Origin of the sequence: Pseudochrobactrum sp. B5, from assembly GCF_001939785.1 — a bacterium.
Lineage (GTDB): Bacteria > Pseudomonadota > Alphaproteobacteria > Rhizobiales > Rhizobiaceae > Pseudochrobactrum > Pseudochrobactrum saccharolyticum.
This window is the reverse complement of the sequence record NZ_MOYL01000004.1, coordinates 288356-343098: the sequence shown is the minus strand read 5'-3', so window position 1 is coordinate 343098 and position 54743 is coordinate 288356. Positions and strand designations below refer to the sequence as shown.

Genomic DNA, 54743 nt, shown 5'->3' with positions numbered 1-54743 from the left:
CAATGCCTGTTCGCCGAGGGTGGTGTGCGTATCGGTGCAGGCACCGGCAATATGCAATCGCAATCATGGGTTTCCGGCACAGCGCCTTTGATGAACACACCGGGTATCAATAGCCGTATCACCGCGCAAATGGTGCTGAAAGCGCTGTTACAGTTTCGTCCCGATCTCGATACGGAAACACTTTATGCGCAGGTGCTGGAAGGCAAATTTGATACCGGCCGCGATCTGGCGCGTTTTCCAAGCACTGGTCTTGAAGGACGTAAATTTGCCATTCTCGGCAGCGGCAATATTGGCATGGAAGTGGCAAAATTGGCCAAAGCCTTTGCTATGGATGTGGTGATCTATGCGCGGGAACATCATCGCTCATGGATTGAAAGCCAAGGTTATACTTACGCGGCGACACCGCAAGAGGCTGCGCAAAACGCCGATGTATTGAGCGTGCATCTGGGGCTTGGTGCGCTGAACAAGGAGACAGGGCGCTACAGCAATCAGGGGCTTGTCGGTCATGATGTTCTGTCGGTAATGGCACAAGGCGCGATGGTCATCAATTACGATCGCGGCGAGCTGGTGGATGTTGCAGCACTTGAACCGCTGATGCAGAGCGGTCATATCCGCAATGTTGCAGTGGATGCTGACCTGTTTGAAAAAGACGGTATTCAATCAGGGCCGCTGGCGCCTTATTTGCCATTAGCAAAAAAATATCAGCAACGCATGTTGTTGCTGCCTCATGCGGCGGCAGATACCGATCATCCGTCACGCCTAGTTGGGGCAAAACAGGCCGTTGACCAGATTTTTGCAGCGATTACGGAGCGCCGTATCATCAATGCAGTCGGCGCGATCCCTGCCGGTTACAGTGACGGTGGCAGTCAGTTGCCGCTGGGCATCGGTCGGCCACAGAGAAAATTCAAAAAAGGGCAGGAGCGGCAATTCCTCAAATCCTTGTTTGAAACAGCCGTGCAGGCGGCTGATCCGCTGCATTGTCTCAAACCCTATTTGCCGCAAGCACCAAAGGGCAAAACCATTGTGATCGGTGCCGGTAAGGGCGCCGCACAAATGGCGCAGGCTTTTGAGACTTTATGGATTGAGGCCGGTAACCCTGCGCCGGAGGGTGTGGTCGTTACCCGTTATGGCTACGGGGCGGAATGCCGGTTTATCAAAGTGCTGGAAGCTGCGCATCCGGTGCCGGATGCAGCGGGACTGGAAGCAACCAAGCAGCTGAAATCCGCTTTGCAAGATCTGAGCGCGGATGATCTGGTGGTGGCATTGATCTGCGGCGGCGGCTCGGCTCTGTTGCCTGCGCCACCGGAGGGGCTGACACTGGCCGACGAGCAGGCAGTCAATGCGGCGCTGCTCGCCAGTGGTGCGCCTATCAGTGTCATGAATGCTATCCGCAAACATGTTTCCACGATCAAAGGTGGCAGGCTTGCTGCCCTCGCAGGACCTGCCCGTATGGTCAGTCTGATTGTCTCGGACATTCCGGGTGATGATCCGGCGCTGATCGCCTCAGGGCCGACAATTGCCGATCGTGCAACGCGCCATGATGCACTGAAATATATTGAACACTACAAGATGCAGTTGCCGGAAAAGGTGATGGCGCATCTATACAATGCAGCAGCCGATGCTCCGCAGCCGGATAACGCGGTGTTTGCGCGGCACAGCCACCATATTATTGCCAGCGCAGCGCAATCACTAAAGGCGGCTGCAAAACTGGCTGAGGAGCAGGGCGTTGAGACGCTCATTCTATCTGATGCGATTGAAGGGGAAGCGAAAGACATTGCGCTGATGCATGGGGCAATGGTTCAATATCAGGCGCGCAGCCGCATATCCGGCCAGCCGCTTCTGCTGCTTTCCGGCGGTGAAACAACGGTAACGCTTGGCTCCGGTTCAAAGGCAGGCAAAGGCGGGCGCAACAGCGAATTTATGCTGGCGCTGGCGCTGAATATTGCAGGCAATGCTAATATTCACGCTTTAGCTGCGGATACGGACGGCATTGACGGTTCGGAGAATAATGCCGGTGCTTTTGTTGGCGGCAACACAATTCAACGCATGACGGAGCTTGGTCTTGATGCGAAACAGTTTCTCGCAGGCCATGACAGCTGGAGTGCATTCAATGCCAGTGGTGATCTGTTTGTGACCGGGCCGACCGGCACAAATGTCAATGATTTCCGTGCCATATTAATCAGCTAATTCTTCAAGCGGTGGACAGCCGCATTCTGCTCTGCCATAATGATGATGAGAGACAGGGGCGCCCGGATCATACCGGCTGAGAAGTACCCTTTGAACCTGAACCGGATAATGCCGGCGGAGGGAGTCAGATCAAAGGGTGGCTTCTCGCAAAAGCGACGATAACGACACCCCGCGTCAGACCCTCACCGTTGCGGAGGGCTGATATGAAAGATCTACCGGATTTCGGCGCGATGCTGGAAACCATGCGGCAGCGCAAACCCCTCATACAATGCATCACTAATTTCGTGGCGATGAATACGGCTGCCAATGTGGTTCTGGCTGCCGGTGCATCTCCGGCTATGCTGCATGCGCAGGAAGAAGCGGGGGAGTTTGCAAAATTATGCGGCGCAGTAACGATCAATATCGGCACACTTTCGCCGCTCTGGGTGCAGGGCATGATCGCTGCTATCACGGCTGCCAATGCGCATAATATTCCGTGGGTTTTTGACCCCGTTGCGCATTTTGCCTCAACCTTCCGCCGCGATGCTGCGCAAAAACTGCTGGCACTGAAACCAACAATTATTCGCGGCAATGCTTCAGAAATTCTGACATTGGCTGGCTTTTCCGCACGCGGACAGGGTGCAGACAGCGGCGATGATGCTGGCGCTGCGCATCATGCGGCTCAACAACTGGCGCGGGAGCATCAATGTACGGTCGCAGTCACCGGCGCTTATGACCTTGTCACCGATGGTCAGACAACTTTGCGTATTGATGGCGGCTCGCCACTGATGCCGCAGGTCACGGCTTTGGGCTGTGCATTGACCAGCCTGACCGGTGCATTTGCCGCCGCGCATAGAACCTCTGCTCTCGAGGCCTCTGCCGCAGCTCTGGCTATGTATGCTGTGGCCGGAGAGCAGGCGGCCTTGCGGGCAAAAGGCCCTGCCAGCTTCCAGATACATTTTATTGATGCGCTATATGCGCTCTCTCCCGCACAATTCCAGTCTCAGGCAAAGGTACAATTCTATGAAACAGTTTGATCTGTCGCTCTATCTCGTTCTCGACCGCGAGCTTTGCGGCAGTTTGGGTATGGTGGAAACCGCAATTGCAGCGGTGCGTGGCGGTGCCACAATGGTGCAGTTGCGCGATAAAGACGCCAGCCAGCAGGAGATGCTTGAAAGTGCCAAAGCATTGAAAGCGGCGCTCGAAGGCACTAATGCCAAGCTGATTATCAATGACAATATTGAGGTTGCCATTGCTGTTGGTGCCGACGGTCTGCATATCGGCCAGCATGACGGTTCACCGGAACAGGTGCGGGCAAAGATCGGGCCGGATATGATCCTTGGTCTGTCGGTACAGACCGCTGAAATGGCCACCAAAGCGGATAGTGCTGTGGTGGATTATCTCGGCATCGGCCCAGTTTTCCCGACCGCTACCAAAAAGAACTGCGCGCCTTCCATCGGTTTTGACGGGTTGAAACGGGTTTATTCGCACAATGGCCTGCCAGCCGTGGCAATCGGAGGCATTAAACTGCCGCATGTGGAGGATGTGCTGGCGACCGGTATTGATGGTCTGGCTGTGGTGTCTGCAATTTGCGGTCAGGAGAGCCCTGAGCAGGAAGCCCGTGCCTTCAATGCGGCGATTGCTCATTTCCGTGGAGCAAAGGGCTAAGTCATGAAAAATGTTCTTTCTCTCGCCGGCTCCGATCCGTCCGGCGGTGCCGGTATTCAGGCTGATCTGAAAACCTTTGCTGCGCGCGGTACTTACGGCATGGCGGCGCTGACAGCGCTGACAGCGCAAAACACACAAGGCGTTTCCGGTGTTTTCCCCGTACCGGCAGATTTTGTCGCCCAGCAGCTAACCATGATTTTTAGCGATGTGCGGGTCGATGCGGTTAAGATCGGCATGATCGTCAATGCGCAAATTTCTGACCGCGTGGCGCAAGTTTTGCAGGAGCAGCTTGTCAAACAACCGGATTTGCAGATTGTGCTCGATCCGGTGATGATTGCCAAAGGCGGTGCAGCATTGCTCGACCCGCAGGCGGTGGAAAGTCTGACACAGAAATTGCTGCCGCTGGCAACTTTGCTGACACCAAACCTGCCGGAAGCGGCGGCGTTGCTCGGACAACCGGTCGCTGAAAGCCGCGAGGATATGGAACGCCAAGGCCGTGCTTTGCTGGCTAAAGGTTGCAAAGCCGTGTTGATGAAGGGCGGGCATATGGCAGGTGAATTCTGCCCTGATCTTTTGCTGAGCAACACGCATACAGAATGGTTTGAGGCCGCGCGAATTGAAACGCCGGATACCCACGGCACCGGCTGCACGCTCTCCAGCGCTTTGGCGGCGGAACTGGCGAAAGGCAATACATTGCCGGATGCAGTGCGCGAGGCCAAAGCCTATCTGTTGCGGGCGATTGGTGCTGCGCATCAGCTTGAAGTTGGCATGAAAGATGGAAATGGCCGATCAGTCGGCCATGGTCCTGTGTTCCATTCGATCGACCAAATGAACTGACGAGTGAAGGTTTCCTGAGGGATCAGGAAGCCTTCACTTTACGGGCTATCAGCATGCCGATGACCATCGCCGGTACAAAGATCAATGTACCGGTTGCGGCTAAGCCCACCGTGGTAATCGCAGGTCCCGGACAAATACCGCCAAGCCCCCAGCCGATGCCGAACAGGATTGCCCCTGTCATCAGGGATTTGTCAGCTTTACGGTTTGCAGGCACATCAAAATCTACGGCGCAGAGCGGTTTCTGACGGGCAAAAACCACGCGATAGCCGATGAAAGTTGTGACTACCGCTGCACCCATCACCAGAGCCAGTGACGGATCCCAATTACCGGTAATATCCAGAAAATTCAGCACTTTCTCAGGATTGGCCAGACCGGAAATCACCAGCCCCAGCCCGAAGATCAGACCGATAACAAGATTAATCAGAAATGACATGATCGACCTACTTTAACTGACGAGATGGCGCATGATGAAGACGGTGATGAAACCGGCTGCCATAAACAATGTTGTCGCCAGCAGGGAGCGGGGCGAGAGACGGGAAATACCGCATACACCGTGGCCGGAGGTGCAACCGCTGCCCAAGACCGCGCCAAAACCAACCAGCAGACCGGCGCTCATCATCAAGACCGGATCGGATGCGACTGTGATTGCAGGCAGTGCACCGGTGAAGAGCAGATAGAGAAAAGGTGCGGCCAGTAATCCCAGCACAAATCCGGCGCGGGATAAAAAACGACTGTCGCTATAGGGCGGGAAAAGCCTGCTGACGATACCGCTGATACCGGCAATCCGGCCTTCAAACAACATCAGCAAGACCGCAGAAAGCCCGATCAGCAATCCGCCGCCAAGAGCAGACCATGGGGTAAAATTTTCCATGATGTTATGTCCTTATATCCGGTGCACAAAACAACTGGTGCATGGTGGCGATGAAGATTTTCACCCGCTCATCGGCCAGAGAATAGAACACGGCTTTGCCTTCCTTACGGGCGCTGATCAGTCCGGCAGCACGCAATTCTGCCAGCTGCTGCGACAGACCGGGCTGGCGGATGCCGAGCATATCTTCAAGCTGGCGCACAGACAGTTCACCCTCAACCAAAGCGCAGGTCACCTGCAAACGATCAGGATTGGACATTTTTTTCAGAAAGGCGGAAGCCTCGGTCACCCGTGCACGCAGCTCATTAGCGTCAGGTGCTGTGACTTCAGTTGGTATGATATCAGACATGTTCACTCCCACGGCGCGCCGTCAAAACGCCCGAGCGGGATTTTGATATAGCGCTGTCCGTTATCTTCCGGCTCCGGCAAACGTCCGCCGCGAATATTCACCTGCAAGGCATGGAGCATCAGTTTGGGGATCGGCAAAGTTGCATCCCGTGCCTGACGGGCGGCCACGAAACTCGCCTCATCACGGTAGCGGCTGAGATGAATATTATCCTGCAATTGTTCACCGATGCGGGATTCCCAACGGGCTTCGCGCCCGTTCGGCCGGTAATCATGACCGGTAAACAGACGCGTATCTTCCGGCAATTGCAGAATGGTCTGAATACTGTTCCACAATGCAGTGGCGTTGCCGCCGGGGAAATCGGCACGCGCTGTACCGCCATCGGGCATGAATAATGTATCATGGATGAAAGCGGCATCGCCGATTACATAGGTGACCGAGGCCAGAGTATGGCCGGGGGAATGGATCACATGGGCATCGAGATTACCGACTTTAAATGTCTCGCCGTTTTCAAACAGATGATCCCATTGCGAACCGTCACAGGCCAGATCCGGCCAGTTATAGATTTCGCACCAGATTTTCTGCACTTGTCTGACTTCAGCGCCGATAGCAGTCGGTGCGCCGGTGCGGGTGTGCAGGTAATGGGCGGCAGAAAGATGATCGGCATGGGGATGCGTGTCGAGAATCTGCACCAGCCGGTAGCTGCGGCGTGCAATATAGTCCAGCATCTCATCAGCATGATTGGTGGCAGTCTGGCCGGATTTTTCATCATATTCCAGCACGGGATCAATAATCACGCAGTCCAGTGTTTCAGGATCGGCAACAACATATTGAACCGAGCCGGTGCGCTGATCGTAAAATGCGGCAATGTCTGGTTTCTGCATTTTTTACCTGCTTTCATTATCTTTTTAATTAAATATGTTCGATTGCAAAAAAATGCAATCATTAAAATCTAAATATTTAAAGGTAATAAAAAAGCCGCCCTGAAATTCAGAGCGGCTTTTCTTAGTTCATCAATTAGAGCGCTTATGCTGCCTGAATTGCAGAAAGTTTCCACTCTTCAATGCGGCCATTGGCAGGACGGACAAATGTCCAGACTTCGGTGCTTTCCGAAATCTCCATGCTTTCGCCTTCAGCCAGTTCACCGGTATTGCGGTCTGCAAGATAGTCGATGCTTTCATAACGAATGGCAACGGTGGCGTAATCCTTGCCTTCTTCGCTCCAGCCTTCTGACACATCGCCCTGTAGCAATTTCACATCGCTGACATGGTTGCGCAGGCCGTTGGTAGCGTTTTCGCCAAGTTCTTCCGCCAGATAAGACATGGCTTCCGGTGTTGTCAGCTGACGCAGTGTGCCGTAATTTTCCTGACCATAGGCAGTCTGGACTTCGGTCAGCATTTTTTCAAAATGCTCCAGATCTTCCTGTGAAACAGTCAGAGGCTTTTCCTGCACGGCAGGCTGCATCATGCTTGCAGCTGCACCCGAACTTGTATTGGCGCCAAAACCGGCTGATGGTACAGAGGTTGAAGAACGTGCATGTGTGTTGTCATCGCGCTTGCCAAACTGCGCACCCAGATTCTGCATCGGGTTCGCACGGTTCGCGCCAGCATTACCGGCTCCGGCAGCAGCCGTTGCAGGCTTATTACGGTTGGCGAAAAAGCGCATGGCCAGCATGGCCAGACCTGCGAACAGGGCAACCTGCAGGATCAGGCCGAGGAAACCGGCCATACCGCCGAGGCCATTGCCCAGCAGCATACCGATCAGACCACCGACCAGCAAACCGCCCAGCATGGAACGGCCGAAATTATTGAAGAAACCAGGCTTTGCTGCATTGGCAGCCGCCGCACCCTGTGCAGGGCGGGTCTGCGCACCGGTATTCGGGGTCATGGAGCGTTCAATCGGCGCAGCAGTATTTGGTGCAGTCTGCGTTGGTGCAGGTGCCTGATAAGTTTTACTGCCGCGGCTGCCGAAGCTGCTGCCACCACCCGCACGTCTGGCATCGGCAATATCCATCGCCGAAAGCGATACAACGAGCGCCAGTCCCAATGCGACTGTGAACTGACTTAAACGTGAGGTGGCACGCAACATATGTGTCTCCTGAAAAAAGTGCTTTGGCTGCATATAGGAACGGGATTTTTCAATTGTAAGTGTTTGCCATAAGAAAATCCTATGATTTACAAGAATTTATTCAGTCAGGTGAACACAGGCAGCTATGCACTTTTAAAATGCGGCGCTGCATTGATTTTTGTAACCGGCCCGTCGCATAGTCAGCGCAAAGACTTTAACCTGACTTTTCAGGAGCTGATTTGACCTATCGCTTCATTCACGCGGCGGACATCCATCTGGATTCACCGCTGCGCTCACTGGCCTTGCGCAATCAGGAACTCGCGGTGCTGATCGGCAATGCGACCCGCCGTGCTTTTGAACGCATTATCGATCTGGCGTTGAGTGAACGCGTGAATGCACTGCTGATTGCCGGTGATCTTTATGACGGCGACCAGACTTCAATGAAAACCGCACGTTTTCTGGCAGAGCAGCTGCGCCGACTGGATCAGGCAGGTATTGATGTTTTTATCATTCGCGGCAATCACGATGCGCTGTCGAAAATTACCAAAGAGCTGACCCTGCCGGAACGCGTGCATATTTTTGACCGCAAAGCCTGCGCGATAACTGTTGCCGCGCCGGATCATGCTCAGCCGGTGATCATTCACGGGTTGAGTTTTGCTAAACCCCATGCACCGGACAGCCTGTTGCCTCATTACGGATTGCCGGTTAGCGGAGCGGTGAATATCGGGCTGATGCATACCAGCCTCAACGGTGCCGAAGGGCATGATCTTTATGCGCCGGTCAGTGTCAATGATCTGCAAGCCCATGGTTTTCATTATTGGGCGCTTGGTCATATTCATAAGAGGGCGGTCTATGCACCGACCAGCCATTATAACAGCACGGTAGTAATGGCGGGTAATCCGCAAGGGCGCGATATTAATGAGGCCGGTGCGAAATCCGTAACGCTTGTGACGGTGAATGATGATGGCACTGTGCAGACAGAAGAGCGGCTGACATCAATCGCGCAATTTGAACGGGTGAGCGTGGATGTCTCGGCTTGCGAGGATTGGCGTGCTGTGATTGCGACAGTGCATGAGGCGCTGGAAGCTAAGCGCGAAGCGACTGCAAGCGAACAGCTCGTCGCCCGTCTGCATCTGACCGGCACGACACCTCTGGCATGGCAGATGCGCCGTGACCATGATCTGTTGCTAGCTGAGGCCGAGGACAGGGCGGCGCAAATTGGTGATTGCTGGATTGAAAAGCTCGAGCTTGAATGCACCCCGCCGCGCAAAATACAGAAAAGCGAAGGTGTTCTGACCGTTGATCCGCTGCAGGAACTGGGCAGATTGATTGCCGATGAGCTGGCCGCCTCTAAACATTTCCAAAGCGGTCTTGCAGAGCAGATGGATGCTCTGGTGAGAAGATTGCCAGCTGAGATGCGCAATGTTTTCGGCGGCGATGAAGCACAGGCGCAGGCTCTGATTACTGATTTATTGCAAAAGGGCAGTGAGGATGTGCTGGCAGAATTGAGTGCGGCCTCACAGGCAGAGGAACAGGCATAATGCGGATTAATCGTCTGGATCTCACCCGCTATGGCCGCTTTACCGATCATGTGCTGGATTTTGGTTCGGCAGATCAGGGCAAACCTGATTTGCATATTATTTACGGGCCGAATGAAGCGGGAAAATCAACCACATTTTCGGCGCTGCTCGATCTGCTCTTCGGTATTGAGCATAAAAGCCGCTATGATTTTCTGCATTCTTATTCAGCGATGAAAATCGGCGCTTCCTTGCAATTGCAGGGCGCAACGCAGGAACTGGTGCGCACCAAAGCGCGTAATAACAGCCTGAGTGATCCGGTTGGCCGCGTTCTGCCGGAAACGCTGATTTCCGACGAATTAGGCGATATTGATCGTAATGCCTATCGCATGATGTTCTCGCTGGACGATGACACATTGGAAGAAGGCGGCGATGCGATCCTTGCCAGCAAGGGTAATCTTGGTGAATTGCTGTTTTCGGCCAGTGCCGGCCTTGCGGGCATCAGCCAGAATCTCAATTTGCTGCGCAGCCGCGCAGATCAGTTCTATCGTTCTGGTGCGCGTACAGGCGGGTTGGTTGATCTCAATGCGCAATTGAAAGAGCTTGAAACTGCGAAAGCCGAGCTGGATGCGAAAAGCTCGGCACAAAGCTATGGTAAATTGAGTGACAGTTTCCGGCTGGCCGAAGCGGAGTATCTGCAGGCTCTGACTGCGCATGGGCAGATAAGAGGCCGCATTGCAGAGATTGAGGCTATGCTCAATGCGCTGCCGCATTATCACCGGTTGCATCGCTTGCGTGAAGAACTGGCCGCTTTTGCAGATATTCCGGCGGTGCCTGCCGGTTTTGCTGATGAGCAGCCACGATTGATGATCGATGATGCGGAATTGCGCGTTCGAGTTGAAAATCAGTCGGCAGAGATAGCGCGGCTTGAACGGGAAATTGCTGAAATTCATCCTGATGAAAATGCGCTGAATCTCGCCACTTCTGCCGGACATTTACAGGATCTGCAGGCACGGTTTGTAACTGCAGAAAAGGATCTGCCGGAGCGGGAAGCTGCGTTACGTGCTGAGCAGCATAAAATTGAGGCGTTGCTGATCCGTCTGGGACGGGATATCAAAACTGATCCGCGCACATTGCTTATCAATATTCAGACAGAAACGGCATTGCGCAGCCTTATTGAGCAGCGCTCCGGTATTACGGCAGCCTTGCAAATGACCGGCAAGGAATTGGCTGCTGCGGAAGAGCGGCTGAAACTTGCGCAGGATAAGTTGAAGCAAAGCGGCATCACGCAGGCACATTGCGATCCTGCATCAATGCGCTGCCTGCATGATCTGCTGAACCGTTTGCGCAGTGAGGATTTGAGCAATTCTTTGCGACTGGCCGATCAGGCTGCACGGGAAGAAGAAGCGCAACTGCATGAAATCTGGCAGGCACTGCCTTATCGTCAGGATGATTTTGAGACTGATCTGAAACTACTTGCCGCCTTGGCAGAGCCGGATGTGGCGGAAGTGGAAGCAGCAGGGCGGGATATGCAGGTGCTGCAAAACCGCTGGCAACAGACACAGGATAATCAGGCCAAAAACACCGATGAAATGGTGCAATTGCGCGCGCAATTGCAGGCTGTGCAGCAAAATAGTTTGGTTATCACGCAGGAACAGGCTGCGGAACTGCGCCAAAATCGCAATGCCGCATGGCAGCAGCATCGTAAAAGCCTGAGCACTGAAAGTGCAGATGCGTTTGAGCAATATCTGACGCAAGACGATCAGGCCGTGCATAACAGGCTGACACAAGCCGCAGAATTTGCTCGCGCCATGCAATTGCGGGAACGGCTTGCTGTGCTTGAGGCACAGAACCTCCATCTTCAAAATTCCGGCACGGCGGCACAGACGGAATTGCAGACTGTGGAAGCACGTCTCGCTATATGGCAGCAGCAGCTTGTACCGGTCTACAAAGAGAAACTGTCTGCAGGCAGTTTATTGCGCTGGATGGAAAAGCGCGAAGCTTTACTACAGAAACGTCAGCTTTGGCTGCGCGCCTGCCGATCACGTGATGAAAAACTGACACAGATCAGGCAGGCGGAAACTGATCTGACCACTGCATTACAACAGGTCGGCGTAGCTGTTGCGGAAACTGGCTTAAGCGCACTCCAGACACAGGCCGTTACGCTGCATGAGAGTTTTCAGCTTTATGCCGGTTTGCAGGCCGAACTGGCAGAGCGGGAGCAGGAATTACGCCTTCGCCGTAAAAATGCTGATGAGGTTCAGGCGCAGGATGCGCAGTGGCAGAAAGACTGGGCAAGCACTTGTCAGGCCACATGGCTGGGGCAGGCGGATGCTGTTCCGGCGCTGGATGAGGTGCGTGAAATTCTGAACCTGATGGCAGAACTGGCTCCGGCACTTGAGCGCAGTCATGATCTGGCGCAACGTATCCATGCGATGCACGACGATCAGGCAGCCTATCGCCGTGAGACGGAAGCTTTGGCGAAGCGTCTCGGTCTGCCAGTGCAGACATCGGCGGGTGAGGGGATACCGGTCGCCGAGCTTGCTCTGCATAGCGCACAGCGCATTCGTAAAGCAGAAGAAGAACACAAAAAACTGCAAGAGCTGCAAGGTCGTTTGGCGGAAGCGGAACAGCACAGGTTGCAACTGAACCAGAAAGCCAGTGAGTTGAATGCCAGAAAGCAGGCTATGCTCACGCAATTGCAGGCGGATACGCTGGAAGATGCCGGTTTTAAAATTCAGGCCGGTGCTAAAAAAGCGCAATTGGAACAAATGCTGACGGATGAAGAGCAAACGATTATCCATTTGCTGAAACTGGCAAATCCGACAGAAGCTGAAGACTTGCTGGCGCAAGCCGATAGTGCTGAGCTCAAAGAGCAATTGCTGGGTCTGCGTGAACAGGATGAGGCACAGGACAGGCATAAACAGGAACAATATCGCCTGAAAATGCAGGCTGAGCAGCTTTTGCGTGAGGCACAGGCCGGTGATGACAGTGCTGCAAAGCTGGATGAACAGCGCCGTACCTTATTGCTGGAGATTGAAGAGAAATCGAAACAATATTTGCGTCTGCGTTTTGGTATCAGCGCGGCGGAGCAGGCTTTGCGCCTTTATCGCGATCAGCATCGCTCATCCATGATGGCGCAGGCATCAGAGGCCTTTGCCGCGATCAGTCAGGGCAGTTATCGCCAGCTGACAACGCAGACCGACAAGGATAGTGAAATTCTGATTGCTGTGGCTGCTGATGGCAGTTCAAAAACGGCGGATCAATTGTCTAAGGGCACGCGGTTTCAGCTTTATCTGGCTTTGCGTATCGCCGGTTATTATGAATTTGTGTCGCGCCGTCCGATGCCGTTTATCGCTGATGATATTATGGAAACATTTGACGATGACCGTGCGCGGGAAACTTTCCGGCTTTTCACACAAATGGCCGGTCAGGGGCAGGTGATCTATCTGACTCATCATCAACATTTATGTGACATTGCGCAGGATGTGTATCCGGATGTGCGTCTGCATCAGCTCTGATACAAAATGAAGATATAAAAAAGCCTGCATCCGGAGATGCAGGCTTTTTGTTTGATATGTATTTTATTTGTTGGCTTCGACTTTAACGCCAAGCACTGACCAGAGTTTCTTTGGTTCGGCCATACCAACCGCTGTCAGAATACCGAAGGTCACCGGATTTTCCGGCTGAATTTTAAAGCTGATTGATTTCGGTGCATCCAGATATTCGCCCACGGCCTTAGCGGCCTCAACAACAAGCGGCTCATTTTCAAAATAAGCAACGCCGATCTGCAGCTGGTCTTTCATTTCCTGCACGAGAGCTTCACGGGTAATACCGCGTTCTTTTGCCTGATAGTCCAGCACTTTGCCGAAGAAATTTGCATCATCGTAACGCAATTCCATATTGCTGATGGACAGGTTCTGCAACATGCCCACGGCTGCAATCTGCATGGAAGTGTTGTCACCGCCGTCTTCCATCACACTGGTCAGCAGATCCTGCACAGCTTTGATGAATTTCAGATTATAACCGCCCATTGCGAGCTTATAATTATAGGTACCGATATTCTGACCGCTAATGGTCATCTGATCGACAGTATATTCGCCGCTATAAGGTGACCAGGTGCCTTTGCCATCCATGGTCAGGTGAATTTTTTCCAGTCCAAGCGCACGGATTGCGTCCATGTCGAGGTCACTGGTATCTTCTGCCAGTTCTTCCGCGTCGCCGCTGTCTTCAATCGTCTCGTCAGTATTGTCTGTGGCAATATCTGTATTCGCATCGGCTGCAACCGCAGCATCAGCCTTGTCAGCAAGGGCGGCATCATCGGTTGCCGATGCAGCACTTTCGGTGGTCGCTTCCGCGGCATCTGCTGCTTCCTGCGCAGCTTCTTCTGCCGCCTTCGTGGCTTCTTCTACAGATTTCTGAAACTCAGCGGCTTCTTTTTTCTTCTTTTCCTGATCGATGCGGTTCGCTTCTTCAAGATCAACCTTCAGCGCCTCAATGCCCCAGCTATAATTGCTGGCTTTTTCTTTGCTGAAAGGTTCCTGCGCGAAATGTACGCCGTTCAGTTCAAAAACCGGCTTGCCTTCGACCGTGACACTGATGGCACCGAGATGAAAGCTCTCGGCATATTGCATACGGCCGAGCAGATCGACTTTCGGGTCTTTGGTCAATTTGACATTGTTGAAGCGGATATCAGAGGTGGTGAAAACGCTGTTGTCTTCAACGATTTTGACATCATCAAATGCGGCTTTTTCAATGAGATAAACATCACCCTCGCCCTCGGTAATATTGCTCAGCGTAATCTTGCCGAGATTGACAGGGGCGTTGTCTTTCTCGTCCTTTTCCACTTCTTCTGTTTCGTCAGTCGAAGTTTTTGGCATAGCAATCTGTGCTTTTGCATCATGCAGAATGACATTTTTGCCATCGGTTTCTGCTTTGGAGAATGTCAGTTCCACCATCTGTTCTTTGAGCAGAGCCTGCAGACGCTTTGCAACATCATCACCTGTCCATGCCAGTGCAGTGCCAGCCCAAAGCGGCGCGATCACAGCAGTCAGAACGAAAGTTTTGGCAAAAGCAGAGCGGGACATATTCAATGGCATGAGAAACCTCAGTAAAAAGAACGGACAATATTAATTTTGACCGCAGGATGATTGCTGCCGAACTTATTAAAAAACAGAACGACCTGAAGCGTAATAATTTTGTAAATCCCTATAACAATTCAGAACCAATTCCAATAAACATAATCTCACAAATCAAGGGGAATGAAATGCAAAGCGCTTCTGTCCGGCAGTTACTGCTGGAAAAACTATCCGGTCTTCTCGGTAAAGACATTCAAACCGGTTCTGATCTTGATATTTCGCATCTGAGTGACTGGAGCGACGAGCAGGGCGGCACACCGCTGGCTCTGGTTCTGCCTCGGGATACACAAACTGTTTCTGAAATTCTCAAGCTCTGCAATGAATACCGTATCGCAGTTGTTCCGCAGGGCGGACTGACCGGCCTTGCCGGTGGTGCGGTGCCGGTACAGGATTGTGTGCTTCTGTCGCTGCGCAATATGAACCGCATTGAGACAATCAATGTGCAGGCCGGAACGATGATTGTCGAGGCCGGTGCCATTTTGCAGAATATTCAGGATGCAGCGCGCAATGCAGGCATGAATTTTGCGCTGGATCTGGGCGCGCGCGGTTCCTGCCAGATCGGCGGCAATATTTCCACCAATGCGGGCGGCAATCGTGTGATCCGCTATGGCATGACCCGTGATCTGGTACTGGGGCTTGAAGCGGTGCTGGCAGACGGCACAATTCTCAGCATGATGAATGAAATGCCGAAAAACAATGCGGCGCTGGATATGAAGCATCTGTTTATCGGTGCGGAAGGCACAATGGGCGTTGTGACCCGTGCCGTGCTGCGTCTGCGTCCGGGGATCGGCGGTGCCAATGCCGCAGTTGTTGCGCTTGAGAATTTTGAGAATGCCCTGAATTTGCTGAATTATGCGCAAAAGCGTCTTTCCGGTCGCGTCAGCGCTTTTGAAGCCATGTGGGGCGACTATTACAACATGGCTGCGAAATATGCCCGCGCACCACTCGAAGGCAGCTATCCGCTTTATGTGTTGATGGATATGCAGGGCGCTGAGCCGGATGCGGAAGCGGATTTGTTCCAGTCGGTTCTGGAACATGCATTGGAAGAGGGCTGGATTGCCGATGCTGCCATTGCTCAATCCCATCGTGAGGCCGAAGAATTCTGGACAATGCGCGATGCCATTGCGGAAATCATGACCCATGAAGGCCCGTGCATCGGTTTTGACGTGTCAGTCCCGCAAACACAGATTGGTGCAGCGGTAGATGCTATTCAGGCAGCATTGCAGAACCGCTATCCGGGTATGACCAGCCTGTTTTTCGGCCATGTCGGTGATTGTAATTTCCATATTGATATTACGAAATATACGGATTTTACCGAAGATGACCGTGCGGTTGAAGATATTGTCTATGACATTATCCGCACATTCAAAGGCTCGGTTTCAGCTGAACATGGTATTGGTCTGCATAAAAAACCGTGGTTGCATTACAGCCGGAGCGCTGCCGAATTACAGGTTTTGAAGACACTGAAAGCGGCGCTTGATCCGCATAATATTCTCAATCCGGGTAAAGTTCTGGACTGATAATGAAAAAGGCCGGAGCTTCAACTCCGGCCTTTTGATCTTTACGCTCCGAAGCGTTTTTCACTCATGGAAGCCTGCATCAGCGCTTTGGTATAATCCTCACGCGGTGCATCAAAAATCTGCTCGGTCTGGCCTTCTTCGACGACCTTACCGGTTTTCATCACCAGAATATAGTCGGAGAGGGCGCGTACCACTGCCAGATCATGGCTGATGAACAGATAAGACAGGCCGTATTTTTCCTGCAGATCCCGCAACAACGTTACCACCTGTTTTTGCACCGAGCGGTCAAGCGCACTGGTCGGTTCATCCAGCACAATGACTTTCGGTTTCAGGATCATGGTGCGTGCAATCGCAATACGCTGACGCTGGCCGCCGGAAAATTCATGCGGATAGCGGTTGCGCATTGAAGGCTCAAGGCCAACCTCTTTCAGCGCTTCACCCGCACGGATATCCCGCTCTTTGGCAGAGAGTTCCGGCTCATGGATCAGCAGCCCTTCGGTGATGATCCGCCCCACTGTCATACGCGGGCTGAGCGAGCCGAACGGATCCTGAAATACCAGCTGTAATTCGCGGCGTTTCGGGCGCATTTCCTGCGGGTCTGTTGGCAGTTCTTTGCCGAGATAGGCAATACGTCCGTCCGATTTCAGCAGGCGCAGAATAGCACGGCCAAGTGTGGATTTGCCGGAACCGGATTCCCCCACAATGCCGATGGTCTGCCCCTGTTTGAGGTTGAGCGAAATACCATCCACCGCGCGCAGAACCGTCTGCGGTTTCAACCAGCCTTTTGCCAGATTGAACGTGACCGACACATCATCTGCCTCAATCAGCAAAGGTGCAGTTGCCGGTGGCGCCGTTTTGGTGCCTTCCGGCTCTGCATCCAGCAGCATCTTTGTATAGGCATGCTCGGGAGAGGAAAAAATTTTCTCCGTTGCACCGCTTTCAACCACTTCACCGGAGCGCATGACGCAGACCTGATCGGCAAAACGTTTCACAATACCCAGATCATGGGTAATGAAAACGATGGCCATGCCGAGGCGCTTCTGCAAATCGGCCAGCAGTTCCAGAATTTGCGCCTGAATGGTTACATCCAGCGCCGTTGTCGGCTCATCGGCTATCAAAATATCCGGATCATTCGCCAATGCCATAGCAATCATCACACGCTGGCGCTGACCACCTGATAATTCATAAGGATAGCTGTCGATGCGGCGTTCCGGTTCGGGAATACCGACCAGTTTCAGCAGTTCCAGAATGCGCGGACGTGCCTGCGCTTTGCTCATTCCGCGATGGAAACGCAAAGGCTCAGCCAGCTGATCGCCGATTTTATAAAGCGGATCAAGTGAGGTCATCGGCTCCTGAAAAATCATGGTGATTTTGGCACCACGGATTTTGTTCAGCTCTTTGTCGGACATGCCGACCAGATCCTGACCGCGATAAAGCGCCTGACCGGTCGCTTTACCATTCGACGATAGCAATCCCATGATCGCCATGGTTGTCTGGCTTTTGCCGGAACCGGATTCACCGACAATTGCGACGGTCTCGCCGGATTTCACATCAAGGCTGATACCGCGTACCGCATGAACCGGCCCGTCATTGGTTTCAAATGTTACGCGCAAATCGCGTACAGATAAGACTGTCTCTGCTGTCATCTTAACGGTCCTTCGGATCAAGGCTGTCACGCAGGCCGTCGCCCAGGAAGTTCAGCGCAAAGAGAATGAGTGTCAGGGTGACTGCAGGGAAAATCAGCTGCCATGAAGCACCGCGCATATTCTGCGCCCCTTCAGAGATCAGCAGGCCGAGCGATGTCATCGGGTCCTGAACACCAAGGCCGAGGAAGGACAGCAGGCTTTCGAGCAGAATGGCTTTCGGTACCAGCAGGGTAACGAAAACAATCACCGGCCCCAGCGCGTTCGGAATAATATGACGGGTAATAATACCGCGTCGTGTTGCACCGAGCGCTTCTGCTGCCTGCACAAATTCCTGCCGTTTGAGACTCAGGGTCTGACCGCGCACAATACGTGCCATATCCAGCCATTCCGTTGCACCGATGGCAATGAAGATGATGATGATCGACCGCCCGAAAAACACCAGCATCAGAATGACGAAGAAAATGAAGGGCAGAGAATAGAGAATATCGACAATACGCATCATGATATTGTCAGCACGCCCGCCGAGATAGCCGGAAATAGCGCCATAGCTGACGCCAAGTACAAGCGCCATAACAGAAGCCAGCAGACCGATAGCCAATGAGATACGTACCCCGATAAAGGTACGGGTCATCATATCGCGGCCGAGATTATCTGTGCCGAAGAAAAAGTAATTCCGTGCCACATCCAGCGAGAGCTTGCCGCTCAGCTTGTCGGCTGCCAGTTCAAGGCTCGGATTGCTGAACAGATCGGAACGCTCAAAATAACGCAGAACGCGCTGATCCAGTTCACGTCCTGCACTTGAGGTCACGTCAATAGTGAGTTTCGAACCGGCAAGTTCCGGTTCTCCGCCTTTCAGGCGCGCGCGCGCCATTTCCCGCTCAAGGCCGGGAATAATCGTATCCGCACGCGGGTAAGCCTCAAGGCTTGGTGCCACGCGTACAAATTGCGGATAGATTTTTTCATAGGGATGCGGGCTGACCATCGGCCCGAAAATACCGACGAGCGACAGGAAAATCAGCACAACGGCACTGGCAACAGCGGCGCGGTTACGGCGAAGTCTGATCCATGCATCCTGCCAGAGGGAACGGCCGGCAACAGCTGTGTTGCCTTCCGGTGCGCCGTGAGACGGCATATTTGTTGAGATATCAGTCATAGCGCACCCGTGGATCAAGATAAGCATAGATCAGGTCAACAACGAGGTTGAACAGCACGACAAAGACCGAGATGACGACAACAGTGCCCATCACCAATGTATAGTCGCGCCCCAATGCGCCTTGTACGAAATAACGGCCGATACCAGGAATACCGAAAATGGTTTCCACAACCACCGAACCGGTGAGCAAAGCTGCAGCTGTTGGTCCCAGATAGGAGACAGCAGGCAGAAGAGCGGCTCGCAATGCATGAACGCCAACGACGATGCGGGCAGGCAGACCATAGGCACGGGCGGTGCGCACATGATTGGCACGCAGGGCTTCAATGGTTGAGCCGCGCACTAAGCGGGCAATCACCGCCACTTGCGGTAGTGCCAGTGTGGTGATCGGCAAAATCCAATAGGTGAAATTGGCGGAAGACCAGCCACCGGCAGGCACCCAGCCGAGAATAACGCCGAAGAACAGGCTGAGCAGCGGTGCGACAACGAAATTGGGGGTGGTGATGCCGAATGTTGCTACGGCAACAATGGTATAATCCAGCCATGAATTCTGGCGCAGGGCAGCAAGCGCGCCGAGCACTGTGCCGAGAATGGCTGCAAGTGTGAGAGCCAGACCACCGAGCATGATGGAAACCGGCAGGCCGGAAGCGAACAGATCATTGACCGTAAAGTCACGGCGGGCAAAGCTCGGGCCCAGATCACCCTGAAGCAGATTGCCTAAATAAATCAGATATTGCTGCCATAAAGGCGCATCCATATTATAGGCTTTTTTCAGGTTTTCGAGGATCAGCGGATCAATCGGGCGCTCAAGATCAAACGGGCCGCCCGGAACAAGCCGGATCATGAAGAAGGTCAGCGTGATGATGATAAATATCGTCGGGATCGCGCTGGCCAGCCGCCGCAGCGTATAGCTCAACATATAATTTTCCTGACTGCAGCCTTCATAAAAATAATGGCTGCGGCAAAGTTAAAATAGTTTGATATGCAACAGGCTGCATAGGTGAATATGCAGCCTGCCAGTAAAAATACTTACTGTTTGAGCGACAGCCAGCGGGTTGCGTGTGCATCCATCAGGTTGTCATACCAGCCTTCGATATTTTCGGAGACCAGAGCGCGTGATGAATAATACAGCACCGGAATAACGGCTGTTTCTTTGAGCAACAGACGTTCCGCATCGGCAAGAATTTCCGCGCGGGCTTTCAGGTCTGTTGTGGTTGCGGCTTTTTCCATCAGAGCATCGTAGTCTTTGTTCTTCCACTTGGAGTAGTTGAAGCTGACATCGCTCTGAGTGAGGAACAGGAAGTTCTGCGGATCGTTATAATCGCCGATCCAGCCTGCGCGGGCGATGTCAAAAGGACCATCTTCACGCAGGAAGTTGAAATAGGTCGCGCCTTCGGTTTCATTGAGCGTGGCTTTGATGCCGATATTGCTCAGCATATCGGCAACAGCGGCCATCGTGTTCTTATTGTTTTCGGACGTATTATAGAGCAGTTCGATTGACAAGCTGTCCGGCTCAACACCGGCTTCTTTCAACAGGGCTTTGGCCTTGTCTTCGCGCTCCAGCGTATCTTCACCGGCATAGGAAGCCTTCACGCCGCCTTCAACATAATTGGCAATGCCCGGAGGAACAACCGAATAGGCCGGAAGCATGGTGCCCTGCCAGACTTGCTCTGCAATGAATTCGCGGTCAATCGCCATCGAAATGGCTTCACGCACACGTGGGTCTTTCAGCTTGCTATCAGCGGTTTTGCCTTTAACCGGCAGATAATAGGAGCCGAGATATGGCGCCAGACGGAATTCTTTGGCGAGGTTATTTTTTACATAAGTCAGCTGCTCAGCCGGAACGTCAGAACAAATATGCACTTCCTTGGCTTCAAAGCGGCGCATGCAGCTGGCGCGGTCTTCAAACGGAATCCAGTTTACAACGTCGATCTGGACTTTATCCGCATCATAGTAGTTTGGGTTTTTCTTCATGACAATTTTGTCATTCGGCGTAAAGCTGACCAGCTGATAAGCGCCGTTGGTCACCATTTTACCGGCAGCAGTAAATTTGTCGCCGTTTTCTTCAACGCTTTTCTTGTTCATCGGCAGACCGGTCTGGTGGGTCAGCAGCTCAAGAAAATACGGTGTCGGGCCTTTCAGCGTAATTTTGAGGGTCAGATCATCGACCGCTTCAACGCCCAGATCTTCAAGTGGTTTCTTACCACCAACCACATCTTCAGCGTTTTTGATCGGGAACAGCATGCTGGCATAACCGGCAGCAGTTTTAGGATCCATAATGCGGCGGAATGTGAACAGGAAATCACCGGCAGTTACCGGATCGCCATTCGACCATTTGGCATCGTCACGCAGGTGGAATGTGTAAACCAGACCGTCTTCGGAAATATCCCAGGACTTGGCGGTGGCAGCAACAGCTTCGCCTTTGGCGCTCTGACGGACAAGGCCGTCATAGAGATCGGCCATGATGCGGCCTTCGGAAACGGTGGATGTGCGGTGATGATCCAATGTTGCCGGATCTGTGTCGTTACCACGGTTCAGAACGACTTCGGCAGATGCCACACCGGCAAAAGCGCCGGTCAGTGTGAGTGCGCAGACACCTGCGAGCAAAATTTTACGATACATATAACCCTCCCTGTTAAAGTACTGAGACGGATTCTAGTATGAGTTTTTCAGGCAGAGTCAAACATCTATTTTCAGTTCTCAGCCGTGCGCCTTTAGTCGAAGGAGATTATTTTAAAACAAAAGAGAAACTTTGTTATTAATCGCAATATTATTGGCTAATTCTAAAATTTTATTACAAAGAACGAAACTAAAACAAATTGCCAGAAAATCATATTATTCAATGGGATAAAATATTTTATCAACACTGATAATTTAAGTAAAATACAATAAATATGGCTGACGAAAAAAATTTGCCGTTATGTGGATAAAAACCCCGCCATTTTAGCGGGCAAGACCTTCATTCTGAAGGCAAATCAGCCAAATCACGAGTCAGTTTTGTAACAGCAATATGTCATCGCCTGTTTTACCGGACGATCAGCCAATAAAAAGGCCGCTGAAAGCGGCCTTCTGAAGTGCAGTTTTTGGTTATTTTTCAGAGTTCAATTCTGCCAGAATTTCCTCTGTATGCTCGCCTAAACGCGGGGAGCGCAGGCCGGTTTTCAGTTCTGCATTGGAGAATTTCAGCGGCGTGCGCAGTCCCGGAACACCTTGATTGTCCACCCGCATCTGACGGGCGATAAATTGCGGATCGCTGAACACATCGGCAATGGTATTGATCGGCCCTGCCGGTACAGCGAGCTTTTCCAGTGCGGCCAACAGATCATCGCGCAACCATGCAGATGTTTTTGCTTCAAGCTGAGCTGTCAGTTCATCGCGGTTTTGTACGCGAGCCGCATTGGTACGGAATTTCTCATCCTCAGCCAGTTCCGACAGCTCCAGCAAACCTGCCAGTTTGGCGAATTGGCCGTCATTACCGCAGGCGATGATGAAATAGCCGTCTTTCACCGGCAATGTCTGATAAGGCGCAATATTCGGATGCGCATTGCCGAGACGTTTCGGCGCTATGCCGGAAGCGAGGAAATTCATTGCCTGATTGGCGAGAACGCCGGTCATGCAATCAAACAGCGACATATCAATATGCTGACCGAGACCTGTTACCTGACGATGCAGCAGCGCGGACTGAATACCGATGACACCGTAAAGACCGGTGATAATATCGACCAGTGCCACGCCGATTTTCTGCGGCTCACCTTTTGGATCGCCGGTAATATCCATAATGCCGCTCATGCCCTGAATCATGAAATCATAACCGGCACGCGCTGCATAAGGTCCGTCATGGCCGAAACCGGTGACGGAGCAATAGATCAGACGCGGATTGATTTCCTTCAGGGTTTCATAATCAAGGCCGTATTTTTTCAGGCCGCCGAGTTTGAAATTCTCGATGACAATATCGGCATCTTTGATGAGTTTGAGAACGGTCTCACGCCCTGCATCTTCACGAAAATCGCAGATGATCGAGCGTTTACCGCGATTGCAGGCATGATAATAGGCGGCTGACTGTTCCGCACCGTCGTCAATATAAGGCGGACCCCATTTGCGTGTATCGTCCCCTTCGGGGCTTTCTACCTTAATGACATCGGCACCGAGATCCGCCAATGTCTGGCCAATCCATGGCCCTGCAAGAATACGTGCCAGTTCAACGACTTTAATGCCTTCCAACGGCGCCTGCATCAGATTTGCTCCGGATATGAAAAACCCGCTTCCATCAGTTATGCCGCTGAAAAATCAGCGCCATACAGAGGGAAGCGGGCGATTATCAGTTATTAAAAGAATGCCTGAAGACCGGTCTGCGCACGGCCGAGGATCAGCGCGTGAACGTCATGGGTGCCTTCATAGGTATTCACTGTTTCCAGATTCTGCGAATGACGCATCACGTGATATTCGATCTGAATACCGTTGCCGCCATGCATGTCGCGAGCCTGACGGGCGATGTCGAGCGCTTTACCGCAATTGTTGCGCTTCATCAGCGAAATCATTTCCGGTGCAAATTTATGATCGTCCATCAAACGGCCAACACGCAGCGAGCCCTGAAGGCCGAGCGTGATTTCTGTCTGCATATCAGCCAGCTTTTTCTGGAAAAGCTGTGTCTGCGCCAGCGGACGGTTGAACTGCTTGCGATCCAGACCATATTGCAGCGCACGGTGCCAGCAATCTTCTGCCGCACCGAGAACACCCCAGGAAATACCATAGCGGGCGCGGTTAAGGCAGCCGAACGGACCTTTGAGGCCGGAAACATTTGGCAGCAGGGCATCTTCGCCGACTTCCACGCCGTCCATCACGATTTCACCGGTGACGGAAGCACGCAGGGAAAGCTTGCCGCCGATCTTCGGTGCGCTCAGACCTTTCATGCCTTTTTCAAGCACAAAACCGCGGATCTGATTGTCATGGGCAACGGATTTCGCCCAGACGACGAACACATCGGCGATCGGGGAGTTGGAAATCCACATTTTCGAGCCGTGCAGCTTGTAGCCGGTCGCGGTTTTTTCCGCGCGGGTTTTCATGCCTGCAGGATCGGAACCGGCATCAGGCTCGGTCAGGCCAAAGCAGCCGATCAGCTCGCCGGATACCAGACCCGGCAGATATTTGTCTTTCTGCTCTTCCGAACCATAGGCAAAAATCGGGTAGATCACGAGTGAGGACTGCACGCTCATCATCGAACGATAGCCGGAGTCAATGCGCTCTACTTCGCGGGCAACAAGACCGTAGGAAACATAATTGGCTTCCGCCGCGCCGTATTTTTCCGGCAATGTCACACCGAGCAGACCGGCCTGACCCATCAGGCGGAACAGTTCAGGCTGCACAGCTTCTTCAAGATAGGCTTCTTCAATGCGCGGCAGCAATTCGCTCTTGGCAAAAGCCGCAGCGGAATCGCGGATCATGCGTTCATCATCAGACAACTGATCATCGAGCAGGAACGGATCGCTCCATGAAAATTTTGTCATGTCACTCATTTACTATCTCCCGAAAAATTTGGCTCATTCTCAGACGACTACCCCAAAACTGCAAACCCTTATTTGCACTTTAGTCATGAATTCTACGCATCAACTCGGCAATGCCCAGCTTGGATATGTGCGGTTTTATCAGGCGGTTCGGGAGAAACGAGCCTGAATTTCCTGACAATAATGCCTGCCAGCCCTTATCCGTGCTGAAAACGCGCTGCCAGTTCCAGCCATGCACGCGCCGCATGAGGCAGATAAGCGCCGCGCCGCCAGACCCATGCCATGTCCCATGAAAGATCGGGTTCTGTCAGTGTAATATGGCGGACACCGTCGCGCACCCGTTGTTCGGCGATCAGACGCGGGAGAAAGCCGATACCAAGCCCTGCATAAACCAGCTCGATGATGAAATTAATCTGACTGGAGCGTGCGGCAATGGACGGCGTGAAGCCCTGACTGCGACAGGCATTCAGAATAATCGGATTGAGCGCAAAAGCACTGTCAAACAGAATAAACGGCATGTCCTGTAATTGTTTCAAGGCAATAATGGGCTGATCGGCCAGCGGGTGCGAAGCGGGGATCAGCACATCAATCGGCTCTTTGCGGACATTCTGCCAGTCAAATTCATCAGGCGCAGGCAGGAGGGAGGCACCAAGATCCACTTCGCCGTCGCGCACCATATCTTCGAGTTTTTTACTGCCATGCTCGACAAGATGAATATCAATGCCGGGATAAAGACGACGGTAAATTGCAAACATCGGTGCGAACAGCGCGTCACTGCCGATTGGCGGTAATCCGAGCCGCAGCACGCCCTTGGTCAGCCCCTGCAATTCTGCCAGTTCGGTTTTCAGATCATCCTGTTCTGCCAGCATACGTAAGGCGCGCTGGAATACCACTTCTCCTGCATCGGTCATCACCGATTTATGGCCGTTACGGTCGAGCAGGGTTACGCCAAGTTCGTCTTCAAGCTGACGCACGGCTTTGCTGACAGCTGATTGCGTGAGGAAAACAGTCTTGGCAGCCTGTGTGAAGCCGCCTTGGCGGACAACCTCGGCGAATATCCGCAATGTGCGCAGTTCCATTATTATTCCAATTGGGACTTATTTCTATTCAATCAATTCATTTTTATCATGAATACGGATGGCGTATAAAGGAGAAAATTAAGTTGCATGAAAAGAGTACCGTAAAATGTCTCCAGCTCAAATGTCGGGAGGAGTCCGCCATTGGGTACAAAACAGCCGGATCGGCCAGATCGCTTTGATCGCCGGTTTCTGGGCTTTGGGGGAGGGTATCGCCAGAATAACGCATCTGCCTGTGCCGGGCAGTGTCATCGGCTTGTTCCTGTTATTCATACTTTTGATGACCGGCGGTATGAACCTGCTGACCGTGCGCCGTGGTGCGCAATGGTATCTGGCAGAGATGCTGCTGTTCTTTATCCCTGCAGTTCTTGCCGTACTCGATCACCATGAGTTTTTCGGTCTGCTGGGTCTGAAAATTCTCGCGGTTATTTTACTGGGCACGGTCATTGTTATGATCTCCACCGCATTGGCAGTTGAAGCGGGTTTGCGTCTGAGCCGCCATTTGCAAAAGATGAGACATTCATCATGAGCGGGATCATGGACTATCTCACCCCCGCACTCGGAATGATGGTGTTGTGGTCTGCGGCAACGATCCTGTTCTATCTGCTGGCGAAAAAGCTTTACCGTCGCTGGCCGCGTGTCTGGTTTTCACCGCTCATTGCCGCGCCGGTTTTGCTGATTGCGGCAGTGCTGCTGATGCGCACCAGCTATGCGGAATATAATAGCGCAACACACTGGCTGGTGATGCTGCTTGGTCCTGCAACCGTTGCTTTTGCGGTGCCGATTTATGAACAACGGGCAGTCATCCGGCAATATTGGCCGGTTTTGTTGTTCGGTGTGCTGGTCGGCAGTTCTGTTGCCATTCTCTCGGCATGGGGGCTGGCTTCGCTGCTCAGTCTTGACGGCAGTTTGCGTCTTAGCTTGATCCCGCGTTCTGTGACTTCACCTTTTGCCATGGCTTTGTCTGAAGATATTGGCGGCATTCCTAATCTGACGGCTTTGTTTGTGGTGGTGACCGGCGTCATCGGTGCAGCACTCGGCGATACAATCCTGCGTTTTCTGCCGTTGAAATCCGGCCTTGCCCGTGGCGCTTTATTCGGCATGGGCGCGCATGGTGCAGGGGTGGTCAAAGCCCAGCAACTGGGTAAGGAAGAAGGCACCATTGCCGGTCTGGTGATGGTGCTGGTCGGTTTGGTCAATGTCTTTGCCGCGCCGCTGATCCGGTGGATTCTTCTGTAATAAAAAGGCCACTCTGATGAGTGGCCTTTTCAGTTTTTATGCGCTTTTCTTACGCATGAAGAAATAGATCACGCCGAGCAGGACAAACCATACCGGTGTAATCAGCAGTGCCTGTGCTGTGTCTGCCTGCTGCGCCAAAGCCCAGAGAATGAAGGCAAAAAACGCAAACACCATAATGATGGCTGCATAACCGCCCGGCATCTTGAAGTTTGATTTCGCATGGAGATCAGGGCGCTTACGGCGATATTGCACATAAGATGCCAGAATGATCGACCAGACAAAAATAAACAGCAGAGCCGAAATTGTGGTCACAATGGTGAAAGCTTCAATAATGCTCTGTCCTGCGTAAAGCAGCACAACACCTGCGAGCAGGAATGTGCAGGAGAAGAACAGTGCATTGACCGGAACATGTCGGTGGTTCAGCTTGCCCAGTGTTTTTGGTGCCAGCGCATAGCTTGCCAGACCAAAAATCATACGCGATGTCGAATAAATACCGGAATTGGCGCTGGAGGCCGCAGAGGTCAGCACCACGAAATTCACGACATGCGCGGCAATGCCAAGACCAGCCAGCGAGAACATGGCGACAAACGGGCTGCCGCTTGGGTCAACCTGGTTCCATGGCATCACAGTCATGATCACGAAGAGTGAGCCGAGATAGAACAGCACGATACGCACAGGGATCGAGTTGATCGCCTTTGGCAGATTGCGCTCCGGATTTTCAGTTTCCGCAGCGGCGGTACCAACAAGTTCAATACCGACAAAAGCGAAAACCGCGATCTGGAAACCGGCAACAAAGCCGAAGAAGCCATTCGGGAAAAAGCCGCCCTGATCCCACAAATGGGTAACGGACGCTGCAGTGCCGTTTGGCGATACATAGCCGGAGCTGAGCATGACAACGCCGGTAATAATCAGCGCGACAATGGCAACAATCTTAATCAGCGCGAACCAGAATTCGATTTCACCGAAATTGCGTACATTTGGCAGGTTCAGTGCAACCAGAACTACGATCAGGCCGAGCGCGGGAATCCACAAGGCCAGCTCAGGGAACCAGAAGGACATATAACCGGCAACGGCCACAACATCAGCAATACCGGTAACAATCCAGCACAGCCAATAGGTCCAGCCGGTAAAAAACTGCGCCCATGATCCGAGATAATCACCGGCAAAGTCGGCGAAGGAACGGTAATTCAGATTGGACAGTAACAGCTCGCCCAAAGCGCGCATCACGAAAAACAGCATGAAGCCGATAATCGCATAGACCAGCAGGATTGACGGGCCTGCGAGCGAAATTGTTTTGCCCGAGCCCATGAAAAGGCCGGTACCAATCGCACCGCCGATGGCGATCAGCTGCAAATGGCGGTTTTTGAGATTACGGGCAAGATGCGGCTCTTCCTCTTGGGAATGCGGGTGCCCCGATGCAGTATCCATTCAGTATGCCTCACAATTCATCTGCCAGCGGATTTTCCCTCCTGAAATCCAAGAAAATACACTGGTTAGTTTTCTGCATGCTTCGCCGGTGCAGGATGATTCCACAGCACCGGCAAACACCCTGAGCGCTTACTCCCCCCGCTTTAAGAGGGAAAGTAAAATTTGCATGAGGTTAGACTAATGTCGCATAAGGCGGTGCCGTGGTTTGTCGGACAAAAGAAAAGGCCCTGATTTTCATCAGGGCCTTTCTGATTGTTTTAGTCTGTATAAGCATCCATCGGCGGGCAGGAGCAAACCAGATTGCGGTCGCCGCCTACGTTGTCGATGCGCGATACCGGAGCCCAATATTTGGAAGCCGGATCCATATTTTTCGCAGGGAAGGCTGCTTCCTTACGGGAATACGAATGTTTCCAGTCGTCGAGCATGGTGTCTGCAACGGTGTGCGGTGCATTGGCCAGCGGATTGTCATCCTGCGGCCACTCACCGGCTTCGACCTTAGCCGCTTCCTTGGCGATGGAGATCATGGCGTCGCAAAGACGATCTACTTCAGCCTTGGATTCGGATTCAGTCGGCTCAACCATCAGCGTACCGGCAACCGGCCATGACATGGTCGGCGCGTGGAAACCGTAGTCGATCAGACGCTTGGCAACATCTTCAACGGTCACACCGGCTTTGTCTTTCAACACGCGGGTGTCAACGATGCACTCATGCGCAACGCGATTGTTCGCACCGGTATAAAGGATCGGATAATGATCCTTCAGGCACTCAGCAATATAGTTCGCATTGAGAATGGCCACTTCCGTTGCATTTTTCAGACCGGCGCCGCCCATCATACGGATATACATCCATGTGATAACGAGGATAGACGCACTGCCGAATGGTGCAGCGGAAACCGCATTGTCGCTGCCTGCAATCACGTGACCTGGCAGGAATGGTGCCAGATGTGCGCCAACGCCGATCGGACCGATGCCCGGTCCGCCGCCGCCATGCGGAATGCAGAAAGTTTTATGCAGGTTCATGTGGCAAACGTCAGCACCGATATCGGCAGGACGTGCCAGACCAACGAGCGCATTGAGGTTCGCACCGTCGAAGTAAACCTGACCGCCATTCGCATGAATGATTGTGCAGATTTCACGGATAGTTTCTTCAAACACACCGTGGGTGGACGGATAGGTGATCATCAGCGCCGACAGCGTATCGCGATACTGTTCTGCCTTGGCTTTCAGATCGGCCACATCAATGTCACCGTCTTCGAGACAGTTGACGACAACCACTTTCATACCTGCCATCTGCGCACTGGCCGGATTGGTGCCGTGTGCGGAAGACGGGATAAGGCAGATATTGCGGTTCTCATCGCCATTGGCTCGGTGATAGCGGCGGATAGCCAGAAGACCGGCATATTCACCCTGACTACCGGCATTTGGCTGCAGGGATACAGCGTCAAAACCGGTTACTTCACAAAGCCATGCTTCGAGATTGTCGGTCAGAACCTTGTAGCCTTCCAGATGCGCCTGTGGTGCAAAAGGATGCAGACCGCCGACTGTCGGCCATGAGACCGGCATCATTTCAGCAGCAGCATTGAGCTTCATGGTGCAGGAGCCGAGCGGGATCATCGCACGGTCAAGCGCCAGATCTTTGTCTGCCAGCTTGCGCAGGAAACGCATCATTTCGGTTTCTGAACGATAGCTGTGGAATGCAGCCTGCGTCAGGAAATGTTCGTCACGCGGCGCATCCGGCAACAGACGGGCAGCTTTTTCAACAGGCTTTGCACCAAACAATGCAACCAGAGCCAGATAATCATCTTCCAGCGAGGTTTCATCGAAAGTGACAGACACAGTATCAACATCAATGACGCGGATCAGGCGGTCGCCTGCCAGAGCCTTGTCAGCATAATCCTGTGCTTTGCCTTTAACAGTGACAGTCACTGTATCAAACAGCTGCTCACCGGCCAATTCAAAACCGGCAGCTTTCAGCGAGGCTGCAAAGCGGGCAGTGATCGCATGAACGGCATCAGCAATAGCCTGCAGGCCTTTCGGGCCGTGCCAGATTGCATAAGATGCAGCCATGTTGGCCAGCAGTGCCTGAGCGGTACAGATATTCGATGTCGCTTTATCGCGGCGAATATGCTGTTCGCGGGTCTGCAGTGCCAGACGATAGGCCGGACGGCCATGCGCATCGAGCGACTGACCAACGATACGGCCCGGAATGATACGGGTGAGGTTTTCTTTCACGCCGAGATAAGCAGCGTGAGGACCACCATTACCCATTGGTACGCCGTAGCGCTGCATGGAACCGACAGCAATATCGGCACCCCATGAGCCCGGAGACTGGGTGATGGTCAGTGCCAGCGGATCGGCAACGGCCACAACCAGAGCACCGGTCTGTTTGGCACTGGCGATAATACGGGTGAAATCACCGTAAACGCCGCGTGTATCCGGCCAGGGAATGATCACCGCAGCGGTTGTGGTATCCACTTCGCCGCCAACTTCAATGATCATGCCATGCGGTTCTGCACGGGTGTTCAGAACATCCAGTGTCTGCGGGTGCAATTCACCGGCAATCACCATTTTCGGACGTTTTTCGCGGTGATGGCGATAGGCAATGCCAACAGCTTCAGCAACAGCAGTTGCTTCATCCAGCAGCGATGCGCAGGCAACTGGCAGGCCGGTCAGCTCTGTCACCAGTGTCTGGAAGTTGAACAGCAGCTCAAGGCGACCCTGACTGATTTCAGCCTGATACGGTGTATAGGCTGTGTACCATGCCGGATTTTCAAACAGGTTGCGCTGAATAACCGGCGGCACATGGGTGCCGTGATAGCCCGCACCGTAGAAGCTTTTGGCAACCACGTTACGACCCATAATGCCGGACAGTTCACTGAGAGCTGCGGCTTCATCGAGCGGAGCAGGCAAGTTGAGTGCGCGGTCAAGACGAATTGACTGTGGCACGGCCTGACTGATCAGAGCGTCCAGCGACGGCAGACCAAGCGCCGACAGCATTTCCTGCTGTTCAGAAGCGCGAGGGCCAATATGGCGCTCTACAAAAGGAAGGGATGATGCTGCCATGATTTAGCCAACCAGTGCCTGATAACCGGCAGCGTCGAGCAGACCTTCAAGCTGACCTGCATCGGAGATTTTCATCTTCCACAGCCAGCCTTCGCCTTCTGCCGCGCTGTTGACGAGCGCTGGATTGCCATTGAGTTCTTCGTTGATTTCAATGACTTCACCGTTAAGCGGTGCATACACATCGGATGCAGCTTTCACAGACTCAACCACAACAATGGCTTCGCCTTTTTCCACAACGCGCTCAACTTCAGGCAGTTCTACGAAAACGAGGTCGCCGAGCTGTTCCTGAGCGTGGTTGGTGATGCCGACAGTTGCAATGTCGCCTTCAACGCTGAGCCATTCATGATCTTCGGTAAAAAAGATTTTAGGCATGCGATTATCCTTTGTGATAGCGAGGTTGGGTAAATGGAAGTGTATGGACGTCTACAGGCACTTTATTGCCGCGGACTTCCGCAAAAAGACGTGTGCCCGGTTCTTTCAGATCGGCTCTGACATAACCCATGGCAACAGGGAAACCGGCTGAAGGGCCGAAGCCGCCGGAAGTGATTTCACCGACTTCGCTGCCGGCTTCATCAAACAGTTTGGTACCGGCGCGAACCGGCTGACGGCCTTCCGGCTTGATGCCGACGCGGCGCTTTTCAGGGCCGTTAGCAATCAGTTCCAAAACTTTAGCGGCGGCAGGGAAAGCGGCTGTTTCGCGCACTGCTTTGGTAATTGCCCATGTCAGACCGGCGGAAACCGGATCAATGGTTTCAGTAATGTCCTGACCATGCAGGCAAAGACCGGCTTCAAGGCGCAAGCTATCGCGGGCAGCAAGACCGATCCATGCAACGCGGGCATCACCCAGCAGAGATTTCGCCAATGCCTGTGCATCGCTGAGCGGTGCGGCAATTTCAAAACCGTCTTCGCCGGTATAGCCTGAGCGGGTAACGAACCAGCCCTGTTTAGGCTCAAAACCATGCATGAATTTCAGCTCTTCAACGCTGAAGCCGAGATCAGATGCAATGCTTTTCATAACATCCGCAGCCTGCGGACCCTGAATGGCAAGCAGAACGCGGTCAAGCGGCGTAACTGTGCAGTTGAGACCTGCAGCACCTTTCTGGAAATGCGCAATATCAATATCAGCATTACCGGCATTGGCGACGATCATGAAGCGCTCGTCACCCAGACGGGTCACGATCAGGTCATCAATGATGCCTGCGTCATCATTCATCAGGAATGTATATTTCGACTGGCCTTCATTGAGTTTGGTGACATCAATCGGGCACAGCTTTGCAAACAAAGCGGCAGCATCGCTGCCCGAAACTTCAATGAGTTTCATATGTGAGATGTCGAACAGACCAGCCTGTTCACGTGTATGAACATGCTCTTTCATCACGCCAAGCGGATAAGTCAGCGGCATGTTCCAACCGGCAAAACCGCCAAAGCGTGCACCGGATGCAATATGTAGTTCTTCCAGCGGAAGCGTTTTTAAAGAAGATGTATCGCCCATTTTTCACTCCAGAGACACACGTACACCTTCCGCAAAAGCGGAAAGCCATGATGTACCCCTCTGTCGGAAGCCTGAGAGACTCGCAAGCCTGTAGAGACTTACTTACACCTTCGGCGCGGAGTTTCCCCCGACTTTCCAGAGTTGCCTTGCTGATCTGCGGTTCTTGGTACCTGAGAGATTTCGGGCGATTTCCCCTTCGGTGGCCGTTACCGGCTCTCTCCCGCAGACAAACAGGAATCAGGATGTGATCCTCTCCTCGACATGCGTGCCTTTTATCGCAGCTGGCTGGTGAAGTCATCCGGAATTATTATAATGCGGCTCTTTGCGCAGTGATTGAATGTCGCGTCTTTTGAAAACGCGGTTTTGGCAGCGACACAGAATGCACAATATAAGACGTATGGAATTTTCTGCGCTGTCAAAACCACGGGTGAGAATTTTCAACAGGCGGATTCGGGTGATTCACATCTGTTTTTCATCTGCGAAGCAGCGGATTTGTGTGATTTTGAGTTGAGTGCGGGAGTTTTCAAAAGAAAATATCCTTTAAAAATCAAGGAAAATCGGGCTTTTTGAAAATAATTGCCGGTTCGCTGCATAATTTCTGTTCAGGGTGCTGGACAGGCAAAAATTTAATGCTATAAAGCGCTCACATCAGACGGACACCAACACCGTCACGCTGGCCAGATAGGCTTGCAGGGATGCCCGGATAGCTCAGTTGGTAGAGCAGCGGATTGAAAATCCGCGTGTCGGCGGTTCAAATCCGTCTCCGGGCACCACTTAAAAATCCAATAAAATCAAATAATTATAGCAATAACAATAGCGATGATCGTACTGTTTACGTGTTGCATTGTGTTACATGCCAAAACGCACATTTCTAGGGTTTTCAACATGTTACAAATTACTCCATGCAACACGGATGCAACATATTGAAAGCGTTAAAGCCGCCTATCATGGCGGCTTTGTTATTTTGTCAGGTCAGCTATTTTGGTTGACATGAATCACACTGCTTCTTGTTGAGCGATCCAGTTAATAATTGTGGATTTTCGCGCGCAGAGTAAGTCACCGGCTTTAAAGTGGGGGAATGAGCCCTTCGCACATAGATGATATATTGTACGCTCAGGAAAGCCGCTAAATTTACTAATCGACTTTGCGCCAATTAAAATATCGTCAGATAGGTTTTCACTCATTCTCCACCTCCTTGCGCCAAGGCCGTGTCACCTATGGGAATGAACATTGCGCGTGGAGGCAGTGTTTTGGTAAGTGCGGGCTTTAGGCGCTTCCGACCTGCTAGTGCAGACTTAGGGCGCACTGCGCCACTGGCTTTGTCACGCTGCCGATCAGATTTTCTAACGCGCCGAATATCGTCAGCCGTCTTTTCAACGTGACAGACACGGCAGAGCAGTCGACCATTGGCCACTGTTGCCTCACCACCGAGCGCACAAGGCAGAATGTGATCGACTTCGCCTTCACCGGCTTTTAGTATGGCCGAGCATTTTTCACATTTGCCGTTTGCACGGGTGATGATCTGCGCTTTGATCTTGCGGGTGAATTCTATGCGCTTCGTCATTTTTAACACCACAAAAATTGGAACGTATTTGTCTTTTGTGGGTTGAGTTTTTGAGAAGGAGCAAATTTATGACTCACCCAAAAACTACTGGTAAGAACAAAACTACGAATCTGAATATTGAGACCGTGGAAGAGCCTGCAAATAGTACTGTGAATAAGGAGGGGCAAATTCCTCCCAAAGGACCAAAGGTTGAGAAGCGACTGAAAGAAGCGGTGAATGCCCTTGATGCACCGACGAAGAAGTAGGTATTTGCTCATAGCATCACCTCGGTTTCATCAATCTGGGCGATGCCGCAGGCAAGTGCGATTGCGTCAGTAGCCTCCAGTTCCCCCGTACAGGCTGAAATGAAGTGCTTGGTGATTGTTCGTGCTTTTGCCTTGGCAAAATCGCTCAGTTCAAAACCAGCTGCGTTGAATGATTGTGCAGAGGTTGTAATAATTGACGGATCATCGCCGACAGCCGATTTCAGGCGAGTAATCAGTTCTCGCAGTGAAACCTTGTCCTGATCGGTCAGCTGATCAACAGCGTTGGAATTATCGAGGGTGGTGGCTGATGGGGACTGCTCACCACCCTCTACACCGGCATCGGACAGGGGAGTATCTGCCGGTATTTCTTGTCCTGCTGTTTCATTAAGTATTTCACCGTCAACGGTCACAATTTCTTGCGGGATGATTGGTTCGTCCGACAGTGGGTCTGAAATCACAGTTTTGACCTGCGGGGATACATCTTTCATCCGGTCGTAATCATCCGGCTCCATGATGCCTGAAAAGCCAAATGCATAACGTGCAGCCTGAATTGCTGCCTTATGGCGAAGCATACGGTTCGGCCACTTCTTCCACGGATCAGTTTGGCGGAAGCATTCAGACATGTATTCGATTACTGATACCGGACGTGCACGGTCTTTCCGGTAAATCCTGCATTCAACGGAATACAGCTTTCCATCTTCACCGTTTGAGTCTTGAAACTCCATGCCGTCAAATTGCGGGTGCGAGTTGATCAGGTTCATCCAGCCGTCAATCGAAACGATAGGTTGAATGCCGCCGCGATCTGGAAAGGCGTAAATCTCTTTGGTGAGAGGATTGAGCTTGTATTCCTTGGCGACCATCAGGAAAGCTGCAAATTGCTCGTTTGAGCAATCGCCTTTGATTACCGTTGCTTTGATAGCTGAAACGAATGCTGCAGGCTCCATGTCGTAACGGGATGCCATGCTGTCCACGAGGGAGCGTTTTTGTGCTGGTACGATTTGGTTCATAATTACGATCCCGTCATAAGGCGCTGCTGGTACCAAACCGGCAGGTCAGTTTCGTCTAATTCTTCAAGTGGGGTTGATGGTACCCATGCTGTTTCGGTGCCGAACTCAGCCAGATAGGTGCGGTAATTATCGACCGCCTGCGCGATCATGCTTCGTGCATAACTGAGCAGCGGATTGCCTGGGGAAAGCTTGATACCGTGCGAGATAGGGGCGCCGTCTTTCTGCCAAAACACAAAGACGAATGCGAAAACCTCATTTGCCGCGACCTTTGCCAGCCACTCCGGATCATGAGAGCCGAACACGCGACCTTCATTCAGCAGGCGTTTAAGCTGGCGGCGGCCTTCGGTATAATGCTCTGCGGAAATGATGTAATCATAACTCGCCACAGCATCGCGGCAGGCTTTGGCGAATTCCTTGTCGTTGCGATTGGCAATTGATTTCAGGTCGGTAATCGCATTCAGCTTGAGATAGTCAAACCGTGCTTTGAACCGTACACCATCAACCGTCCAGAATACGGACACTTCCGGCTGACCACCTTCAAAGGCGTTGGAAAGTGTTGTGTTCGCTTTGATGAAAGCCGATGCGGCAAGGATTTTCGCATAGTCTTTGAATTTGACCGGCACCTTGCCGACAGCAGTAATTTCCTTGATTTCGGCAATGCCTTCCTTGCGGTTAGCCGAGTGATATTGCGGTGCATGGAAAGCCTTGAATTTCTCAAGACCTTCCAGAACGCAGAGATGAAGCTGGCGGCCGAAGATTTTTGCCGGCGTATCGTCGTTTTCTTCACGTGCCGGATTCATCCAGCTTTCCCACCAGAAGTCAGGCGCATTGCCGACAAGTTTTTTCAGGCCTGTGGAACCGAGAGCCTTATCTGCATGGTAAACCGTGTCGGACATGCCGAAGTAAATGCCGTCCGGATGCTCAGTGAAACCTGCTTTTTCAGCGGATTCCTGCACGACCTTGACGGACAGGTCACTAATCGACTGAAACTCATCACGATCAATCTTTATATCCATCACGCAGCCTCCAACCGTCGTAAACCGGCAGCCTGCAATTCGGCTTCAAGCTCAGCGCAGCGTTGTGTCAGGCGTTCGATTTCGACATGAGCGGTAATCCGTGCTTGTTTGGAATCTTCCTGAACGACCTCGACAACGCGCTCCAGTGCGCGCTTGGTGTTACCCTGATCCCAATATGCGTCCCAGACGCGATCCATGAGTGGTGCGGTCATAGTCACCACCTCACAGCGCTACTTGAGCGAATGAGCGCTCATGGGTTGCAAATTCACGGTTTGAACGGCGTTCGGCAGCAACGATGTTGCCGAAGCTGACGGAATGACGAAGCCATAGTGGCGGGTTGTCCAGAACATCGCCGGTGAAATGCAGAGACACTTCATCGGTAATGTCGGTCACGCGCATTGATTGTTCGTCGAACCGGTAAATCTCAATTGCATCGTAATCACCAGCCGCCTTGATAACGTCCGCATAGGTTGAGGAGGCGGCATTGCAAGCCGCAGCACAGGCAAGTCGGATCAGTCTCGGCCGGTTGGATTCCTATTCTCTGAACACGAAAGAGCAGGGCAGCATTGAAGCTGAGCTTTTGAAATCTATGAACCTGCCTTTTGATATTGTGGCGTTCTCAGACTGCACCCTGTCTGACATTCGTATCAAGATGGAAGCAATGAAGCGCTCTGCCGGACTGGATCTGGTCATTATCGACCATGCCAAGATGATTAATCTTCCGGGTAAATCGAATGAGCTTTTCGCTGAACGCGTGAATGCATTGTATCGCGGGCTTAAGGCACTGGCCAAGTCGCTCGATGTGGCAATCGTTATCCTGATCCAGCGTAATGAAGAATGGAAAGGCCGCTGGAAGGCTAAAGGCAATATCCGGCCAATGATAGGTGATGCCTATGGCGGTGGTGGTGTAAAACAGAACCTTGATGTGTGGTTTTCTCTCTATCGGCCGGAACCGCTCTACAAAGAGCTTATCCCGCAGGAGACGCATCAGGAGCGCCGCGACGAGTTAGTCCGGAAGTATGATGCCAGTCGCGGCAAAGCTGCTGTGATCAATCACAAGCGCCGCCGTGGCGAACCCAATCAGGATGCGCAAATTCTGTTCGATGCGGAATATACGGTGTTCCGCTCACCGCAGGAAGAAACTGCGCAAGCCTCTTTCGATGCAATGTTCTGATGGTGGTGCATGGCAAAAGGGAAACTTGATACGCTTCTGGATGGTCTGGGTATTAAGCTGGTGCCGATCTATCGTCGCAGAGCCGCTGCTCAGAGCCATGCCAGAGGCACAATGCATGAAATCCGGAACAGCTTTGGTGATGGTCACCTGATCTTTGTTTTGCGGTGTATCCGGCAGACAAACAATAATCGAGACGAGTTATGGTCGGAAACCATCGGGGCAATCTCTGATGTACTCATACAGCGCCCAGACTGGGCAGATCGAGCCAGTGATACGCTTGATGCCTTTGATCAGATTCCACTAGGTGTTTTGCGCGGTGAAGCTGTAGCGCGACGGCCTTGGCCAGTCCGGCCGACATTGAGAACTTTAATTTACAAGCAATTGGAGGTCATACTTGATGAGCCAGAAATCCGTCTTGACCTTTAATCAGCTGAATGAAAACGCTGCACTCATTATGGAGCTATCATTTGTGGTTCGTGCACGGATCATTGAAGCGGCAGACACGATGCTGCATTTGAATGTTGGTATGATCCGGCCATCTGCAGTTCGGACATTCTGGCCTACCTATCAGGATGAAACTATCGGCGGGCATTCTTTGGGTTATGGAAACAACGGAAGCAATATAAGATATGTGCCATCCAGCAAGGCAATTAGCAGAGCTGAGGAAGTGTTATACTATTGGGTGCCGGAGTATGTGCACGATATTGAGCGCCGATTGATCCTTTCACAGTATGCCATGTGTATGGCGGCGCCGAAAAAGGTGGGGTCATTCCGCTCATTCTGCGAAAAAACGGGTCGTGTTCGTAGGACTGCAGAGCGACGCTTAGATGCTCAGATAATTGATTTAGCCGCGATCATTTGGAAAAAAACCCAATCCTTACAATGTCCTGACTGGTCAAGGGTGTCGCCAATGCTGCCAAAATCAGGTATAGATTTAGGTAAGATGGCAACAGTCATGCATTGGATGAGTGAAGGGGCAAAACCAAGCCATAATCCCGAAATGCAAGAGGCAGCTTAAAGGCTGCCTTTTTGTTTTTCGTTTGCAGCTAAAGGAACTACACCCAGTTAGATGCGTTCATTTTATAACTGACAGGAGTTTGTTATGAGCGCAAAAAAGCTATTATTGGCCGCAGTGGGTTTGTTCGCAGGATACAAGCTGTTTAAAGCTACTCACCCTGAAATTCCCGAAAATGTGTCCCCGGTTACTGGTTTCGAGCTTGATCGATATCTAGGTAAGTGGTTTGAAGTCGCGCGCGTTGATAACAGATTTGAAAAAGGTCTGATTAAAACAACCGCTGAATACACGCTTAATGGTGATGGCACAGTGAATGTGCTTAACAGCGGTGTTGATGAAAATTCTGGTAGATATAAGCATGCATCGGGAACGGCTGAATTCGTGCGCGATAAATATGAAGGCGCTCTTAAAGTCTCGTTCTTTGGCCCATTTTATGGTGGCTATAACATTGTGGCACTTGATGAAGATTATCGTTGGGCAATTATTGTTGGTTCAAGTCCAAAATTTTTTTGGGTTCTATCACGCACAGCAGAGGTTCCTGAGGAATTCAAGGAGCGAGCAATTAAGGTTGCATCAGAGGTAGGAGTTACCTCTGACAATCTTAACTGGGTACAGCAGAATTAAAAAACTCGGTTGTATCCTTGTTTAGAACACAATCGCTATCTATATAGGTTTCATAGATGTTGCTATGCAGCGCGTTTCTCACAGCGCTCGCAAACGTCTTCATCAATTTAAACCTTTGACCACGGATGTACTGGCACTGGAAATTAAATGGTGAGTAGGAAGGTCGGTGCAGAGTTGCCCCGGCCTTTTTTATTGCCTAAATTTATCCCAATAAATTTAAATATAATTGAGTAAAATCATAAGTTTAACTGGTTATATTGACGGCATCGAAATGAATGATAATGATTATCATGCTCGGTTTTTATGAGCTATGACAGCATTAAACGAACCCTGACAGTTTACCCCCCCTGTCGGGGGTTTTTTATTGTCCAAAGATGAGAGGCGTGAATAATTATGTCCGGTGATATCGTCATCACAAAGGACGGCATTTATGAAAACTTTGGCAAAGCCCTGAACGTCGCAGGTGAGGGAAAAACTAGACGTATATTTGCAAATGCTCTTAACCGAGGCGGCGACATGGCGCGGACACAGGTCAAGCGTTCCCTCGTCAGCCAGACAGGAATTAAATACGGCTTAATTAATAAGGCCGTTGAAACAAAACGGGCTAACCCGAATAAACTTTCTTATTCCCTTGAAGCGACTGGTAATGAGATGAACCTCAACCTCTTTGCAGCAAAGCAAGGTAAGAAAGGCGTAAGCGCTGCGCCTTGGAAACAGCGCCGAGTTTTTAAATCCACATTCATCGTGCCTGCTTATGATGGCAAGGTTTATAAACGTACCAGTCCAGAACGCGGGCCAATCGAACCGCTGTTCGGTCCCAACATTGCGAGAGAGATCACCAAAGATCCAACCGTAGCTAAGTGGAAGCAAGTCGACGGGTTTACCATGAAGCGCGTCGAGCACGAGCTCATACGCCTGTTCAAGTGGTAGGCTAGGCGCCAGAGGGAAAGTCACATAGAGGGCCGCAGACGAGCAAGGTGTAACGAGCTACATCAAAGTCATTAGTTTGCCTCCGCCGCTCTGTGCGCCTCTGCATTGCAACGTCAAGGGGCAAAGAAAAGGTACCTTACCCCATAGGCAAGCTGTGCGGTCACCCGTGACCGGTCGCCCTCGTTACTCGAAGGCTAGAACACGATGGTACGATAAAAAAACAGGGGCGTGGAAAACCGAGGAAGTCGAGATCGAGGACGAAAAAGCCAATGCCGAATTTACGAGCCGGTATCCGGCCGGAGACGCGGACGAGGCGAAGCGCAATTCCGAGAGCCGGAAGGCCGACAGCGAGCGCGGCAAGGGTGATGGGTCGATCACGATTGACGGCAATTCGGAAGCACAGCCAGAGGGAACGGTCGTTCTTACTGGCGCTCGTCCAGGTATCGATGGGACATATCGAACTGAAACCGTCCAACATGATTTTTCCCGCAATACAGGTTGGATAACGCGTATTGATCTAAAGCAACCTAGTGGGGATGCCGGCAAGGATAAACGGAAAACCTCTGGCTAATCAATATCTCTTTAATAAAGAATATTCTTACAGCCTCTAGCAATAACATTAAGCCCGAATGCATCGTTTCGGGCTTAATGCTGAACAACTAAACTCGTAATTGGTCGTTATTTGAAAGTGCAGAAGCCGACCAAGGAATTGGAGGATTAGGTATATCTAGTATGTCACGTTTACTGGCGAATCCCTTTATCGCGTTTCGTGCCGCTATTACTGGTTTTACCCCGTCATAGGCATCACAACATGCCTTCCAGGCAGTTTCATAAATGAGGTCGCGATCGTCTTCGGGCCATTCATGTAAGAACATAAGTGCATCGTAAACGTTGGTAAGTTCTAATGTCAGATAACGTCCTTTTTTAATGTAAACTGGTTTGTCAAACAAACGGTCGCTCACAGAAACCTCCTATTCTGAACGAAGAGTTGGGATGACGGTTTCGATTTAGTGATAGAAATCATTTTTTCAAGACAGATCTTGATAGAGCGATATACCTGCCTTGGTTCAATCAGTTTCAATGCGGCTGTTGACCATGGAACATTCTTCCTTTGCCTCTGTTGTATTAATAGGAGGAAGTAAAATGGATGGCCAAGAGTATATCTCAGTATATTATTTATTAATTTCAATATTAGTGATCGCTGTTTTTATGTTGGTGTTTTCTATGTGGCAAATGCGAAAAAATTGCTGGCGCGATAAGGATAAAAAATAACATAAGAAACCTGATCGGAACTTTCCTAGCCTCCGCCAGTTTACAATACAGGAGGCAGATTATGAAAGTTTATGAGTATATTTCTATCTATAATGGTGCAGTCGCATTAACTACAATAACAGTTGTGATGATTGTCTTTTTGACATGGCAAATGCGTAAGCGACGCAACAAAAAACAACTGACATCAAAAGAATAAATCATACCCCGCTTATGCGGGGTTTTTCTTTTAGGAAGGAACGCTATGCGTGAGACCTTAACGACCGCGCTTGACTTGATCTTTGGTCATGAGGGCGGATATGTGAATAATCCGAAAGACCCGGGCGGCGCTACAAAGTACGGCATAACACATAGGACGTTGGCAGCACACCGCGGCGTACAAAGTGTTACGCCTGCGGAAGTGAAAACACTGACCAAAGAAGAAGCTATCGTGATTTACCGGCGCTCTTATTGGGTGCAATCTGGCGGCGATCTGCTTCCGGTTGGTATTGATTTTATGGCATTTGATTATGGTGTGAACAGCGGTCCCGCACAGGCGGTTAAATCGCTGCAGCGCGTGGTTGGTGTGACTGCGGACGGCATTGTTGGCGGCCAGACTGTCGCTGCGGTTAAAGCTTATAAGGGCGATCTGATCGGCGCTTATGCGGCTGAGCGTCTTCGGTTCATGCGGACGTTGAAAGCATGGCCGGTGTTCGGTAGGGGCTGGCGCGAGCGGGTGGTGAGCGTGGAAGCGCAAGCACGTCAGCTCGTCAAAGGCAAAGTGACAATTACTGACGCGTATACTGCTTCAGCCAAGGCCAACCCCAAAGACCAATCTCTCACAGAAACCTTAAAAAAACCAGAGGCGTGGGCATCGATTGGCGGTCTTTTATCCGGTCTTGGCGGCATGGCTTCCGGATCGGGGCCGATCCAGTGGGCGCTTGCAATCATCATGGTTGGAGCGTTCGCTACAGGTGCATATTTCCTTATTAAGCGCATGCAGGATCAGGCGGCATGAGGATCAGCCTTCAACACATCACAGGTGCGGTCATCGGAGGGGCAGTTTCAGGCCTCTTTTTTTATGCGCTCGGACAACATGACGGCAAGCAGGATGCAGCACTCAAAGTTGCACAGGCCGTCACACAAGCAAATCAGAACAGGGCAGGGATTAATGAGGAAGTTGGGAACATGGACAGCTACAGCCTTTGCCGTGAGCTTGGCGGGGTGCGCGACGAGTGCGAGCAATTGCGCAGGCTGGCAGAAGATTAACCTTAAACCGGAAACGGCGGTTTATCTGGCAGGCAATGACATGAATGCAGGCAAAAGCATTGCCGGTCACAACGCCTATGGGAAGAAAGCGGGGTGCTGGTAATGGAGGATCCATTAACTTCATATGGGCTTAAGGCGTCGGTTGTTATTGCAGGGTTCGCTGGCGGAGTACTTCGCGCTTTATCACACCAAAACTATACCTTTCGTGAGGCTGTAGCATCACCTGTATGTGGTGCCCTCGCGGCTGGCTATCTCACCAGCCCGCTAGTTCACTATCTCAATGCTATTCATTTCCCACTACCGCCCGATGATGGTACCAATGTGACAATTCATGCTGGAGCATTTCTTGTAGGCATCTGCGCAATGTGGATAAGCGATGCTATTTTTTAGCTCATCAGCAGGTGGATTAAAAAACAATAGGTACAGATATAGCAGGTCGTAAGTTTAACCTTCTGCTTTGAATTTTAATGCTTCCTTCAGCAGCGTTTTTCTATCTCGCCCAAATTTTTTAATGAGCTCTTTCGCTTGTAAAGGGGAGACGTCAGTATTTTCAGCTAAGAATTTGACGTCTTCATCTTCAGTTAAAGGTGTAGTATTTTTATCATCGCTCATAATTTATTCCTTTATATAATTCACCTACTTGAGTTTTTTTAGCTTATATTCGCTCAATGTTCTTTGCAGCTCTTTCGCAATATCCCATGGGGCAGTCATCCATAGATCCAACTCTTCTTGCTCTGTGAGGATCACCGGCATAGCTTTTGGATGAATAGGAGAGACCACAGAATTTGGATCAGTTGTGAGAATTGCAAATAGGGTGTGATTTTGTTTGCCTTCGGATGGCTTTCTCACACCAATCCATTCTGTCCAAATGCCGGCAAAGAAAAACAGTGGTTGGGTCGTATTAATAGCAAACCAGTGAAGGTTCTTCTTTCCTGTCTTCGGATCCGGCTCCTGCGCATACTCGCTGAATGATGTTGCCGGAACAAGACATCGGTTAGCAACATCAAGCCACCGCTGCCAATGGCGGGATGAGATATTCCGCACATTTGTTATGCCTTCGTCGGCCTCGCCTTTAACGTACATCGGCGGGGTGGGCATGCCCCAGCGGCTTAAGCCCAGCTCTGCACCATCCAGATTGTTGCGCAATATTGGCGCCGGATAATCAGGGTAGATATTTTCATCAAATGATGCGCCGTTTGTTAGATCAATATATGATCCGACGGCCTGCTTCAGCTGAGCACTATGCATTTTAATATTATAGATATTGCACATTTCACCCTCCGCTTCTTTAGAAACGCAGAAACGTACCTTTGGTTCAAATCGCTAATATCAACTGCACATCAAATGATAGAATAAGGTTGCGAAACGCGCTGATGAGGTTTGTTTTACATAATTTGATTGTTCTGCAATTTTTAAAAAAAACAGGAACCCAACGCTTGCGAATGCATTTACTTACACGAATACCAAAGCATGGTCATCACACAACCGCAGGAAAAGCAGAGTGCATAAAGATTATTGAAAAGAACTAATATGGAAAATAAATCTAAAAAATTAAGAATATGGGAGACTGCAGCTTTCAGCCGAGATCAAGGCATCGGAACGAAGTTGCGGTCACTATACAATTCTCTAAGAGAGGAAGAAATACCTGAGAACTTAATGAATTTACTAAATGAGTTGGATAAAGCAGAAAAATCTAAATAAAGATTTAAGTGGTATTACTGGGAGATGTTTAACTATGAGTGACAATCCGCCGTGTTTTAAAAAGAGCCTAATAGAGTCGCTGCCGGATTTGCGCGCTTTTGCAAGATCTCTTATTAGAAATGCGGATAAAGCTGATGATTTGGTACAGGATACAATTTTAAAGGCGTGGGCAAAACAAGATTCCTTTGAAGTTGGCACGAACATTAAAGCTTGGCTTGTCACAATACTGCGCAATGAGTTTTATAGCCAGATGAGAAAGCGTGGACGTGAAGTGCAAGATAGTGAAGGCACTTATAGTAATGCCATGGCAATACATCCCGCTCAATATGGTTCACTGGATTTAAAGGATTTTCGAAAAGCGCTTGATCAACTCCCTGACGATCAGCGTGAGGCGATCATCTTAATAGGCGCATCAGGTTTTTCATATGAAGAGGCCGCTGAAATCTGTGATTGTGCAATCGGAACTATAAAAAGTCGTGTTTCAAGAGCAAGGTCACGATTACAAGAGTTACTTGAGATCGAGAACCTCGGACATTTTGGCCCAGATCTATCGTCCGCTCATGTAGCTCTTAGGAGTTTTGTATAAGGACTCCTTAAAAAATAATATTAAAGTCGCCCTGCAGGGTTTTTAAGAGACATTCGTATCAGTTGATGCTTAAAAGCAAGTTATGCAACTGCCTCTTGAGCCTTTTGGTGATTCCTTTGAATAATGTTCACTACTTTTTATCTGAGGTTGGAATATCAGCGGATGAAATAAGGGCGTTTGATTGGTCCAGAACACCACTTGGTGATCCTGAAAAATGGCCCGTGCAGTTAAAGACAACTGTCCAGCTTATGCTCGCATCACGCTTCCCAAAAGCCATTGTCTGGGGTGAAGAGTATACAACACTCTATAACGATGCATTCAGAAATATCCTTGGTGCCAAGCAAAATTGCATGGGACAATCTTTCAGAGATATATGGAGTGAAGCTTGGCCAAATATTGAGCCAATGATACTTGATGCCTATCAGGGTAAGGCGACATTTATCGAAGATTTTCCGTTAGTTATTAATCGTCACGGTTATCCAGAAAAATGCTATTTCACATTTTGTTATAGCCCCATCATTGATGAAACCGGGCGTGTTTTGGGCATGATTGATACCGTCATTGAAATGACGGAAAAAGTCGAAGCTGTTCAGAACGCCGTCGTCATTAATGCTGAATTATCCCACAGAATTAAAAATACATTCAGTGTGGTTCAAGCGCTAGTAAATCAAACATTTCGTAAGGCTGATTTAAAAGAGGCGGTTCCAGTTTTTTCACGAAGGCTTCATGCTTTAGCAAAAGGACATGACATTTTACGCTTGGGCGGCACCTCTAATGGAACAATTGAGCAAGTTATCACGTCGGTTTTTGAATCTTTAGCTAGTAAAAGCAAAATAGTTTTAGAAGGGCCTCAAATTCTGATCGGTCCTAAAGGTGTAATGTCAACTTCACTACTAATAAATGAACTGACTACGAATGCTATCAAATACGGTGCTTTATCAGTCCCTGATGGCTCCATATTAGTTAATTGGAGAGTCAGCAATGAAGGTGATACTTCCACATTAATTTTAGAGTGGCGTGAGCGAAATGGGCCGATAGTCAAAGTTCCGACTACAAAAGGTTTTGGCTCACGTTTAATTAAAATGGGGCTTATGGGGATTGGCGCTTCAAATGTTTATTATAATGAAGATGGTTTGCATGCCGTCTTTACCGCGCCATTCCAACAAATCCAAGAAGAAGGTAGGCTATACAGCTCTGGAAGCCGTTTGACACGATAGTCGGGCATTAACGGAGAAGAGAAGGATCTCAGTCAGGTCTCAGTTATCCGGTATTCACATCTCATGAGGTGTGAACATCATAACTTTTGAGATTTTATGTATTTCGGGATAATTTCCTATACCATTCATTGATCTGCTCTCTTACCTGTTCAGGTGTTAGATTGTAGCGCTGTTGTATTTTATGCTCCAAAGCATCCTGTTCGCCAGCTATTTCGTCTAGTTCCTCAGATGTTATGTTGCCCCATTGTTCACGGATGTTTACTTTATAACGCCGCCAGTCCGCTTTGATTTCATTCCAGTCCATTCATCTCTCCCAAGCTCTTTTGTAACATGTGCTGAACAAGGCATATGGCTCCTTCCGAAATTTTAATCGGGCATGCTATGTTCATTGGTTGTATTTGAATCCATGATGCTCTCACTTTCAGAAATATAGCTTCCATAAATTTCTGCGCCGAACCAAACCAAAGCAACAATAATCATGCTTGAGATTAAGACGATGAGAACAGGCCGGCCTTTTTTACCCTGCCGAGCTTTTTGCGGTGGAATTTCTTTCATGGGACACTCCTTCGGTTAGAACCTTTGATTGGTTAACTAACGGAAGGAGGGTTCTGTTCCCAAAAAAGAAAATCGGAAACTGCTATTTTGAAGCGTTCTGTGGTATAATATTGCTTCAATAGCCTAAGTTGAACGCATATGTGGAACATGTAAATAACGAAGGGCTCAGCCTATGCACATCGCAATTCGCCAAGATAATTCGCACACCAATGATTGATATCATTTTCCTGCAGGTGCTTAATCATAGAAGAATAACGATATTGTCGTTCATTCTGGGACATGTTCAATGCATGATGAATAGCTTTCGAAACAGACTCTTTGTCGTAAGGGTTGACCAGCAGAGCGCCGTCCAGTTCACGTGATGCACCTGCAAATCGAGAAAGCACTAAAACACCAGGGTTATTTTTATCTTGTGCTGCAACATATTCTTTCGCAACCAAATTCATACCATCCCGAAGTGGTGTTACTAACCCGACCTTTGCGTGACGATACAGGCCTGCAAGAATATTGCGATTTAATGAGCGGGTAATGTAACGGATAGGCGTCCAATCTACAGCAGCAAGTGCGCCATTGACGCGACCGGCATATTCAGCCACCATACTTTGCATCTCAGCATATTCCGGTACTTCTGAACGGGACTTTGGTGTCACCTGCAGAAAAGTTACTTTGCTTTTATACTCGGGATTGTTCTGTACGAAATGCTCAAATGCTTCTATTCGGTTTGTTATTCCCTTTGAATAATCAAGACGGTCGACCCCGATAATGAGGTCTCGTCCTGTCATGCTTTCGCGCATACGCCGGACGAGGGCACTCTTTTCTGACCGTTGGGCAGTGTCAGTGAATTTATCTGTTTCAATACCAATCCCGAATTTCCCGACTTTAAATTCATGACTGCCGGTTTTGAACCGGTTTTCGCCTAAGGGAGTAGCAATATTTTCCCGCGAGATGCAGCCGGTGAAGTTTTCGAGGTCATAATCTGTTTGAAAGCCAATCAAATCATAGGACACTAACCCGCGCATAATGGTTTCATGAACAGGGAGTGTGAAGACAATATCTGCCGAAGGCCAAGGGATATGGAGGAAAAAACCGATCCGGTTTTTAACACCTAAACGACGTAGTTCCGCAGCCAGAGGGATGAGATGGTAGTCGTGAACCCAAATAATATCATCAGGCTGAATAAGTGGTTGTAACTGTTCAGCAAAAAGACGATTAACCCGGAAATAACCAGCCATATCTTTTCTCTCATAATCAATGAGATCCAGCCGGTAATGACACAGTGGCCATAGCATACGATTAGCGAAACCGGCATAATACTCATCAACATCGGTGCTGGCTAAATCCAACAGCGCATATTCAATATTATCGTGCTTTTGAATGATTACCTGAGGTTGCGGTAGGTTATCGGATATTATCTTACCGGACCAGCCCATCCAGAGGCCGCCCTTTTCCTCGAGTGCAGCTTGCAGAGCAACAGCAAGACCCCCGGCAGGCGCATTTCCATGTTTATCCGGCAAAGGAACCCGGTTGGATATGATAATTAGTTTTCCCATTTTTTTGTCCCCTGTCAGTTTATACTTTATTTGTAGGATGATTGATGGCGGGGTTAGGAACTCTCAGGGTTCCTTGTGCTGCAACGACTTCGGTGAGCCAGTTTCTGAGCGCGGAAGGCGACGATATAAGGCTCATTGCACAACTTTGTTGGAGTGACGCGGCGATCTTCACAGATGCGCCTGAATATTTGTGCGCTGCCGCAAACATAGCTTCATCGGTTACATCATCACCAAAAGCGATTGGTATGCGAGACTGGAAAACCGCTTTAGCCATGAAGTGATCTAAAGCTGAGCCCTTGTCAGAACCGGCAGGCCGTAACTCAGCAACCATTTTTCCATGTTGCACAGTCCACTTGTCGCCTATTATTGAAGCTGCTTTATTGATTATATCTGTGGTCGTTTTCTGCAGGCGGGGATTGCTTCGATAATGCAACGCGAGAGCGACTTCTTTAGCTTCCAGTTTTATTTCGGGATAATCAGTTAGCGTATCTTCGATATAGCGTTTAGCGGTACAGAAACTATCATCTATTTTAAGTACGCTTATACTCCCGTCGCTGTTACGAATTTGAGCGCCATGCAGCCCAGCAATTTCAAAGCTATGGGAGGGAAATATTGTATCAACAAAACTGACCGGACGTCCTGTTATGAGTGCTAATGCGCCGTCAAGATGCCAGTGCAAATGAGATAGAATGTCATATAATTGTTGTGGAATTTGTATTTTATCCGGAGCTGAGGCGATATCCAGCAGCGTTCCGTCTAAGTCAAAGAAAAATGCATACTTTGATAGTGCGCCTTTATCATTTTTCAAATGGCTTAACTCAGGGATTAAAACTTGATTGTATTCAATGTTTTCCCTTGTCAGGGTGGTACTCATTGTCTGTGTTAACCTTACTGAAAAAGAAACAGTGACCAATTTTATAAATAAATGAGTTTTTGCTCATTCAAAGGACGATGGAGTAGCCTGGCAGTGTCCCAAGGAGCGGTCATCCAGCCATCCAGCTCATCTGTATTGGTCAGTATAACCGGTAGCGAAATGGGAGTGTCTTGATCTCTAATAGAGGATGCCTTTGTCGTAAGAAAAATCAAACGAACTATGACTTTTCTCACCCTCTTGTGGGTCTCGGGTTCCAACTCATTCTGTCCATATGCCGGCAAAGAATAGTAGGTTTCCGGTCGTGTGTGTAGTGGCAGCCATCGGGCATCATTGCCAGATAAAGCGGCGGACTTATGTGTTTGTTTGCAAAAGGCTATGGCTGGTATCAGGCAGCGATGAGCAACAGTCTGCCATTTCTGCCAGTGGGCTACATCACTTTGCCGGATGCGTGTGATCCCTTTATCATTTATATGTTTTACAGCTTTGTAGGGAGAGGGCATGCCCCAGCTACTAAATCCGAGTTCAGGACCATCTAAATTATTACGTAAGATAGGTGCAGGAGAATCTGGATAGATGACTTCGTCAAAAGATCTTCCGTCTGTCAGATCAATATAAAAGCTTACAGACTTTTTTAAATCTGCAGGAGTGAACTGGATAGCATAAATATCAGACATAACTCCTCCTCTCAGAGATGTATCATGATATGTTGCGATGCAGGAGCGAAAGCTGTTGCATAAATGAAAAAGCTCCCTGACGGGAGCTTTTGCGGGTTACCACGTCTGTCGGTTGTACCAATCATCAATGTCTTTTTTGACGCGATCTTTTTCAATTCCGTACCGCTCTTGAATTTTTCCTTCAAGCTGTTCACGGCGTCCGTTTACTTGATCCAGATCATCGTCAGTCAGCTTTCCCCACTGCTCTTTGATCTTACCTTTGATCTGCTTCCAATTCCCTTCAACTCTGTTCCAATCCATTAGGATTCTCCTTCGTTTAATGGTTTTGATACAATGAACTAACGAAGCACAACGAGAATGGTTCAATAAAAGCTGATAAAATTTACATATTTAACATCGTCTACTAAGTGCTGGAGTTTTCGAATTTATGTAGTTGCTGCCCACAAACAGGGTGCTGGTCTGTAATATTGGCGCTTTAAATTAATTTCGGAACCAAGATAGCCCTGTAACATTCCTTTTATGAGCGGTGGCCGTGTCAACCGAACATGATGGTAATGAAAAACACTTTGATTTTTTCGGTTTCTCATTGTGGCCAACGAAATGGCAGACGAGTTTCTATCCCATCCGGCTATCGTTCACATAATTATTTTATGGGAGAGAGCCGTGTCACAATCTTCAAAAAACTCAAATAAAGCAAAAATTACTGCCTCCCGACAAAGGAAGCTGCAAGCGCAGGTTTCCGATAAGAAAACGAAACATTCATACGAGTCTGAAACTGGTGCACGTGAATATCCGGTTCCACCTTTTCCGAAGCAAAATATAGCTAAGCCAGGGTCTGAAGCAGTTTTGAAACCCGAGCCCATGTACGATGCGCCGTACTACTCAGGATCAGGAAAACTACAGGATAAGGTAGCACTTATTACAGGTGGAGATTCCGGCATTGGGAGAGCCGTGGCAGTTTTATATGCGCGTGAAGGTGCAACCATTGTAGTTTTATATCTCGAGGAGAAAAAAGACGCCGAGCTTACAAAGCAAATGATCGAGAAAGAGGGGCGTGAATGCCTCTTAATTCAGGGAGATGTGCGGGATCTGGAATTTTGTGAAAAAGCTGTTTCCGATGCTGTAAAAATCTTTGGCAGGCTTGATGTCCTGGTTAATAACGCAGCTTTTCAATTACATGCTAACCGCTTTCAGGATTTGTTGCCGGAGCATTTCGATGAGACAATACAGACCAACTTGTATGGTTATTATAATATGACAAAAGCTGCATTGCCTTTTTTGAAAAAAGGAGCGGCGATTGTTAATACCGGTTCCGTCACAGGATTGAGGGGAAGCAAGAAGCTCGTTGATTATTCAATGACCAAAGGTGGTATTCACGCCTTTACCCGTGCACTAGCCGCTAATTTGCTATCAGACGGCATTCGGGTGAATGCGGTAGCTCCCGGGCCTGTATGGACCCCGCTCAATCCTGCCGATAAAGAGGCTGCTGATGTTGCTGAGTTTGGTGCTGACACCCCAATGAAAAGACCCGCGCAGCCGGAAGAACTTGCACCCGCTTATGTGTTTTTAGCTTCTGAGCAAACAGCGAGCTACATAACGGGAGAGATTTTACCTGTAATAGGTGGATATTGATAAAATAATGGCCTTGAGCTGACGCGCCAAGGCCCTTAACTTCATAAAATAAACGGCTAATTCTCCGGAGTCGTTTGTAATGAGTGAGGCGCTTCCTGAGTGCCTACAGTTTGTTTGTTGGGCTTATTTACTACCCACACTAACAGCAATAGTAGAACTATTATTAAAATGAGGTAGCCATATTTCATAGTGCATAGCTCCTTCATGCATTGATGACTGCCCGGTACCAACCCGGACAGTCATCATAAATATGTGTGCGTTATGGCGTGGTATTGGTTTGCGGAGTAGCCGGAGCGGGGGATGCCGGCATTTCCGTTGGGCTCTCTTTGTTTGCACCTGCGGGATCAGCTACACCTTCCGGGAAAAGCGATGAACGGTCGAAAGTCGGCGCAGCATTCAGCTCTTCTTTGGTTGCTTTAATGACTAGCCATTTCTTACCATCGCTACGCATAGCAAGCTGTAATTGATCTGGGCTTACCGCTACATCTTTTTCACCTACACCCAAAAAACCACCAACACCGATTACAGCAGCTTCAATCTGACCTTCGGGGCTCGTAATAAGGTCATTCAATTTACCGACAGACTGTGCGCCATTTTCCGAGCTATCATAAACGGATTGTCCGATGAATGATGAGACAAGAAGCTGCCCTGGCTTTGCTTCCAAAAAGCCAACCTTATTGGTTTCAGCAGCTGTATCCGAAGGTTGATTTCCGAACATGTTCTGCGTTTTAACGGTGGTTTGAAGCTGCTGCTCCATTGGCGCACTTGGCGTGGTAGTGGTGTCGCTAGTCTGAGCATAGGCCGCACTACCAATAAACAAGGCACACGATGTTGCCAGAAGTTTAGCTCTCAACATAACTATCTCCTTTGCACGTATGTTATAATTTGCTAACATTCGAACGGCGAAATAGTTCCAAAATATAATTTCAGTTTCTTTCAGCTTGGCTTTTTAGAGCTGCATGATGTTCGATTTTATCTCTTAATTTTTTGAGTTCCTCTAATGGTAGATGCTCAATTCCAATGACCCTTTCGTCGGCATTTTTTAGAGCGTCAATCAACTCATCAACCTTTGTGTGAAGAGCGCATGAGTCTCTATTTTGTGAGTTTTGAATAAGAAATACCATTAAGAAAGTTATTATTGTTGTAGTTGTGTTTACAATTAATTGCCAGGTATCAGAATAATTAAAGAATGGTCCTGATAGCGACCATATAATTATAAATGTAATCGCTATTAAAAATGAGCCATAATGCCCAGTAATTTTGGTTATTTCCTCGCTTAAATTAGAGAAATATTTACCCATACCGATCTCCCTTATTATTTCCATTTATTACATTATGTTATCGCTTGATTGATACTAAATTTTGGAACAATCAGATTCCCTCCTCGTTAGTAAAATATCAACAGGAGGTTATATGATGAAACTCAAACTGATCACTCTGACATCTGCGTGTATTTTTATGACTGCAAGTGCGTTTGCTCAATCTGGGGCTAATCCACAAAACACGCAGACTGACACTAATAAGACACCGGCAATTGTCACGCCGGATTCAACCAATCCTGCGGCACCGGTCAAAGGTGAGAACAGCTTCACAGAAGATCAGGCAATAGAAAAAATTGAATCTGCCGGGTTTAGTGAAGTCAAAATGCAAAATCTGGATGCTGACGGCATTTGGCATGCAACAGCTCAGAAAGCCGGTGCGAGTGTGAATGTTCTTATGGATTATCAGGGTAACATCACAACCTCCAATCCATAATATCACAATCGAATTGCTTTATATTAAAGGGAGAAGATTATGAAAAATATTACAGCGCTATTTGATGACTACTCAACCGCTAAACAGGCCGTTCGTGATTTGGAAGCAGCAGGTATCCCTTCAGATGATATCAGTATCGTCACTCATGACGCGAACAAAGAATCCGGAGCCGCTGAAGGAGTTGGAGTAGGTGCAGGTATTGGTGCGGCAGTAGGTGGCGCGGGTGGCTTGCTGACGGGGCTGGGGCTGTTGGCAATTCCGGGTGTTGGACCAGTTGTTGCTGCGGGCTGGTTGGCTGCGACAGCCGCTGGCGCGGCTGGAGGTGCGGTAGTTGGTGCTGCTGCTGGCGGTTTGGTTGGAGCTCTGGCGGAAGCAGGTGTATCCGATGACGATGCGCAAATGTATGCAGAGGGTGTGCGTCGAGGTGGTACCTTGGTAAGTGCCCATGTAGCAGATGAAAAATATGGTATCGCGCAGCAAATTCTGACGCGTGCAAACATGGTCAATCTGGAAGAACGCCGTCGCAGATATACTGAAGAGGGCTGGGAGCGTTTTGATCCGGATGCACGACCATATAGTGTGGATGAAATCGATGCGGAGAGATTACGTTATCGATAAATAATTATTAAAGGCAGAGTAATCTGCCTTTAATTTTTTCCGAGAAATTTTAGTTATGTGTATGATTATTAAGAAAAATATTTTCTTTTTCTGAATCGCTAAATTGATGCTCGGAACTTAAATCTCTTCATATCGTTTTGCTCAATTAACAGGAGGAGACAAGATGAAAACTCTAGCTGATATTTTTCTGCATACCCTAAAAGATGTTTACTATGCAGAGAATGCAATAGTTAAAGCTTTGCCTAATGTAGCTAAGGCTGCACAGGATGCTAAACTCAAAGAAGCGGCAGAGAAGCACTTGGAGGAAACCAAAGGTCAGATCGAGACTTTGAAAAAGGTTTTCAAGTCTATCGGTAAATCCGCGGAGGGCGAAAAGTGTGATGCTATAGAAGGTCTTATTAAAGAGACTGATGGGTTGATAAAAGAGGCTTCAGGAACAGCCTTAAATGCCGGATTGTTGGCAGCATGTCAGGCTGTCGAGCATTATGAGATTTCCCGTTATGGGTCCTTGCGGGAATGGGCCAAGCAATTAGGTCATGAGGAAGCCCATACCTTACTTAGTGAAATTTTGGATCAGGAAAAAGCCACTAATAATAAACTAACTAACTTGGCTATCTCCTCAATCAATAAGCCGTAACGAATGATATATGCAAATATGAGAACATCGGAATTATTCGATGTTCTCATATAGTTTGGAATAAATTTTAGAATAGATACTCTTCAATTTCGGAAATTAATTTTGCAATTTTCTGCGGGTCTTTTTCTCCG

At 50.0% G+C, this 54743-nt stretch carries 62 protein-coding genes, 1 tRNA gene, 1 pseudogene and 2 riboswitches (2 of these 66 running past the window's edge); of the genes and pseudogenes, 29 read left to right on the top strand and 35 right to left on the bottom strand.

All coding sequences use genetic code 11. The features are described from left to right. From BKD14_RS19685 to thiD, 5 genes and pseudogenes are all read left to right on the top strand, one after another. Nucleotides 1–723 (top strand): annotated as a pseudogene (locus tag BKD14_RS19685) (NAD(P)-dependent oxidoreductase) (its annotated part extends 273 nt beyond the left edge of the window); the annotation flags it as partial. A 159-nt stretch (nucleotides 724–882) separates the two neighbouring features. Beyond that, the gene (locus tag BKD14_RS19570; RefSeq protein ID WP_075656951.1) at nucleotides 883–2187 is read left to right on the top strand and encodes a glycerate kinase; all 1305 of its coding nucleotides are present in this window, start codon (nucleotides 883–885) and stop codon (nucleotides 2185–2187) included. Between the two features lie 44 nt (nucleotides 2188–2231). Further along, nucleotides 2232–2327, top strand: a riboswitch (TPP riboswitch). Nucleotides 2328–2390: 63 nt separating this feature from the next. Next, nucleotides 2391–3203, top strand: a complete 813-nt coding sequence (gene thiM / locus BKD14_RS13850; RefSeq protein ID WP_075656859.1) for a hydroxyethylthiazole kinase — start codon at nucleotides 2391–2393, stop codon at nucleotides 3201–3203. Then, entirely contained in the window at nucleotides 3190–3834 is a 645-nt protein-coding gene (gene thiE / locus BKD14_RS13845; protein WP_075656858.1) for a thiamine phosphate synthase, read from the top strand. Before thiM ends, thiE begins: the two co-directional genes overlap by 14 nt. Nucleotides 3835–3837: 3 nt before the next feature. Then, complete coding sequence (gene thiD / locus BKD14_RS13840) at nucleotides 3838–4671, top strand: bifunctional hydroxymethylpyrimidine kinase/phosphomethylpyrimidine kinase (protein ID WP_075656857.1); 834 nt, start codon at nucleotides 3838–3840, stop codon at nucleotides 4669–4671. Nucleotides 4672–4693: 22 nt separating this feature from the next. Here the strand turns inward: thiD and BKD14_RS13835 are convergent, their stop codons facing one another. From BKD14_RS13835 to BKD14_RS13815, 5 genes are all read right to left on the bottom strand, one after another. Further along, complete coding sequence (locus BKD14_RS13835) at nucleotides 4694–5104, bottom strand: DUF6691 family protein (protein WP_075656856.1); 411 nt, start codon at nucleotides 5102–5104, stop codon at nucleotides 4694–4696. A 12-nt stretch (nucleotides 5105–5116) separates the two neighbouring features. After that, entirely contained in the window at nucleotides 5117–5542 is a 426-nt protein-coding gene (locus BKD14_RS13830; RefSeq protein WP_075656855.1) for a YeeE/YedE family protein, read from the bottom strand. Between the two features lie 4 nt (nucleotides 5543–5546). Further along, a complete protein-coding gene (locus BKD14_RS13825) occupies nucleotides 5547–5888 on the bottom strand; it encodes a metalloregulator ArsR/SmtB family transcription factor (RefSeq protein ID WP_075656854.1) in 342 nt (113 codons plus the stop codon). Nucleotides 5889–5890: 2 nt separating this feature from the next. After that, entirely contained in the window at nucleotides 5891–6769 is an 879-nt protein-coding gene (locus tag BKD14_RS13820) for an MBL fold metallo-hydrolase (RefSeq protein WP_075656853.1), read from the bottom strand. 142 nt (nucleotides 6770–6911) lie between these two features. Then, entirely contained in the window at nucleotides 6912–7973 is a 1062-nt protein-coding gene (locus tag BKD14_RS13815) for a Tim44 domain-containing protein (RefSeq protein ID WP_022711579.1), read from the bottom strand. A 218-nt stretch (nucleotides 7974–8191) separates the two neighbouring features. Here BKD14_RS13815 and BKD14_RS13810 point away from each other — a divergent pair, with 218 nt between their 5' ends. Together BKD14_RS13810 and BKD14_RS13805 are read left to right on the top strand one after the other, a co-directional pair. Next, nucleotides 8192–9493: a DNA repair exonuclease gene (locus BKD14_RS13810; protein ID WP_075656852.1), complete on the top strand. Its 1302-nt coding sequence runs from the start codon at nucleotides 8192–8194 to the stop codon at nucleotides 9491–9493. Beyond that, on the top strand, nucleotides 9493–12990 hold the full coding sequence (locus BKD14_RS13805; protein WP_075656851.1) for an AAA family ATPase: 3498 nt from the start codon (nucleotides 9493–9495) through the stop codon (nucleotides 12988–12990). Before BKD14_RS13810 ends, BKD14_RS13805 begins: the two co-directional genes overlap by 1 nt. A 63-nt stretch (nucleotides 12991–13053) precedes the next feature. Here BKD14_RS13805 and BKD14_RS13800 read toward each other — a convergent pair whose 3' ends face one another. Beyond that, nucleotides 13054–14568, bottom strand: a complete 1515-nt coding sequence (locus BKD14_RS13800; RefSeq protein ID WP_075656850.1) for a hypothetical protein — start codon at nucleotides 14566–14568, stop codon at nucleotides 13054–13056. Between the two features lie 167 nt (nucleotides 14569–14735). Here BKD14_RS13800 and BKD14_RS13795 point away from each other — a divergent pair, with 167 nt between their 5' ends. Continuing rightward, nucleotides 14736–16127, top strand: a complete 1392-nt coding sequence (locus BKD14_RS13795) for an FAD-binding oxidoreductase (protein ID WP_075656950.1) — start codon at nucleotides 14736–14738, stop codon at nucleotides 16125–16127. Nucleotides 16128–16168: 41 nt separating this feature from the next. Here the strand turns inward: BKD14_RS13795 and BKD14_RS13790 are convergent, their stop codons facing one another. The 7 genes from BKD14_RS13790 to BKD14_RS13760 all read right to left on the bottom strand — a co-directional run bounded on the left by BKD14_RS13790 (nucleotide 16169) and on the right by BKD14_RS13760 (nucleotide 25503). Continuing rightward, nucleotides 16169–17773 (bottom strand): ABC transporter ATP-binding protein, encoded by a 1605-nt coding sequence (locus BKD14_RS13790; RefSeq protein WP_075656849.1) that lies wholly within the window; start codon nucleotides 17771–17773, stop codon nucleotides 16169–16171. A gap of 1 nt (nucleotide 17774) precedes the next feature. Further along, entirely contained in the window at nucleotides 17775–18926 is a 1152-nt protein-coding gene (locus BKD14_RS13785; protein WP_022711585.1) for an ABC transporter permease subunit, read from the bottom strand. Next, the gene (locus BKD14_RS13780; protein WP_075656848.1) at nucleotides 18919–19842 is read right to left on the bottom strand and encodes an ABC transporter permease subunit; all 924 of its coding nucleotides are present in this window, start codon (nucleotides 19840–19842) and stop codon (nucleotides 18919–18921) included. Before BKD14_RS13780 ends, BKD14_RS13785 begins: the two co-directional genes overlap by 8 nt. A 110-nt stretch (nucleotides 19843–19952) precedes the next feature. Beyond that, complete coding sequence (locus tag BKD14_RS13775) at nucleotides 19953–21545, bottom strand: peptide ABC transporter substrate-binding protein (RefSeq protein WP_075656847.1); 1593 nt, start codon at nucleotides 21543–21545, stop codon at nucleotides 19953–19955. A 465-nt stretch (nucleotides 21546–22010) separates the two neighbouring features. After that, complete coding sequence (locus BKD14_RS13770; protein ID WP_139316427.1) at nucleotides 22011–23159, bottom strand: CaiB/BaiF CoA-transferase family protein; 1149 nt, start codon at nucleotides 23157–23159, stop codon at nucleotides 22011–22013. Nucleotides 23160–23248: 89 nt separating this feature from the next. After that, entirely contained in the window at nucleotides 23249–24436 is a 1188-nt protein-coding gene (locus BKD14_RS13765) for an acyl-CoA dehydrogenase (RefSeq protein ID WP_075656845.1), read from the bottom strand. A 185-nt stretch (nucleotides 24437–24621) separates the two neighbouring features. Further along, on the bottom strand, nucleotides 24622–25503 hold the full coding sequence (locus BKD14_RS13760; protein WP_022711590.1) for a LysR family transcriptional regulator: 882 nt from the start codon (nucleotides 25501–25503) through the stop codon (nucleotides 24622–24624). Nucleotides 25504–25609: 106 nt separating this feature from the next. Here BKD14_RS13760 and BKD14_RS13755 point away from each other — a divergent pair, with 106 nt between their 5' ends. Continuing rightward, nucleotides 25610–26029: a CidA/LrgA family protein gene (locus BKD14_RS13755; RefSeq protein ID WP_022711591.1), complete on the top strand. Its 420-nt coding sequence runs from the start codon at nucleotides 25610–25612 to the stop codon at nucleotides 26027–26029. 8 nt (nucleotides 26030–26037) lie between these two features. Beyond that, nucleotides 26038–26739 carry an LrgB family protein gene (locus BKD14_RS13750; RefSeq protein ID WP_075656949.1) on the top strand — a complete coding sequence of 234 codons (702 nt, stop codon included), beginning with the start codon at nucleotides 26038–26040 and terminating at the stop codon, nucleotides 26737–26739. A gap of 36 nt (nucleotides 26740–26775) precedes the next feature. On the opposite strand, the gene BKD14_RS13745 is transcribed toward BKD14_RS13750, so the two are convergent. The 4 genes from BKD14_RS13745 to gcvT form a co-directional block, all read right to left on the bottom strand. Beyond that, nucleotides 26776–28167 carry an amino acid permease gene (locus BKD14_RS13745; protein WP_075656844.1) on the bottom strand — a complete coding sequence of 464 codons (1392 nt, stop codon included), beginning with the start codon at nucleotides 28165–28167 and terminating at the stop codon, nucleotides 26776–26778. Nucleotides 28168–28424: 257 nt separating this feature from the next. After that, complete coding sequence (gene gcvP, locus BKD14_RS13740; RefSeq protein ID WP_075656843.1) at nucleotides 28425–31229, bottom strand: aminomethyl-transferring glycine dehydrogenase; 2805 nt, start codon at nucleotides 31227–31229, stop codon at nucleotides 28425–28427. Nucleotides 31230–31232: 3 nt separating this feature from the next. Then, nucleotides 31233–31601, bottom strand: coding sequence for a glycine cleavage system protein GcvH (gene gcvH / locus BKD14_RS13735; protein WP_075656842.1), 369 nt, complete (start codon nucleotides 31599–31601; stop codon nucleotides 31233–31235). 4 nt (nucleotides 31602–31605) lie between these two features. Further along, on the bottom strand, nucleotides 31606–32721 hold the full coding sequence (gene gcvT, locus BKD14_RS13730) for a glycine cleavage system aminomethyltransferase GcvT (protein ID WP_075656841.1): 1116 nt from the start codon (nucleotides 32719–32721) through the stop codon (nucleotides 31606–31608). 147 nt (nucleotides 32722–32868) lie between these two features. Further along, nucleotides 32869–32954: riboswitch (glycine riboswitch) on the bottom strand. Nucleotides 32955–33418: 464 nt separating this feature from the next. Here gcvT and BKD14_RS13720 point away from each other — a divergent pair. Beyond that, nucleotides 33419–33494 (top strand) — tRNA-Phe (locus tag BKD14_RS13720). Between the two features lie 222 nt (nucleotides 33495–33716). Here BKD14_RS13720 and BKD14_RS13715 read toward each other — a convergent pair. Next, complete coding sequence (locus tag BKD14_RS13715) at nucleotides 33717–33905, bottom strand: hypothetical protein (RefSeq protein ID WP_075656839.1); 189 nt, start codon at nucleotides 33903–33905, stop codon at nucleotides 33717–33719. Continuing rightward, entirely contained in the window at nucleotides 33902–34285 is a 384-nt protein-coding gene (locus BKD14_RS13710) for an HNH endonuclease signature motif containing protein (RefSeq protein ID WP_075656838.1), read from the bottom strand. Before BKD14_RS13710 ends, BKD14_RS13715 begins: the two co-directional genes overlap by 4 nt. A 68-nt stretch (nucleotides 34286–34353) precedes the next feature. Here BKD14_RS13710 and BKD14_RS19365 point away from each other — a divergent pair, with 68 nt between their 5' ends. Further along, a complete protein-coding gene (locus BKD14_RS19365) occupies nucleotides 34354–34530 on the top strand; it encodes a hypothetical protein (protein ID WP_175576110.1) in 177 nt (58 codons plus the stop codon). Between the two features lie 8 nt (nucleotides 34531–34538). Here the strand turns inward: BKD14_RS19365 and BKD14_RS13705 are convergent, their stop codons facing one another. Genes BKD14_RS13705 through BKD14_RS19360 form a run of 4 tightly spaced genes read right to left on the bottom strand, consistent with a single transcriptional unit; the run spans nucleotide 34539 to nucleotide 36952 of the window. After that, nucleotides 34539–35537: a recombinase RecT gene (locus BKD14_RS13705; RefSeq protein WP_075656837.1), complete on the bottom strand. Its 999-nt coding sequence runs from the start codon at nucleotides 35535–35537 to the stop codon at nucleotides 34539–34541. A gap of 2 nt (nucleotides 35538–35539) precedes the next feature. Beyond that, nucleotides 35540–36553 carry a PD-(D/E)XK nuclease-like domain-containing protein gene (locus BKD14_RS13700; protein ID WP_083647141.1) on the bottom strand — a complete coding sequence of 338 codons (1014 nt, stop codon included), beginning with the start codon at nucleotides 36551–36553 and terminating at the stop codon, nucleotides 35540–35542. After that, on the bottom strand, nucleotides 36553–36765 hold the full coding sequence (locus BKD14_RS13695; protein WP_139316426.1) for a hypothetical protein: 213 nt from the start codon (nucleotides 36763–36765) through the stop codon (nucleotides 36553–36555). Before BKD14_RS13695 ends, BKD14_RS13700 begins: the two co-directional genes overlap by 1 nt. Nucleotides 36766–36775: 10 nt before the next feature. After that, on the bottom strand, nucleotides 36776–36952 hold the full coding sequence (locus BKD14_RS19360) for a hypothetical protein (protein WP_175576109.1): 177 nt from the start codon (nucleotides 36950–36952) through the stop codon (nucleotides 36776–36778). Nucleotides 36953–37037: 85 nt separating this feature from the next. Between BKD14_RS19360 and BKD14_RS13690 the strand changes: the two genes are divergently transcribed. The 6 genes from BKD14_RS13690 (at nucleotide 37038) to BKD14_RS13665 (ending at nucleotide 40867) form a co-directional block, all read left to right on the top strand. Beyond that, a complete protein-coding gene (locus BKD14_RS13690) occupies nucleotides 37038–37727 on the top strand; it encodes a DnaB-like helicase C-terminal domain-containing protein (RefSeq protein WP_075656835.1) in 690 nt (229 codons plus the stop codon). Between the two features lie 9 nt (nucleotides 37728–37736). Next, entirely contained in the window at nucleotides 37737–38153 is a 417-nt protein-coding gene (locus BKD14_RS13685; protein WP_075656834.1) for a hypothetical protein, read from the top strand. Beyond that, on the top strand, nucleotides 38125–38745 hold the full coding sequence (locus BKD14_RS13680) for a hypothetical protein (RefSeq protein ID WP_075656833.1): 621 nt from the start codon (nucleotides 38125–38127) through the stop codon (nucleotides 38743–38745). The genes BKD14_RS13685 and BKD14_RS13680 overlap by 29 nt, the downstream gene beginning before the upstream one ends. Nucleotides 38746–38829: 84 nt before the next feature. After that, nucleotides 38830–39366: a lipocalin family protein gene (locus tag BKD14_RS13675; RefSeq protein ID WP_075656832.1), complete on the top strand. Its 537-nt coding sequence runs from the start codon at nucleotides 38830–38832 to the stop codon at nucleotides 39364–39366. 393 nt (nucleotides 39367–39759) lie between these two features. After that, nucleotides 39760–40296, top strand: coding sequence for a hypothetical protein (locus BKD14_RS13670; RefSeq protein ID WP_075656831.1), 537 nt, complete (start codon nucleotides 39760–39762; stop codon nucleotides 40294–40296). 166 nt (nucleotides 40297–40462) lie between these two features. Continuing rightward, nucleotides 40463–40867, top strand: coding sequence for a hypothetical protein (locus BKD14_RS13665; protein ID WP_075656830.1), 405 nt, complete (start codon nucleotides 40463–40465; stop codon nucleotides 40865–40867). Nucleotides 40868–40955: 88 nt separating this feature from the next. Here BKD14_RS13665 and BKD14_RS13660 read toward each other — a convergent pair whose 3' ends face one another. After that, nucleotides 40956–41258: a DUF982 domain-containing protein gene (locus BKD14_RS13660; protein WP_075656829.1), complete on the bottom strand. Its 303-nt coding sequence runs from the start codon at nucleotides 41256–41258 to the stop codon at nucleotides 40956–40958. A 133-nt stretch (nucleotides 41259–41391) separates the two neighbouring features. Between BKD14_RS13660 and BKD14_RS19355 the strand changes: the two genes are divergently transcribed. The 4 genes from BKD14_RS19355 to BKD14_RS19030 all read left to right on the top strand — a co-directional run bounded on the left by BKD14_RS19355 (nucleotide 41392) and on the right by BKD14_RS19030 (nucleotide 42813). Then, nucleotides 41392–41568, top strand: a complete 177-nt coding sequence (locus BKD14_RS19355; RefSeq protein WP_170265251.1) for a hypothetical protein — start codon at nucleotides 41392–41394, stop codon at nucleotides 41566–41568. A 61-nt stretch (nucleotides 41569–41629) separates the two neighbouring features. Further along, entirely contained in the window at nucleotides 41630–41764 is a 135-nt protein-coding gene (locus BKD14_RS19660) for a hypothetical protein (protein WP_272491729.1), read from the top strand. A gap of 45 nt (nucleotides 41765–41809) precedes the next feature. Next, nucleotides 41810–42562, top strand: coding sequence for a glycoside hydrolase family 108 protein (locus BKD14_RS13655; RefSeq protein ID WP_075656828.1), 753 nt, complete (start codon nucleotides 41810–41812; stop codon nucleotides 42560–42562). Continuing rightward, nucleotides 42559–42813 (top strand): hypothetical protein, encoded by a 255-nt coding sequence (locus BKD14_RS19030; protein ID WP_083647139.1) that lies wholly within the window; start codon nucleotides 42559–42561, stop codon nucleotides 42811–42813. Before BKD14_RS13655 ends, BKD14_RS19030 begins: the two co-directional genes overlap by 4 nt. Before the next feature lie 444 nt (nucleotides 42814–43257). Here BKD14_RS19030 and BKD14_RS19350 read toward each other — a convergent pair whose 3' ends face one another. Both BKD14_RS19350 and BKD14_RS13640 read right to left on the bottom strand, forming a co-directional pair. Beyond that, nucleotides 43258–43425 carry a hypothetical protein gene (locus tag BKD14_RS19350; RefSeq protein ID WP_175576108.1) on the bottom strand — a complete coding sequence of 56 codons (168 nt, stop codon included), beginning with the start codon at nucleotides 43423–43425 and terminating at the stop codon, nucleotides 43258–43260. A 24-nt stretch (nucleotides 43426–43449) separates the two neighbouring features. After that, nucleotides 43450–44085, bottom strand: a complete 636-nt coding sequence (locus BKD14_RS13640; protein WP_075656827.1) for an SOS response-associated peptidase family protein — start codon at nucleotides 44083–44085, stop codon at nucleotides 43450–43452. 258 nt (nucleotides 44086–44343) lie between these two features. Between BKD14_RS13640 and BKD14_RS19150 the strand changes: the two genes are divergently transcribed. The 3 genes from BKD14_RS19150 to BKD14_RS13630 all read left to right on the top strand — a co-directional run bounded on the left by BKD14_RS19150 (nucleotide 44344) and on the right by BKD14_RS13630 (nucleotide 46317). After that, nucleotides 44344–44514: a NepR family anti-sigma factor gene (locus BKD14_RS19150; protein ID WP_139316424.1), complete on the top strand. Its 171-nt coding sequence runs from the start codon at nucleotides 44344–44346 to the stop codon at nucleotides 44512–44514. Between the two features lie 34 nt (nucleotides 44515–44548). Then, nucleotides 44549–45100, top strand: coding sequence for an RNA polymerase sigma factor (locus tag BKD14_RS13635; protein ID WP_075656945.1), 552 nt, complete (start codon nucleotides 44549–44551; stop codon nucleotides 45098–45100). 95 nt (nucleotides 45101–45195) lie between these two features. Continuing rightward, nucleotides 45196–46317, top strand: a complete 1122-nt coding sequence (locus tag BKD14_RS13630; RefSeq protein ID WP_245293646.1) for a PAS domain-containing sensor histidine kinase — start codon at nucleotides 45196–45198, stop codon at nucleotides 46315–46317. 94 nt (nucleotides 46318–46411) lie between these two features. Here BKD14_RS13630 and BKD14_RS13625 read toward each other — a convergent pair whose 3' ends face one another. From BKD14_RS13625 to BKD14_RS13600, 6 genes are all read right to left on the bottom strand, one after another. After that, nucleotides 46412–46621 (bottom strand): CsbD family protein, encoded by a 210-nt coding sequence (locus tag BKD14_RS13625; RefSeq protein WP_075656826.1) that lies wholly within the window; start codon nucleotides 46619–46621, stop codon nucleotides 46412–46414. A gap of 62 nt (nucleotides 46622–46683) precedes the next feature. Continuing rightward, nucleotides 46684–46872, bottom strand: coding sequence for a hypothetical protein (locus BKD14_RS13620; protein ID WP_075656825.1), 189 nt, complete (start codon nucleotides 46870–46872; stop codon nucleotides 46684–46686). Nucleotides 46873–47042: 170 nt separating this feature from the next. Then, nucleotides 47043–48422 carry an alpha,alpha-trehalose-phosphate synthase (UDP-forming) gene (gene otsA, locus BKD14_RS13615; RefSeq protein WP_075656824.1) on the bottom strand — a complete coding sequence of 460 codons (1380 nt, stop codon included), beginning with the start codon at nucleotides 48420–48422 and terminating at the stop codon, nucleotides 47043–47045. A gap of 19 nt (nucleotides 48423–48441) precedes the next feature. Further along, on the bottom strand, nucleotides 48442–49296 hold the full coding sequence (gene otsB, locus BKD14_RS13610; RefSeq protein WP_022709808.1) for a trehalose-phosphatase: 855 nt from the start codon (nucleotides 49294–49296) through the stop codon (nucleotides 48442–48444). 41 nt (nucleotides 49297–49337) lie between these two features. Continuing rightward, nucleotides 49338–49970, bottom strand: coding sequence for a hypothetical protein (locus tag BKD14_RS13605; RefSeq protein WP_075656823.1), 633 nt, complete (start codon nucleotides 49968–49970; stop codon nucleotides 49338–49340). Between the two features lie 96 nt (nucleotides 49971–50066). Further along, on the bottom strand, nucleotides 50067–50270 hold the full coding sequence (locus tag BKD14_RS13600) for a CsbD family protein (RefSeq protein ID WP_022709807.1): 204 nt from the start codon (nucleotides 50268–50270) through the stop codon (nucleotides 50067–50069). Nucleotides 50271–50633: 363 nt separating this feature from the next. Here BKD14_RS13600 and BKD14_RS13595 point away from each other — a divergent pair, with 363 nt between their 5' ends. After that, nucleotides 50634–51602, top strand: coding sequence for an SDR family oxidoreductase (locus BKD14_RS13595; RefSeq protein ID WP_075656942.1), 969 nt, complete (start codon nucleotides 50634–50636; stop codon nucleotides 51600–51602). Nucleotides 51603–51861: 259 nt separating this feature from the next. On the opposite strand, the gene BKD14_RS13590 is transcribed toward BKD14_RS13595, so the two are convergent. After that, nucleotides 51862–52458, bottom strand: a complete 597-nt coding sequence (locus BKD14_RS13590) for a PRC-barrel domain-containing protein (RefSeq protein ID WP_075656822.1) — start codon at nucleotides 52456–52458, stop codon at nucleotides 51862–51864. A gap of 70 nt (nucleotides 52459–52528) precedes the next feature. Then, nucleotides 52529–52903, bottom strand: coding sequence for a low affinity iron permease family protein (locus BKD14_RS13585; RefSeq protein ID WP_075656821.1), 375 nt, complete (start codon nucleotides 52901–52903; stop codon nucleotides 52529–52531). Nucleotides 52904–53018: 115 nt separating this feature from the next. On the opposite strand from BKD14_RS13585, the gene BKD14_RS13580 reads away from it, so the two are divergent. From BKD14_RS13580 to BKD14_RS13570, 3 genes are all read left to right on the top strand, one after another. After that, nucleotides 53019–53357, top strand: coding sequence for a hypothetical protein (locus tag BKD14_RS13580; RefSeq protein ID WP_075656941.1), 339 nt, complete (start codon nucleotides 53019–53021; stop codon nucleotides 53355–53357). A 39-nt stretch (nucleotides 53358–53396) separates the two neighbouring features. Continuing rightward, nucleotides 53397–53975 (top strand): general stress protein, encoded by a 579-nt coding sequence (locus BKD14_RS13575; protein ID WP_075656820.1) that lies wholly within the window; start codon nucleotides 53397–53399, stop codon nucleotides 53973–53975. A gap of 163 nt (nucleotides 53976–54138) precedes the next feature. Further along, nucleotides 54139–54612, top strand: a complete 474-nt coding sequence (locus BKD14_RS13570) for a ferritin-like domain-containing protein (protein WP_022709367.1) — start codon at nucleotides 54139–54141, stop codon at nucleotides 54610–54612. Between the two features lie 67 nt (nucleotides 54613–54679). Here BKD14_RS13570 and BKD14_RS13565 read toward each other — a convergent pair whose 3' ends face one another. Next, nucleotides 54680–54743: the 3' portion of a hypothetical protein gene (locus BKD14_RS13565; protein WP_075656819.1), read on the bottom strand. It continues 161 nt past the right edge of the window; 64 of the gene's 225 nt are visible here — the last part of the coding sequence; the start codon falls outside the window, past its right edge; the stop codon is at nucleotides 54680–54682.

What these genes read in the sequence shown, in the direction of transcription:
- thiM (WP_075656859.1), top strand. Translation starts at nt 2,391, where the DNA reads ATGAAAGATCTACCGGATTTCGGCGCGATGCTGGAAACCATGCGGCAG.
- thiE (WP_075656858.1), top strand. Translation starts at nt 3,190, where the DNA reads ATGAAACAGTTTGATCTGTCGCTCTATCTCGTTCTCGACCGCGAGCTT.
- thiD (WP_075656857.1), top strand. Translation starts at nt 3,838, where the DNA reads ATGAAAAATGTTCTTTCTCTCGCCGGCTCCGATCCGTCCGGCGGTGCC.
- BKD14_RS13835 (WP_075656856.1), bottom strand. Translation starts at nt 5,104, where the DNA reads ATGTCATTTCTGATTAATCTTGTTATCGGTCTGATCTTCGGGCTGGGG.
- BKD14_RS13830 (WP_075656855.1), bottom strand. Translation starts at nt 5,542, where the DNA reads ATGGAAAATTTTACCCCATGGTCTGCTCTTGGCGGCGGATTGCTGATC.
- BKD14_RS13825 (WP_075656854.1), bottom strand. Translation starts at nt 5,888, where the DNA reads ATGTCTGATATCATACCAACTGAAGTCACAGCACCTGACGCTAATGAG.
- BKD14_RS13820 (WP_075656853.1), bottom strand. Translation starts at nt 6,769, where the DNA reads ATGCAGAAACCAGACATTGCCGCATTTTACGATCAGCGCACCGGCTCG.
- BKD14_RS13815 (WP_022711579.1), bottom strand. Translation starts at nt 7,973, where the DNA reads ATGTTGCGTGCCACCTCACGTTTAAGTCAGTTCACAGTCGCATTGGGA.
- BKD14_RS13805 (WP_075656851.1), top strand. Translation starts at nt 9,493, where the DNA reads ATGCGGATTAATCGTCTGGATCTCACCCGCTATGGCCGCTTTACCGAT.
- BKD14_RS13800 (WP_075656850.1), bottom strand. Translation starts at nt 14,568, where the DNA reads ATGCCATTGAATATGTCCCGCTCTGCTTTTGCCAAAACTTTCGTTCTG.
- BKD14_RS13795 (WP_075656950.1), top strand. Translation starts at nt 14,736, where the DNA reads ATGCAAAGCGCTTCTGTCCGGCAGTTACTGCTGGAAAAACTATCCGGT.
- BKD14_RS13790 (WP_075656849.1), bottom strand. Translation starts at nt 17,773, where the DNA reads ATGACAGCAGAGACAGTCTTATCTGTACGCGATTTGCGCGTAACATTT.
- BKD14_RS13785 (WP_022711585.1), bottom strand. Translation starts at nt 18,926, where the DNA reads ATGACTGATATCTCAACAAATATGCCGTCTCACGGCGCACCGGAAGGC.
- BKD14_RS13780 (WP_075656848.1), bottom strand. Translation starts at nt 19,842, where the DNA reads ATGTTGAGCTATACGCTGCGGCGGCTGGCCAGCGCGATCCCGACGATA.
- BKD14_RS13775 (WP_075656847.1), bottom strand. Translation starts at nt 21,545, where the DNA reads ATGTATCGTAAAATTTTGCTCGCAGGTGTCTGCGCACTCACACTGACC.
- BKD14_RS13765 (WP_075656845.1), bottom strand. Translation starts at nt 24,436, where the DNA reads ATGAGTGACATGACAAAATTTTCATGGAGCGATCCGTTCCTGCTCGAT.
- BKD14_RS13760 (WP_022711590.1), bottom strand. Translation starts at nt 25,503, where the DNA reads ATGGAACTGCGCACATTGCGGATATTCGCCGAGGTTGTCCGCCAAGGC.
- BKD14_RS13755 (WP_022711591.1), top strand. Translation starts at nt 25,610, where the DNA reads ATGTCTCCAGCTCAAATGTCGGGAGGAGTCCGCCATTGGGTACAAAAC.
- BKD14_RS13750 (WP_075656949.1), top strand. Translation starts at nt 26,038, where the DNA reads ATGGACTATCTCACCCCCGCACTCGGAATGATGGTGTTGTGGTCTGCG.
- BKD14_RS13745 (WP_075656844.1), bottom strand. Translation starts at nt 28,167, where the DNA reads ATGGATACTGCATCGGGGCACCCGCATTCCCAAGAGGAAGAGCCGCAT.
- gcvP (WP_075656843.1), bottom strand. Translation starts at nt 31,229, where the DNA reads ATGGCAGCATCATCCCTTCCTTTTGTAGAGCGCCATATTGGCCCTCGC.
- gcvH (WP_075656842.1), bottom strand. Translation starts at nt 31,601, where the DNA reads ATGCCTAAAATCTTTTTTACCGAAGATCATGAATGGCTCAGCGTTGAA.
- gcvT (WP_075656841.1), bottom strand. Translation starts at nt 32,721, where the DNA reads ATGGGCGATACATCTTCTTTAAAAACGCTTCCGCTGGAAGAACTACAT.
- BKD14_RS13715 (WP_075656839.1), bottom strand. Translation starts at nt 33,905, where the DNA reads ATGAGTGAAAACCTATCTGACGATATTTTAATTGGCGCAAAGTCGATT.
- BKD14_RS13710 (WP_075656838.1), bottom strand. Translation starts at nt 34,285, where the DNA reads ATGACGAAGCGCATAGAATTCACCCGCAAGATCAAAGCGCAGATCATC.
- BKD14_RS19365 (WP_175576110.1), top strand. Translation starts at nt 34,354, where the DNA reads ATGACTCACCCAAAAACTACTGGTAAGAACAAAACTACGAATCTGAAT.
- BKD14_RS13705 (WP_075656837.1), bottom strand. Translation starts at nt 35,537, where the DNA reads ATGAACCAAATCGTACCAGCACAAAAACGCTCCCTCGTGGACAGCATG.
- BKD14_RS13700 (WP_083647141.1), bottom strand. Translation starts at nt 36,553, where the DNA reads ATGGATATAAAGATTGATCGTGATGAGTTTCAGTCGATTAGTGACCTG.
- BKD14_RS13695 (WP_139316426.1), bottom strand. Translation starts at nt 36,765, where the DNA reads ATGACCGCACCACTCATGGATCGCGTCTGGGACGCATATTGGGATCAG.
- BKD14_RS19360 (WP_175576109.1), bottom strand. Translation starts at nt 36,952, where the DNA reads ATGCGCGTGACCGACATTACCGATGAAGTGTCTCTGCATTTCACCGGC.
- BKD14_RS13685 (WP_075656834.1), top strand. Translation starts at nt 37,737, where the DNA reads ATGGCAAAAGGGAAACTTGATACGCTTCTGGATGGTCTGGGTATTAAG.
- BKD14_RS13680 (WP_075656833.1), top strand. Translation starts at nt 38,125, where the DNA reads ATGAGCCAGAAATCCGTCTTGACCTTTAATCAGCTGAATGAAAACGCT.
- BKD14_RS13675 (WP_075656832.1), top strand. Translation starts at nt 38,830, where the DNA reads ATGAGCGCAAAAAAGCTATTATTGGCCGCAGTGGGTTTGTTCGCAGGA.
- BKD14_RS13670 (WP_075656831.1), top strand. Translation starts at nt 39,760, where the DNA reads ATGTCCGGTGATATCGTCATCACAAAGGACGGCATTTATGAAAACTTT.
- BKD14_RS19355 (WP_170265251.1), top strand. Translation starts at nt 41,392, where the DNA reads ATGGAACATTCTTCCTTTGCCTCTGTTGTATTAATAGGAGGAAGTAAA.
- BKD14_RS19660 (WP_272491729.1), top strand. Translation starts at nt 41,630, where the DNA reads ATGAAAGTTTATGAGTATATTTCTATCTATAATGGTGCAGTCGCATTA.
- BKD14_RS13655 (WP_075656828.1), top strand. Translation starts at nt 41,810, where the DNA reads ATGCGTGAGACCTTAACGACCGCGCTTGACTTGATCTTTGGTCATGAG.
- BKD14_RS19030 (WP_083647139.1), top strand. Translation starts at nt 42,559, where the DNA reads ATGAGGATCAGCCTTCAACACATCACAGGTGCGGTCATCGGAGGGGCA.
- BKD14_RS19350 (WP_175576108.1), bottom strand. Translation starts at nt 43,425, where the DNA reads ATGAGCGATGATAAAAATACTACACCTTTAACTGAAGATGAAGACGTC.
- BKD14_RS13640 (WP_075656827.1), bottom strand. Translation starts at nt 44,085, where the DNA reads ATGTGCAATATCTATAATATTAAAATGCATAGTGCTCAGCTGAAGCAG.
- BKD14_RS19150 (WP_139316424.1), top strand. Translation starts at nt 44,344, where the DNA reads ATGGAAAATAAATCTAAAAAATTAAGAATATGGGAGACTGCAGCTTTC.
- BKD14_RS13635 (WP_075656945.1), top strand. Translation starts at nt 44,549, where the DNA reads ATGAGTGACAATCCGCCGTGTTTTAAAAAGAGCCTAATAGAGTCGCTG.
- BKD14_RS13625 (WP_075656826.1), bottom strand. Translation starts at nt 46,621, where the DNA reads ATGGACTGGAATGAAATCAAAGCGGACTGGCGGCGTTATAAAGTAAAC.
- BKD14_RS13620 (WP_075656825.1), bottom strand. Translation starts at nt 46,872, where the DNA reads ATGAAAGAAATTCCACCGCAAAAAGCTCGGCAGGGTAAAAAAGGCCGG.
- otsA (WP_075656824.1), bottom strand. Translation starts at nt 48,422, where the DNA reads ATGGGAAAACTAATTATCATATCCAACCGGGTTCCTTTGCCGGATAAA.
- otsB (WP_022709808.1), bottom strand. Translation starts at nt 49,296, where the DNA reads ATGAGTACCACCCTGACAAGGGAAAACATTGAATACAATCAAGTTTTA.
- BKD14_RS13605 (WP_075656823.1), bottom strand. Translation starts at nt 49,970, where the DNA reads ATGTCTGATATTTATGCTATCCAGTTCACTCCTGCAGATTTAAAAAAG.
- BKD14_RS13600 (WP_022709807.1), bottom strand. Translation starts at nt 50,270, where the DNA reads ATGGATTGGAACAGAGTTGAAGGGAATTGGAAGCAGATCAAAGGTAAG.
- BKD14_RS13590 (WP_075656822.1), bottom strand. Translation starts at nt 52,458, where the DNA reads ATGTTGAGAGCTAAACTTCTGGCAACATCGTGTGCCTTGTTTATTGGT.
- BKD14_RS13585 (WP_075656821.1), bottom strand. Translation starts at nt 52,903, where the DNA reads ATGGGTAAATATTTCTCTAATTTAAGCGAGGAAATAACCAAAATTACT.
- BKD14_RS13580 (WP_075656941.1), top strand. Translation starts at nt 53,019, where the DNA reads ATGAAACTCAAACTGATCACTCTGACATCTGCGTGTATTTTTATGACT.
- BKD14_RS13575 (WP_075656820.1), top strand. Translation starts at nt 53,397, where the DNA reads ATGAAAAATATTACAGCGCTATTTGATGACTACTCAACCGCTAAACAG.
- BKD14_RS13570 (WP_022709367.1), top strand. Translation starts at nt 54,139, where the DNA reads ATGAAAACTCTAGCTGATATTTTTCTGCATACCCTAAAAGATGTTTAC.